Below are 53978 nucleotides of genomic sequence, written 5' to 3' on the forward strand. Positions count from 1 at the left end.
TAACCGGTGCCGGGGGGGGCGCGGGCTTTCCTTTACCGGCTTCCCGGGCACCGCGCAAAGGGCCCAGGCCGGGGGGGCCGGGGCGAGGCCAACAATGCTGAACCGGTTCCGGGCGGGCCGGCCCGAACGAAGGCCCCAGGAGCGGTTGCTGCCCGGGCCCCCCTTTTCCCCCAGCCCGTGTGGGGGGGGGGCGCAGGTTTTGATATTGGGGGTCAGCCCCCCGGGCCCCCCCCCCCCCCCCCCCCCCGTTTACGCCGCCGTCGCGTCGTTGACGTGCCCTCATGCGGCACCCCTCCTTTTCGCCCTGCTCGGACATCCATGGGGCATTCGGTCCTGAAACCCTTGCGGCCCAATATTGATCGGCCCCATTGGTAGTGGTCCGCCCTGAAGTATGGCTTTTGGCCGACAGAGGACGGAACCGATGGCGCAAAGACCCAAGCCCGAGGAGATCGTGAGCAAGGTGCGTCAGGTCGACGTGCTGGTCTTAAAAGCACACCCGTCACCAGATGCGGTATTATGGGTCGACGCTGATCGGCTTCATGACCGTGTCCAAGGCCAAGGGCATCACCGTCGTCGTCACCCGTCGGATCGACAACGACCGCTCAGTGGACGACTACCTGCAGTACGTGAACGCCGACGGCACCCCGAGCTACGAGTTCATCAAGAAGTCGACCGGCCGGTAGACCCTGCCCAACGACAACTTCGTCACGACCGGTGACCTGCCCCTCCTAGTGACGTCCCGCACATCGTCTGCCAGGGCACAGGCACCGAGATCCGCATGTACGACTGCACGGGCGCCATGGTCCGGACCGCGAGCCGGAACCAGAACTCGAACGGCACGGCGGGCAATTCCAGCTTCGTGCACCTTCCCCAGTTGGACGCCCTCGGGTACCGGGCCGACGATTACGCCGTGACGTACGCCAGTTTCGACTACGGCCAGACCTGGTAGTCGATCGACACCTGGGGAGCCCGGGGATCGAGGAAGCCGACCATCCTGCGGCCGCCTCACGACCTCGATAACGCCGAGCTCGCCTCGTGCCGGCGGCTCTCCATCACGTGATGTCGAAGGCCTGCTCGAACGTGGGCCGAAGGCGTCGAGGGCGCCCCCGGCTGCCAGGCCGTCGAAGTCGAGCGTTTGGGGCGGAACGACACCTCGTTCACGATCAGGGCGAGGACCTCCAGCGGCTGCCCGGGGCGCTTGCGGACGAGGGCCGGGGGCTCGTCGGGCTTGAGCGTCACCGACGAGACGTCGGGCTCCTGCATGGCCTTCGCGGTGTAGCCCCACGGTAGATTCCCGAAGTTGTCCCGGGGCGCCTTCGGACCGGGGACGATGGGCCTCCGCTTCGTCGTGAACGGGTCGCCGGCGTGCCGGGTGCCTCCGAGGACCTGCAGGTTGAGGTAGGACGCCGTCCGGTCCTTCAGATAGATCAACACGGACGGGTCGCTGCCGTCCGTCCGGATCAAGGCTTTCATCACGCCGACCACCTCCAGCGTGAACTGCGTCGGGCGGTCGAAGCTGGTCATCATCCCCTTCCGGACGGCGTCCCGCCCGGCCTCCCCGCCTTGTTCAGGGCCTCCACGACCGCTGGCTGGTAGGCCTTGGCCATGAGGTCGTCGACCTGCCGTTCGAAGGCCGCGACGTCGATCTCGATGTCGATCTTCAGCATGGCCCGAGGGTGCGGACGGCGTCCGCAACGGACAACCCTGCCTGGGGGACGGTGTCCCCCTCGGACACCGTCCGGATTTGCCGATTTCGGCCCCGAGGGGGAGAATCCCTCATCCCCCTGGAGGCCACCATGCAGCAGCAGATGACCCACTTTCCCGAGCCCGGCACCCCTGTTGCCGCCGTCATCGAGAGCGCCTCCGCGCAGGCCGCCTCAGCACGCCGGGATGAGGCCGAGCGCAAGCGCGTCGAGCGTGCTGAGCGCCGGGCCGCGGGCACCCCCGATCCGCGCGTCGTCGACACGGCCATCGTGGCGGCCCTGATCGAGACGCTCGCCAAGGGGGATGCATGCCGCCGCATCAAGGCGAAGGGGACCACGAAAGGGTTCCTCGTAGGCCTGGAGCCCCTGATGAAGGACGCCCTCGCCAACCTCGTTCACGGTCGCGGCGTGTCGCACGATGCGGCCATCGACGCCCTGCAAAAGCGCCTGCGCCTCGTTTGAAACCAAGCGTACACAGGGACGCCGTCCCGCTGATCTTTCGATTCAGAACCATGAAGTAACGGGGCGCTAACCCTGCTCATCGAAGAGCACCTGTTCCGGCATCCAGGCCAGGGACAGGTGTTGACTCCCCCTCGACGGCGAGTCCGCGAGCTGGGATCGTCTCCTCACGCCGAGCCTGAGGAGCCCCCCGATGTCCATCTCATCCCACGCCATCGCCTCCGGCTTCGACATGGGGGCCCAGGGTCTCGCGGGCGTCCTCCATCGCGCTCGCCAGGACCGCCTCGCCCTCCAGCAGGCCGCCGACGAGAACCAGGCCGCCCGGAACCTGACCGCGGTCGCCAAGGCCTCCTCGGCCATGCGCATCCTCGGTAGGCTCGTGCTGGCTTTCCAGTCGGAAGTCGCCACCCTTGACGCTGAGAATGCCCGCCTCAAGGGGGAGCTCAGCCGCATGCGGAGCCGCGCCCTGGAGGCCGAGGGGCGTCTCGTCCGCATCCAGAAGGGGCAGCGCACGGCGGGATGACGGTGTGCTCTCGTGTGCTTCCGTGTGTGCACAGGGCAAGGCGCCAGAAAAATCTTAGGGGTGCGCGCCCGTGCCGCACCCTGGCAACCAGACATGAAAAAGGATGGGTCATTGGGCTCCTGCCGCGTCCGAAGCGGCGGGTGTGACGGTGACCGGCGTGGGACTTACGCTCGTCCGATCCAGCCCAAGGTGGATCAGGGAGATGAGCGATGGACCACTATGTCGGCCTCGATGTCTCGGTGCGCAGCACGAGCATCTGCATCCTGAGCGCAGCCGGTCAGGTCGTGCGCGAGGGTAAGGTGGAGAGCGAGCCGGAGGCGGTCGCGGCTTTTCTGGACGGTCGTGGTCTGACCTACGGGCGGGTCGGGATCGAGGCCGGCCCTCTCTGCCAGTGGCTGTATGCCGGCTTGGCGAAGGCGGGACTGCCGGTGGTGTGCATCGAGACGCGTCACGCAAAGGCGGTGCTGAGCGCTCAAGTGAACAAGACCGACCGCAACGACGCGCGCGGCATCGCCCAGATGATGCGGGTCGGCCTCTACAAGGCGGTTCACGTGAAGACCCTGGCCAGCCAGGAGATCCGTGCCCTGCTCGGCGGGCGCCGGACCTTGCAGGCCAAGCTCATCGACATCGAGAACAGCATCCGGGGGCTGCTGCGCAACTTCGGCCTGAAGGTCGGGACCGTGACCCGCGCCCGCTACGAGGAACGCATCCGCGAGCTGACGGAGGGCCGAGCCGGGTTGATCGCCGTGATCGAGCCGATGCTGACCGTGCGTCGCGTGGTGCGCGAGCAATACGTGCTCCTGCATAAGCGGATGATGGTGCTGGCTCGTGAGGACGAGCCCTGCCGCCTGCTGATGAGTGCGCCCGGTGTCGGCCCGTTCGTCGCGTTGACCTATCGCGCCGCGGTCGACGAGCCGGCCCGTTTCCGCCAGTCTCGCGCGGTCGGCGCGCACTTCGGGCTGGCGCCGCGAACGCACCAGTCGGGGGAGTTGGACCGACGCGGGCCTATCACCAAGAACGGCGACGAGACCCTACGCTCCGCGCTGTTCGAGGCGGCTCTGGTGCTGCTGCGTCCAGGCTCGAAGCCGTCGACGCTGAAGGCATGGGGCCTGAAGCTCGCCAAGCGTCGCGGAATGGCCAAGGCCATGGTCGCGGTGGCACGGCGGCTGGCGGTGATCCTTCACCGGATGTGGGTCGATGGAACGCCGTTCCGCATCGAGGCGGCGATGGCGTAATCGACCTGTCATAGGAATCCGCCGCGAGGCGGAGCGGTGTCCCTCCAGGGACCGAAGGTCGGTGAGATCGCGGGCGGGTTGAAGGGCCTTCGGGCGACTTCGCGAAAAAGCTTGATCCACCTCCTGTCGGACCCAACCATGAAGCGGCCGGCGTGCCGACTTCGGAGAGAAGCCAGAGACCTGGCGGGACAGTCGAGCTAAGATCGCCCTGAAGGACAGGAGGTCTCCTTGATCCATCCGCTCTACCGAATCTTGCGGCTCCTCGAAGAGCAGTGGCTATGGTTCCGGGTGGACCGGCATCGCGACGACACCGTGATGATCACCGTCACTGTGGTCGGCGAGCGCCTGGAGATAGACGTCTTCGAGGATGGTCACGTCGAGTTCTCGCGCTTCAAAGGCACGGAAGACCTCGAATCCGACCAAGACGCCCTGAACGAATTGATCCGCCAACACGGACGACGGCAGGTTGGGGATAATCCCTCTTGACCTGGAACGCCCAATAGAGAAGGCCCGCCTCCCTCAGGAAGCGGGCCTTTCAGTTTCAGCGGGTGGAGGCCTCAGGCGACGCGGTACCCTGGAACGACATCCGGATCGTTCTCCAAGTCATCCAGGATCTCTTGATGGCGGGCATCAGGATGCTCGACGTCGGCCAGGAGGATCGCCGGGAAACCGCGGTCGTACTCATGGCAGGGGGCGAGCCCACGCAGCATGTGGCTGCCGAAGATGTGGCTGCCGATCCGCTCCTTGGACAGGTCGTGGAGGCGCATGCACTCGTCGGTCGAGAGGCCACGGAGCCAGCTTTCCGTGCGCTCGTCGAGATCGGCAAGGGACGGCTCCGGCTTGAAGTACACGCGCGCCCGGACGTACGCCTTCGCGATGGCACCCCAGTCCTGGCTGGCGTCGTACTCGGGGACCGGGATGAGCGCGCCGAATCCGGCGCCGTCATCGTTGGCGGCCACGGGTGCCTGCGCCGCCGCGGCGATCTGATGGGCCTTGGCCGAGAGGTCCTCCATCTCGGCCTCGACTTGCGAGCCGGCGCCGACGGGCGGGCGGAAGCTGTCCCGCACGGAACGGGCGACCCAGCGGCCGCCCTCCCAGACCAGCTTCGTGGTGAAAGTGACGGCCATGGCGAGGGCGATGGCGAACGCGCGGAGAGCTTTGAGCATGGGGTGGGTGATCCTGTCCTGGTGGAGATTCGATTGTCGTCAAGGGTATGAAATCGACTAGGCCGCGGAGAAGAGTTCCAACTGGTTGGATGCCGCGACTGCCTTGGGCGAGACCCAAAGGACCTCCTCGCGGACCCGGCCCCGGATGTCCTTCGAGTCCTTCGTGACCCGTTTCCAGCCGCGGAGGGCATCCTCGTAGAGGGGGTCGGCGTAGACCGAGATCAGGGCCATTCCCTTGATCGAGCCCAGGCAGTCGAGGAGGCGTGAGTGGCCGGCCTCGTCCATCTTGTGGGCGTATCCCCGTGCCGGATCCCGGCGGGTGCGTGGGACGTAAGGGGGATCGAGATAGAAGAGGGCATCCGACCGGTCGTGGCGCCGGATGGTATCGACCGCATCCGACCGCTCGATCACGACGCCCTGCAGACGCGAACGCAGGGCTGGCAGGGCATCCGGAAAGGTATGCCATTCGAGCGAAGGGGTGCTCGATGCGATGGCCGTGTAGCGTCGGAATCCGGTCCGGGTACGCCCGAGCCGAACGTCGTTCGTGACGCCCATGGCATGCCGGACGAGCAGGCGCCGGGCCCGCTCGACGGGCTCATCCGCCGGCACTGGCCGATAGGCGAGCTCGAATTCCGCGTCCGACCACGGGGTCATCACCATGAGGAACGAGAGGCGAGCGCACTGCCTCTCGTCCCGGACCACGCGGAACAGGTTGAGGAGGTCTTCGTCGAGATCGCCGAGGACCTCGACGCGGACCTTGGGCTTGCGCATCAGGACGGAGGCGGCTCCGCCGTAGGGCTCGCAGTAGAGAGCGTGGGGCGGCATGTGGGCGATCACCCAGGGGGCGATCCTCCACTTGCCACCGAACCAGCGCAGCAGGGGGCGGGTAGGAGCGGCCATCAGACGGCCTCCGATCCGAACACGCGGCCCCGGAACTCTGGCGAGATCTGCCGCCGGTGTGCCCATACGGCCCGGAGAGCGTGGGAGGCCTGCGTCTGATCGAGCTCGGGCAGCGAGGCGACGACATGGCCGACATGACTATGGGCGGCCGACCAACCCACGCCATTCCTCAGGGCGGCGAAATCCTCGTCGTATGATGAGAGGACCCTGCAGGCCTCCAGGACGGCGACGCGGACCTCGGGCAGGGCAGCGCGCTCCAACCAGTCCATGATCCTCTCGGAACCGAGGCGGGCGATCACCGCCGCGATCATGCTCTCGACTTCGTCCACGAGCTCGCCGGCGATCCGAGCGGCCCTCTCAGTGGGGCGGTCCGGGTATTCGACGATGGCGACGGCCCACTCCTTTTTACGCTTCGTCCACGCCCAGGGCTTCCCGTCGAGGCATGCTCGCAGGCGGGCGATAGCCTGCGCCCTCTCGGCGCCATTCTCCAACCAGTCCCGGTCGGCCTCCTGCAGCCGCTCGACGCGCTCATGCTCCTGGATGGCGGCGGCCTTGGATTCGGCGGCGGCGACCACGGCGAGGACCTCATCGTCGCTCGCTGGCGGGATGCTCTCCCAGCAGACAGGAATGCGGTCGTCCCAGGAGAACCCGACGGTCCTCATGTTCTCGCGGTCGCCGGCGTAGGCGCGCTGGAACTGGGACGTGTCGGCGGGCTCGGAGCGCCACAAGGTCTTCGCCCCGTTCCGTGTGTTGCGCTCGCCAACACGGCGCCACGCGAGACCCATGCAGGCGACCGGAAGGGCCTGCGTCGTGGGGATGGGGGAGTTAGCCGCCGCGTAGGCCGAGGCCGCGACGGCTCCCAGGGCGATGGCGAGGAGGAGAAGGCTGAACATGGTGGTGTGCGCTCCTTGAATACGTAAACTGACGTATCCAAGCACCCTGCCATGCGCATTGAAACGTCTTTCAATCGATAAAGCGTAGACTGCGACAATCAGGAATTGATGGTGTATTTCTGGTATCACTTAATCGGCGGCACTTATGGAGATACTACGACTTTATAAGGAATCATATTTCTTGCGGATACGCGGATTTACGCTACCTTTGTGGGAGGAATCGACAAAGGCTTGCGCTTATGACTGCCCCAAGGACCGTTCTCAATAGGGCTGACGTGATCGAGAGGCTACGGGCCGTCTGCAAAGCGGTTGGCGGCCAGAAAGTGTGGGCTGCCCGCAATGGCATCTCTTTCAGTTACCTGAGCGACGTCATCAATTACCGCCGGACACCCGGGGATTCGGTCCTGCGCAGCCTGAATCTCCAGCGCTCCGAGCTCACGTACGAGCCGCGGCAGCCGCGCGAGATCGCCATCCACGACGAGGATGGCGTGACGCTCGCGACGGCCTGGGCATCCTGATGAGCGGCGCTCTCCACGATCCCTCTCGCCAGTGCGAAACGGAATACGAGTTCTACGACCTCATGGTCGGCGACCGACTTCTGACCGGGAGCGTGCAGGTCACATACAACGTGACCCCGACGTATCGGGATGCCGGCGACCCGCCGCGGATGGTGGCCGCCCAGTTCGAGATCATCGCGCTCGATCAGGTCCGGGTCGACTGGATCGTCCCGGACCTATCATCCGGCGACGAGGTCGAAGGCCCGGGCTTCTTGCCCTGGCGCGATCCCTTGGAAGCCGCCGTCGTCGAGGTTCTCAGGGCAACCTCGGACCTCAAGGACGCAGTCGTCGCGCAGCACCGGGAGGACTGAGATGACCTCCCCCTCATTCGTCGACGGCCTCTACCGCCTCGACGCCGTCGAGACCCGGCGCAGGCTCGCCACCGCCATGGCTGCGGCCCGCGCCGGCACGGATGGCGACGCCGTCCGCCGTGTCGAGGCCGCGCTCCTCAGGACGTCGCGATGGGCGATCCGCCACCTCGACGCGGCCATCGCCGAGGCCGAGCGGCCGGCGCGGACGCCCGCCGAAAAACTGGCGGCCGCCGCCCGTCACGAAGACGAGCCGCCTCCGGGCTGCTGAGATCCCCGTCGCGCGCTCGGCGACAGGGGCGCTCCGTCCGATCAGGTCATCCCCATCATCGAGGTTGTCATGAGCACGAAATCCATCACGGAGCAGGCGCTGTCCTACATCGCCGGCGAGGTCGCCGCCTCGGGCAGGCGCCCGGCCATCGAAGTCGCCCAGCGCATCATGGAGCGCCTGGAGAAGGAGGGTATCAATGTCATCCGAACCACCCAAACGGATGAGCTTCAGGCCCCTATCACCGTGCGCATCGATCAGACCGATTCGCCGACATTGGCGCAGTCGTTCGACGCATCCGTCGTCCGCGACGCTTACCGCCTCGGTTACGAGCGGGGCACCTACGAAAACGGCGGCGACCCGTCCACGCTGGATCTTGAGGGCTCTGCATACCGGTGGGGCCAGGCCCACGACCTCGCCGTTCACCTCGGCGACGGGGGCGTGCAGGCCTCCCTTCACGCGTTCATCGGGACCGAGCCTCCGCAGCCTGCCGCGACCGAGGGCGAAGATTACGTCCTGACGCCCGAGGGCGAGGACGTCATCCGCGATCTGATTGAGCACACGGCCCTGACGCAGGCCGCCGTAACCGCCGCCGGAGATGCCCTGGAGGAGAGGGTCGATGCGGACCCGGATCGGTATGTCCGCAGCATCTCCGGCCGGGATCATGCCGTCGATCCGATGGCGCTCGCGGTGAGCGATCTGATCGAGGCGAACAGGCTCATCGCGATGGCCGTGGCAACTCTTGGGCACGAGGCGGCGGACCTGATTATGCAGAACTTGCTCACGCCCGGCGCCAACGCCGCAGCCGCCTGAGGGCACCCGGCCTCGGGCCCCGGCGTTGACCCGGGGCCCAGGCCGTCCGCCTCACCGAGATCCGATGCCCCCCTACACCGTCCGCCGCATGCCACCCGCCGTCGTCGGGGCATGCCGCGCCCTCCATGCCGTCCTGCCGCTGCCCGAGGCCGGCCCGTTGCCAGGCGAGGATCTCTCGCTGGCGGAGGTCCTGGCCGCGCAGGCACGGGTGCCCGCCGCTGCCGTTGAGGCGGCCGCCCCGGGAACGATGGGGCGCCTGAAGAGCGGCGAGCCCTGTGGAGATTAACCCGGAATTTACCAAGCAATTCGATGTAATTTTCGAGGGGCTTGTCTTATTTCTGGCTGCGTGAAATCTACTGCATTAGTCGCTGTTAATCTCAGCGCAGATTACGCCTAGCTCTGCCAGTCAAATGACTCGCGGAGTCATGGGGACGTGTGTTTCTATCCTGACAGCGGGCGATCATCCCCGCAGGAGGACACACGACATGAGCACTCTCAAGATCAAGCCCAAGAAGGCCAAGGCGAACAAGAAGGCCAAGCTCAAGCAGGTCGAGAGCCGCCCGCAGTTCATCCAGGACATGCTGATGGAGGCTGTGCGCCATCACGCTGCCCTCGATGCTGCGCCCATCAAGACGCAGGCGGAGTGGATGGGGGAGATCTTCGACGATCACGACATCGTCTACGGCGTCTACCCCGACATGACGCAGCCGGCCGGGACCGCGATGGCGGAGATCTCGGGCGGTCCGGAGGTCCTGTTGGCCAAGGCCGCGGCCCGCCAGGAGGGGTGCTTCCTCACTGCGATGGCGGTGGATGACAAGGAGGAGGCGCAGGTGTTCGCCGAGATCGCCTCGCTCCGGAAGCGAGAGATCGAGGAGGATGGCTCGATGTCGGAATTCACCCAGATGTTCTGGGAGAAGATGACGCCAGGCGGCCGCATCCTGAACGGGCGCAAGACGGTGAAGGAGTGGCGTCTGTTCGTCAGCCAGGTGGACGAGGCCGCCAAGCTGCTGGAGCGGTATGACCGCAACGACCGCAACTGGACCCCCCCGGCCGAGTAGGCCCCAACCTAGACCTAGGATGACGGCCCCGGGGTGACCCGGGGCTGTCTTCGTTTAGGGCTCCCACACGACGGGATTCGTTGTCGCGCCGTCGGGGCAATCCTCCGCCCGGGCCGGCCGGAAATCCGTTCCGCCACAGCTACGGCAGACGTACTTCTCGACGCTGGGGCCCTCGGATGACCAGCCCCGGCGATCCTGCTCCGACAACGTTGCGAGGTACGCCCTCATGCGAGCGACCTCGGTTTCCGCCTCTGCCCGCGAGACCGCGTAGGAAACCCAACCGCAGGTGACGCAGGTCACCTCGTCGTCGCCGACCTCTCGTCTACTCCTCGCCATCGTCGGTCTCCTCCGGCTGGCCAAGCAGGCGCTCCTCCGGAATCGTGGGGGTCACGGCGAGGCGCGCTCGGATCTCCTCCAACGTGGTCGGACCGTAGGCCCACCGGTCGACGCCGACGTCGCAGGATTGCGAGGTGTCGGGGAGCATGCCGTGCGTGTGCCCGAAAAGCTGAAGGGAACCTCGCCATGCACCCGGCCAGGCCCTCATCGGGTAGTGGCAAGCGATGATCCGCTGGCCTTCGATCTTCCGGCTGAGGATGTCGTGCTGCTCGTGCCAGGGCAGGTCGAGCGTGCGCTTCCGGTCGTGGTTGCCCCGGACAAGGCACTTGCGGCCACGCAGCCTCTTAAACACCGCGGCGCACCGTTCGGGCGTCGATCCCATGGCGAAGTCGCCGAGGTGCCAAACCTCGTCCCTGGGGCCCACGACGCAGTTCCAGGCCGCGATCAGCGCCTCGTCGTGCTCCTCGATGGAGGCGAACGGGCGCCCGCTCATGGCGAGGACGCCCTTGTGGCCGAAGTGGGTGTCGGCGGTGAAAAAGGTCTTCATCAGGGCAGCCTCCTGTCGAAGGGGCTGCGCACGCGCGTCACGCCCCGGGGATGGGTCTCTCGGTCGGGGTACGGCGGAATATTCGTTTCACGGGACGCCTCGTGGTCCGGGGGAATCGATGCGATCGCAGCTCGCCGGCATCGGGGCAAGCGAGACCTCGCGGCAAGGTTACGCATTCCCTGGCCCTGATGGGGAGCCGCCGTTCCGGATTGAGATGAGGCTTGATTGCCGCCGATTGTCCCTATAGTGTAGGGACGTTGGACGAGGGCGATGCCCCGTTCGTGAGGGAGACCCCGATGGCCACCGCCGCCAAGATCAACAACGCCGACCGCGCCGCGGTCGTAAGGTTCGCCTGGGGCCTGGCATACTTCTATGCGGTCCGGGCCGCGCAGCCCGTCCGGGGGCACATCGGCGCCGGGATGCGCGAGGCCTGGCGGCAGTTCCGGCAGGCCCGCGCCGACGGCATCGTCCCCGAGCAGTTCACCGAGGCCTACGAGGAGCAGGTCGGTCGCCCCGGCCGCGTCGAGGCGCGAGCGTACTTGAAGGCCGAGATCGCCAGGAAGGCGGCGGAAGCGTCGGCCCCCGCGACGGTCGATGCGGTCGATGAAGCCACGGCCCCCGAGGGGCAGCTTTGCATGCTCACGTGGATTGTCGACGACGCCATCCGAGCCGGAGAGCCCGGGCTCTACGCCGTCGATCAGGTCGAGCCGGTGGCCCCCGTCCCGGAGATGACGCCTGCGAGGCCGGCCCCGGTCGAGCCGAAGCCGGTCCAGCTTTGCATCATCGACTTGATCGCCGCCGACGTCGCCAAGGCCGAGGAGCCCGCGGTCGTCGTAATCCCCGAGACGGTTCCGGCCGATCAGGACGACGAGGATGCCCTGGATGAGGTGGTGATCGAGCAGGTCGTCGACCCGCGCCAGGAACTGCTCGAAAGGATCGCCCGCAACGATGCCGCGATGGAGCGCATCGAGCAGGAAGTCCGGCGCAACGTCGAGATCTACGGGATGTCCGGTGGGGTCGACCACATGCACGACCTCCTCGACGGCATGCACACCCACGGCCTGAACTTGCGCGACGACCTGAAGGAGCTCGGGCACCAGCCCGTGCCGATGATGCCCCCGGCCCAGCAGCCTTCCTCCTCCAACTCGATCAGGTGACCGCCATGGATCTCGCCCTCCTCTCCGACCACGCCCGGACGACCTACGGCGCCGACTGGCAGAGGCCCCTCGCGCGGGGCCTCGGTCCGCTGCACCCCGACGGCGCCCGCGAGACAATCGACGACCGCCTCGTCCGCCGGTGGGCATCGGGTGAGCGCCCGATTCCCGAATGGGTCGGCCCGGCGCTGGCCCATGCCATGGATCGGCAGGCCTCCGTATACGAGAGGCGGGCGGCGCTGATACGGGAACGCGCCGGCGAGCTGCGCACCGAGCTCCGACCGGCACCGGAAGAGGCGCCCGAGATGGACATGCGGCCGTAGCGGTCGAGGGTCGCCCCGGCAGCCGCCGTAGGCATAAGAATCCCGGATTTTCCGGTTCTTGTTATGTCCTGCGCATAAGAGCGCAGAAACCGGGCTATCGTGCGCATAAGCCCGATGCCGTCCGAGCATCCGAACTCGGACGGTTCCGACAAATCCCGTCCGAGAACCGTCCGAGAAAGCAAAAGCCCCGACCGTGAGGCCAGGGCTATGAAGCTAAGTGCTTGTGATCTTTGGTAGCGGGAGAGGGACTCGAACCCCCGACACGAGGATTATGATTCCTCTGCTCTAACCAGCTGAGCTACCCCGCCCCAGCCCGCGGCCGTCTGCTCGGGCAGGCGGCCGGTTCGGAGATCGGCGGTATAGGGAACGGCGGCTTGCGGTGTCAACGCCCTGTTTCGGGATGGAGCCCGGGTTTTTTCGGGACCGGTTTGCGTCGCTTCCGCCGGGCCGCAACGGATCGGGCCGGGGCGGCTTATCGCACTGCGTGTCGTTCGAATGCCGGAACCCAGCGAGGGCCGTTTCCTTGTCAGACCTCCCATCCCAAGCGGCGCGGCCCTCCCGCCGCCATGCCGACCTCGGCGGCGACTTCTTCGACGTGGTCGAGGCCGCGCGCTTTCCCGAGACCATCCTGCGCGTCCGCAACCAGCCTTGGGCCGCGCGCGTCGGCCTCGACGGGCTGTCGGACGCCGAGTGGATCGCGCGGTTCGGTCGGTTCGAGCCCCTGCCCGGCTCGTTCCCGGCGCCGCTGGCCCTGCGCTATCACGGCCATCAGTTCCGCTCGTACAACCCCGATCTCGGCGACGGGCGCGGCTTCCTCTTTGCGCAGCTGCACGACCTGCGCGACGGGCGCCTGCTCGATCTCGCCACCAAGGGCAGCGGCACGACGCCGTGGTCGCGGGCCGGCGACGGGCGCCTGACCTTGAAGGGGGGCGTGCGCGAGGTGCTGGCCACCGCGCTCCTCGAAGCGCAGGGCGTGAACACCTCCAAGAGCTTCAGCCTGATCGAGACCGGCGAGGCTTTGCAGCGCGGCGACGAGCCCTCCCCCACCCGCTCGGCCGTGCTGGTGCGCCTGAGCCACGGCCACATCCGCATCGGCAGCTTCCAGCGCTTCCTGGCGCTCGACGAGCCGGGCAACGTCGCGCGGCTGCTCGATCACACGATCACCACCCACATGCCCGATCTCTGGTGCGAGTCGGTGGCCGAGCGGGCCGTCGCGTTCCTCGGCGAGGTCACGCGGCGGGTCGCGCGGATGGGCGCGCAATGGGCGGCGGCCGGCTTCGTCCACGGCGTGCTCAACACCGACAACATCAACGTCACCGGCGAGAGCTTCGATTACGGCCCGTGGCGCTGGCTGCCGGCCTACGACCCGAACTTCACCGCGGCCTACTTCGACACGCAAGGGCTCTACAGCTTCGGCCGGCAGCCGGAGGCGCTGTACTGGAACCTCGCCCGGCTGGCGGATTGCTTGCTGACGCTGGCGCCGCAGGCGGATCTCGAAGCCGTCCTCAAGGGCTTCGGCCCGGCCCTGCAGGAGGGGTTCGCGGACGCGTTGCTCGCGCGGCTCGGGCTCGCCAAGGCGGGCCAAGACGAGACCGATCGCCTGGTCGGGGCCTTCTGGCGCTTCCTGGCCGAGAGCGGCGCCCCGTTCGAGCAGACGTTCTTCGACTGGTACGGCGGGACGGCCAGCGCGGACCGTGCCGCGGCGAGCCCGTCCGCCGCGCTCTATGCCGGCGAGAGCTTCGCGCCGGTGCGCGCGGCCCTGCAGGGCATGGCGCCGGCCGCCGGGGCGAACCTCGCCCACCCCTACTTCGCGCAGGCGCGGCCGTGCACGCTGCTGATCGACGAGGTCGAGGCGCTCTGGGCGCCGATCGCGTCGTCCGACGACTGGTCGGCGCTCTCGGACAAGCTCGCGGCGATCGCGCGCATGGCGGAGGCCTACGGCACTGCGCCGCTGCCCGTCGGATAGGGGCTCAGCGCTCCTCCTCCTCGCGCCGGCGCGCCTCGGCATGCCCGGCGCGGATGCCGAGGTCGACCATCACGCGGGTGATGCGCAGGCCGAGCCAGAACAGCAGGGCGCAGACGGCGACCGCGGCAGCGATCTTGAGTGGGCTCACGGGCGAAGGTCTCGCGACGGTGGACGATGCGTCCGAGTTAGGGCAGAGGCACGGCGGTGCGCGAGACCTTTCACATTGAAGTCCTCGGCCCCGAGCCGGGCGACGTCCAGACGCGGATCTCGGTGCGCAGCGCCGGGCTCGAGGGCGCGCAGGAACGCGCCTTGCGCCTGTTCGCTCGCGCCCGCGTCCCGCAGCGTTCGGGAGGGCCGGCGGAGGCGGTGCGGGTGATCGACGGCGCCGGGCGCGAGGTGTTCTTCCGCAGCCGCTTCGACGAGCCGGGCTGAGGCCATGCGCAAGGCTCTCGTCGTCCTGGCGCTGCTGGTGCTGGTCCCGGCTCTGTTCGTGCGCAGCTACAGCCTGCCGCCGGCCCCCGACCGGCGCGGCGGCACCACGATCCAGCTGACGCTGCCGAACCGGCCCCTGTTCGGCAGCCCGCGGGCCGACTGCGTCGGCGCGCCCGAGGACGATCCCGTGATCGCCTGCCTGATCGCCTCGGTGAACCGATCGCGGACCGAGGGCATCGTGCTGCTGTCGCTGCCGTTCTCGCCGACCGCCTACGGCTTGTCCGAGCGGGTCGCGCTCCTCGGCCGGGACGAGGCCGCCGGCAAGGCGCAGCTCGCCCGGATCGCGCGGTTCGGCTGGTAGAGGCGGACCGACCTGGGCTTCCCCATCATGTGGACGTGATCATGTGGGCCTGATCATTTGGGCTTGGCCGGCGCGGCCGGCTCCAAGGCGGGCTTGGGCTTGCGCGCCTCCTGCAGGTCCTCGGCCTTCTCCTCGTCGGTGTCGCCCTTCTCGATCGTCTTCTCCGGGTCGGCGGCCAGGGTCTTCACGATCTCCAGAACGCGCTCGCACTCGGTGACGTAGGAATAGGTTTCGAGCACGATCGCCGCGTCGCGCAGCGTGCGCAGGTCGCGCACCGTCTGCTTGTTGGCGGCTTCCTGCAGCTCGCTCTTCCGGGCGATCGTCTCCTCGATCTTGGCGCCCTTCACGTCGCAGGCGGCTTCGACCGGCGTGGCGAGGCCGGCGGCGAGCATCAGGAGGGCGGCGTGAGCGAGGCGCATGCGTCAGGGTTCCGGGCGTCGTGCGTCGAGGGATCGGGATCAGGCGTGGTGGGCGTGGCTGCGCAGGATGTCGTTCGTGAGTGCGACCAGCTGGCTCGGCCGATAGGGTTTCGGCACGAAGATCGATTCGGGGACGGCCTCGCCCTGCGAGAGGCAGGCGCGGCCGCCGGAGGTGTAGACCACCGGGAGCGAGGGGCAATGCGCCCGGGCGGCCCGCGCCAGCGTGATCCCGTTCGTGTTGCGAGCGAGATCGATATCGGTGAAGAGCAGATCGACGGTCTCCCGAGCGAGGATCGCCTCGGCTTCCCAGGCATCCGCGGCGGTCAGGACGCGGTAGCCCTCGTCGAGCAGCGCCTCCGCCGCCAGTTCGCAGACGAACGGCTCGTCCTCCACCACCAGGACGGTGGTGGGCGCGCGGTCGAGGTAGCTCGGCAGGCCGATGGCGGCGCAGGCGAAGGACATCATGACGCAACTCCAACTCACCCGGCGCGGAACGAAGGTCCCGCAGCCGGATCGCAAGACCAACGGGGCCCTGTGCTCCGGCGTTCGCCGTGATTGCATCGAATTGCCGAGGTTTGGTGAGCGAAGCCTTAACCCTGCCCGCCCGCCCCTGGACGAGGCGCTGGGAATGGTTAACCGAGTATTGACGGAACGCGCACCGGATCGGGTTTCGTGAGCCGGTCCTGGCAGCTCGGCACCGGCCTCGTGCTGACGGCGCTCGCTGGATACGTCGACGCCCTCGGCTTCGTGCGCCTCGGCGGCCTCTACACCTCGTTCATGAGCGGTAACACCACGCAGCTCTCGGTCTTCCTCGGGCACGCCGACTTCGCGCATGTGGTGCTGCCGGCGGTCCTGATCGGCGGGTTCCTCGCCGGCGCGGTCCTTGGCAGCGGGCTGTCGATCCTGGTCCCCTTCCCCTGGGCGACGCCGGCGGTGCTCGGCTACGAGGCCTTGCTGATCCTGGCCGCCCTCGGCGTCGGCCTCGCGATCCCGGAGCTCGGCATCGCCTCGTTCTTCATGGCGGTGGCGATGGGCTCGCAGAACGCCGTGCTGGCGCAGGTGAAGGGGTTTCGCGCCGGCACCACCTTCGTCACCGGGGCGCTGTTCAGCCTCGGGCAGAAGATCGCGCAGGCGCTCACCCGCACCGGGCCGCCCTTCGGCTGGGTCGGGGACGGGGCGGTCTGGGCCGCCCTCCTGGTCGGCGCCCTCGCCGGCGCCGTGGCCTATGCCCGCCTCGACCTCTATGCCCTGGTGATCCCGGCGGCGATATCGGGCGTTCTCGCACTGGTCGCCGCGATCTTCGCGCTCCGCCACCGCGCGATGATGCCCGAGCCGCCCGCCGCCTGATCCCGTTCCGCACCCGTCCTGTCCGCCTTCGTTCCGATCGAGTCGCCCGATGAGCAACACCTCGCTGACCACCCACGTCGCGCCGATCGAGGCGGGCGCCCACGTCGTCGCCGCGCACTTCGTGAAGGACGCGCTGCTGCTGGCGCTCGGCGACGGCACGATCGTCCTGAGCCGCGACGGCACCTCGAGCCGCCTCGCCGCCCATCCCGAGGCCAGCATCCTCGCTGCCGCCGGCGATGCTAACCGCCTCGTCACCGGCGGCGACGACGGGCGCGTCGTGGCGATCGGGGCCGACGGCACCCTGTCCGAGGTCGCCACCGCCAAGGGCGGCGCCTGGATCGATGCGCTGGCGCTGCACCCCGACGGGTCGGTCGCCTACGCCGCCGGGCGCAGCGTGGTCGCCCGCGACGCCAAGGGGCGCGAGCGGACCCTCACCGCCCCCTCCACCGCCCGCGGCCTCGCCTTCGCCCCGAAGGGCTACCGGCTCGCGGCGTCGCACTACAACGGCGTCTCGCTCTGGTACCCGAACCACGAGACCCCGGCCGAGATGGTCGAGTGGAAGGGCTCGCACATCGACGTGACGTGGTCGCCCGACGGGCGCTTCGTCGTCTCGACCATGCAGGAGAACGCGCTGCACGGCTGGCGCCTGCAGCCGGACCGCGGCCACATGCGGATGTCCGGCTACCCGGCCAAGGTGCGCTCGGTGTCGTGGTCGTCGGACGGGCACTGGCTCGCCACCAGCGGCGCGGAGGCCGCGATCGTCTGGCCGTTCGATTCGAAGGAGGGCCCGACCGGCAAGGCCCCGCGGGAGTGCGGGGTGCGCCCGGCCCGCGTCTCCCGCGTCGCGTTCCACCCCAAGGCCCTGGTGCTGGCGATGGGCTACGAGGACGGCTGCATCCTGCTCGTGCGCTTCACCGACGCCTCGGAGCTGCTGGTCCGCCCGGCGGTGAAGGGCAGCGCGATCTCGGCGCTCGCCTGGGACGCGAAGGGCGGGCGGCTGGCCTTCGGATGCGTCGACGGCGCGGCGGGCCTGCTGACCCTGCCGGCCTGAATCCGACCGGGTTCTGGAACTGCCGCCGTCGCCGTGCTCTTCTGCAACGACCATTTCGACGAGGCGATGCCGTGTTCCGTGTCTTCCGCACCCTCGGTCTGGCGCTCGGCCTCCTCGGCGGCGGGCTGGCGGCGCAGGGCCCCGAATTCGCCCAGCAATACGCCCAGCGCCTCGGCGGCGCCCTCGACGAGCTGAAGCGCGAGATCGCGACGCTCGATTCCGACGCCAAGGCCACCGGCAACACCCGCGACGGGGCGGTCGACCGGCTTCGCACCAACCCCGACACCCTGGTCGCGCGGCGGGGCGAGGCGGCGCGCTACGACATCGAGCGGCTCGCCCGGCTTTCGGCGCAGCAGCAGGCGCTGGCCTCGGCCACGAGCCCGCTCGGGCGGCTCGCCGCCGTGATCCGCGACCCGGACGTGCCGCTCGCCCGCGCCACCTACCAGGATTACGACCCGGCGCTGCCGACCACGACGGACGGGGTGGTGGCCGGGCTGCTCGGGTTCCTCGCCGCCTGGGGCGGCTGGCGCGTGCTGTCCGACGTCGGTCGCCGCGTGGTCCGCCGCCGGCCGCGGACGGAGGTCACGACCGCCTGAGGCGGGCGACGTCGGCGCCCCTGTGTGGCCGGGCGTCTACAGCTCCTAGCGCGCGGCTTGCTTAAGCGGGAAGGCAAGGACGGGCGCGGCCGGGTTTCCCGGGCACGTCGCCGTCACGCTGGTTTCGAGTCGCACCATGGCGCGCCCATCCACCCAGACGATCGACCCGGCGCTCGATGCGGCCGCGCTCCTGCGCCGCGTCGGGTTCTTCGGGCTGTTCGTGATCGTGCCGGTGGTGGCGCAGGTGGCGCGCCGCGCCACGGTGATCCTCGCCCCGATCGCGGTCGCGCTGCTGATCATCGCCAGCGCCATCGACGGGCGCCAGCGCCCGCTGCTGTCGGGCAGCGCCCGGCTGCTGCGCGCGCCGGCCTTCCTCGCCGGCCTGCTCGTGCTGGTGTGGATGGCGCTGTCGCTGGTCTGGACGCCGTTCCCCGGCGCCGCCTCCGAGCGCTTCGCCAACCTCGTCGCGACGATCCTGCTGACGCTCGCCGGCTACATGGCGCTGCCGGACCGGATGCGCTCGGCCAACCTCTACCTGCTGCCGCTCGGCGTCACCGCGGCAGCGATCGTCGCCATCGTGCTCGGCCTGTTCGGCGACACCCTGATGCGCGGCGTGCCCGACGACGACAACGCGCTCGATCGCGGCCTCACCCTCCTGGCCTTGCTGCTCTGGCCCTCGGTGGCGTGGCTGCGCTCGCGCCGGCGCGACCGCGAGGCGCTGGGCCTCGCAGTGGTGGTCGCCGTGGCGCTTGCGGTCTCGCCGAACGTCGGGCAGATCGCGGCCCTGGCGATCGGCGCCCTCGCCTTCGCCGTGACGAGCTTCCGGCCGCGCCTCGGCGTCGGCCTCACCGCGGGCCTGGCCGCCGGCCTGCTCGCCGTGGCGCCGCTGCTGCCGTTCCTGGCGCGACCGATCGGCGCCGCCCTGTTCGGGCCGCTCAGCCCCGGCGTGCTGACGCTGAAGAGCTGGCAGCGGATCGTGACCACCGAGCCGGTCCGGCTGATCACCGGCCACGGCTTCGAGACGGCGCTGCGCGGCCGGGTCTTCGGGTTGATCCCGGTGAACGCCCCGAGCACGGCGCTGTTCGCCATGTGGTACGAGCTCGGCGTCGTCGGGGCGCTCGCCGCCGCCTTCGCCCTCTACGCCTCGATCCGCCGGGCGGGCCGCGACGTGCCGCTGCTGGTGCCCGGGGCGATGGCGGGCTTCGCCGCCGCCTTCACCATCGCCTGCATCGGCGTCGGGCTCACGGTGGTGTGGTGGCTGACGACGCTCGCCATCACCATCCTGGTCTTCGTCGCGATCGAGCGCGGCCAGTTCCGCACGCGGCGCCCGAAGGTCAGCCGCCTGAAGCTGCCGACGCCGGGCGAGCCGCCGCGCGCCTGACGGGTCAGAGGTCGGCCGCCGCCTCGATGCCGGCCATGTCGGCGTCCGAGAGCCCGACATGGTGGCCGATCTCGTGGATCAGGACGTGGGCGACGAGGTGGCCGAGCGTCTCGTCGTGCTCGGCCCAGTAATCCAGCAGGGGCCGGCGATAGAGCCAGACGGTGTTCGGCATCTGGCCCGTCACGGTCTCGCCCGCCTGGGCCAGCCCGATGCCGCGGAACAGGCCGAGCAGGTCGAACTCCGAGTCGCACGCCATTTCTGTCAGCGTGTCGTCGTCGGGAAAATCGTCGACGACGATGCGGACGTCCTTCGCCAGCGCCCGGAATTCCGCCGGCAGCGCGGCGAAGGCCGCCTGGGCCAGATCCTCGATCTCGGCGAGGCTCGGCGCCTTGGCGGCGGCGAGGCTCACGCGGCGTCCTTCGCCACCGGCAGGACGCAGCTGCGCAGGAAGCCGGCGAGGTCGTTGGTGATGTGGTCGATATGCGCCTCCCGCACCGCCTCCTGCTCGAACGCCTCGCGGTAGGGGTCGATCGCGGCCGGAACCACGAGGACGGTGGCCATCCCCATCTGGTGGGGCACCGCGAGGTTGCGGGCGATGTCCTCGAACAGGGCCGCCCGCGTCGGGTCGACCGCATGCTGCGCGAGGAAGCGCTCGTAGGTCGCGCGCTCGGGCTTGGGCACGAAGTCGGCGGCGGCAATGTCGAACACGTCCTCGAAATGGTCGAGGATGCCGAGGCTCTTCGCGACGTTCTCGGCGTGCCTGCGGGAGCCGTTCGTCAGGATCAGCTTGCGCCCGGGCAGCCGCTCGATCGCGTCGCCCAAAGCCGGGTCGAGCCGGATCGTCGCGTGGTCGATGTCGTGGGCGAAGTCGAGGAAGGCGTGCGGGTCGACGTTCTCCTCGACCATCAGCGCCTTCAGCGTCGTGCCGTAGCGGTGGTAGAAATACTTCTGCAGCGCGCGCGCCGAGAGCCCGTCGAGGCCGTAGAGCTGCATCACGAACAGCGTGATGCGTTCGTCCACCTGCGGCCACACCATGGCGTCGCTCGGGTAGAGGGTGTTGTCGAGGTCGAACACCCAGGTGTCGACGGCGTCGAAGCCGCGCGCATCCGGGGCCGTCACGTGGCTCTCGCCGGGTATGGTTCTGTTCGAGATGTCCGGTCTCCGAAAATGACCGCGGGGCGCGATGCGGTCGCCCGGGCCGAAGCACGACCCGGGCGCTTTCGATGGTGCGTTCGTCCGTCAGCTTCGGCGGATCAGGGTGCCGGCGCCGTAATCGGTGAAGAGCTCGAGCAGCACCGCGTGGTTGACCTTGCCGTCGAGGATGACGACCGCCTCGACGCCCTGGTCGATCGCGTAGATGCAGGTCTCGATCTTCGGGATCATGCCGCCGGTGATGGTGCCGTCGGCGATGAGCCGCCGGCAATCCTCGACCGTCAGCTCCGGGATCAGGTTCTTGTCCTTGTCGAGCACCCCCGGCACGTCGGTGAGCAGCAGCAGGCGCTTGGCCCGCAGCGCGCCGGCGATGGCGCCGGAGAAGGTGTCGGCGTTGACGTTGTAGGTCTTGCCGTCGGCACCGTACGCCACCGGCGCCAGGACCGGGATCAGCTCCGCCTTCAGCACCGCGTCGAGGACGCCGCGCTCGACATGCTCGGGCTCGCCGACGAGGCCGAGGTCCACCGTCTGCATCTCCCGGCTCTCGGGGTCCATCACGGTCTTCGACGCCCGCTTGGCGCGGACCATGTTCCCGTCCTTGCCGCACAGGCCGATCGCCCGGCCGCCCTCGGCCGAGATCCAGCCGACGATCTGCTTGTTGATCGACCCGGCCAAAACCATCTCGACCACCTCGACGGTGGCCTCGTCGGTGACGCGAAGGCCGCCGCGGAACTCGGATTGGATGCCGAGCCGGTCGAGCATCCGGCCGATCTGCGGGCCGCCGCCGTGGACGACGATCGGCTTCACGCCCGACTGCTCGAGCAGCACGATGTCCTCGGCGAAGTCCTCGGCCGCCGAAGCGTCGCCCATGGCGTGCCCGCCATACTTGATGACCACGATCTCCTGGTCGTAGCGCTGCATGTGGGGCAGCGCCTGGGCCAGGACTTCGGCACGGACGTGCACGTTGGGCAGTTCGGTCATCGGCATCCTTTCGCGCCGGCATCGCGACGCGCGGGCTTCTACAGGAACGCGGGCGAACCGCGAAACGCGGTCACAGGCCGAGGTCGCTCAGGCCCGGATGGTCGGCCGGGCGCGGTCCTTGCGGCCAGTGGAACTTGCGCTCGGACGCGTCGATCGCGAGGTCGTTGATGCTGGCCTCGCGGCGGCGCATCAGGCCCGTTTCGGTGAATTCCCACTGCTCGTTGCCGTGCGAGCGGAACCACTGCCCGGACGCGTCGTGCCATTCGTAGGCGAAGCGCGCCGCGATCCGGTTCTCGTGGAAGGCCCAGACCTCCTTGATCAGGCGGTACTCGCGCTCGCGCTCCCACTTGCGCGTCAGGAACGCGACGATCGCCGGCCGCCCGGTCAGGAACTCGGAACGGTTCCGCCACCAGCTGTCGGGGGTGTAGGCGAGCGACACCCGCTCGGGATCGCGGGTGTTCCAGGCATCCTCGGCGCCGCGCGCCTTCTTCGCCGCGGACAAGGCGTCGAACGGCGGCAGCGGTGGGCGCGTCTCGGTCATGCTGGAACGGTCTCCTGTTGCCGATGCCCGATTGTTCGCGGGCCGTCGGGCCACGTCAATGCGCCGGATGGCGGCTCAGGCGCCGAGCCCGAGCATCAGGCCGATGTTCTGCACCGCCGCCCCGGAGGCGCCCTTGCCGAGGTTGTCGAGGCGCGCGACCAGCACCGCCTGACGGTGCTCGGCCGAGCCGAACACCCGCAGCTCGAGGCGGTCGGTGTCGTTCAACGCCTCCGGCTCGATCTGCTCCTTGTGCGCGCCGGTGGTGGCGCCGATCACCACCTGCACCAGCGCCTGCCCCGCGTACCAGCGCGCGAGCGCGTCCTCGAGATCGCCGGCGGACGGACGGCCCGGCAACGCGTCGAGATGGAGCGGGATCGAGACCAGCATGCCCTGCCGGAACGCGCCGACGGACGGGATGAAGATCGGCCGGGCGGTGAGCCGGGAATAGGCCTGCGTCTCCGGCAGGTGCTTGTGCGCGAAGCCGAGGCCGTAGAGCAGGAACGGGGCCGCGGAGCCGGCCTCGTAGGCCTCGATCATGCTCTTGCCGCCGCCGCTGTAGCCGCTGACCGCGTTGATGCTGACGGGGAAGTCGGACGGGATCTGGCCGCCCTCGACCAGGGGCCGCAGCAGCGCGATCGCGCCGGTGGGATAGCACCCGGGGTTGGCGACCCGGCGCGCGGCGGCGATCGCCTCCGCCTGCCCCGGGGCCATCTCGGCGAAGCCGTAGGTCCAGCCCGCCGCGACGCGGTGGGCGGTGCTGGCATCGAGCACGCGGGGGCCGCCGCCGGGCAGCGCGTCGCAGAGCGCCACCGTCTCGCGGGCGGCGTCGTCCGGCAGGCAGAGCACCACGAGGTCGACCTCGGCGAGCAGCGCCCGCTTCACGCCGGCATCCTTGCGGTCGGCATGCGCGATGCTGCGCAGGGTCACCTTGCCGTCGCGCTCCAGGCGCTCGCGGATGCCGAGCCCGGTGGTGCCGGCCTCGCCGTCGATGAACACCGTCGGCTTGTGGTTCTCGCCCGCCATCGTCGTCGCACCCTCGAATCCGGCCGCCGCCGGGGCGTCGTGTCGCGGTGCGGGAGGTGGCCGGTGCGTGCCGGCCTGTCAATGCCGGGCGTCATCAACAGGCCATCGCATCACCGCCGGAACGGGGCCGGCGTGCTCTCGTTGTTGGCAAAATCCACGACGACGGGTGATCGAGCGATGTCCGAGACCGCGAAGAAGACCGATCCCAAGCTTTGGGAGAAGACCAAGGACAAGGTCACGAAGAGCGACAAGGGCGGAAAGGCCGGTCAATGGTCGGCCCGCAAGGCTCAGCTCGCGACCCAGGAATACAAGAAGGCCGGCGGCGGCTATGCCGGCAAGAAGACCGACGACAACCATCTCAAGCAGTGGACCGACGAGGCGTGGGACACGAAGTCCGGCAAGGAGAGCGGCAAGACCGGGGAACGCTACCTCCCGAAGAAGGCGCGCGAGGCGGTCTCCGACGAGCAGTACGACCGCTCGACCGAGAAGAAGCGCAGCGACACGGCCAAGGGCAAGCAGTTCTCGAAGCAGCCGAAGGACGTGGCGAAGAAGGCCGCCGCGGCGCGCAAGTCCGCCTCCGGCGAGACCAAGGCCGACCTAATGAAGAAGGCCAAGGCGCAGAAGGTCGCCGGGCGCTCGAAGATGTCCAAGGCCGAGCTGGAGAAGGCCGTCCACGCCTGAAACGGAGTGGTTCGACGGCCTGCTCCATCGGACGCCCTTCGAAGCGCCGCGCGATAAGCGAGCCGGCGGTTCGACCAAACCAAGAAAAAAGGCGGCTCCGCGAGGAGCCGCCTTTTCCTTTGTCCGACCGGGCCGATCAGCGCTTCGAGAACTGGAAGCTGCGGCGGGCCTTCTTGCGGCCGTACTTCTTGCGCTCGACCACGCGGCTGTCGCGGGTGAGGAAGCCCTCGCGCTTCAGCGGCGCGCGCAGCTCCGGCTCGTAGTAGGTCAGCGCCTTCGAGAGGCCGTGGCGCACCGCGCCGGCTTGGCCCGAGAGGCCGCCGCCGGCGACCGTGACGGTGATGTCGTACTGGTCGACGCGGTTGGCCACCGTGAGCGGCTGGCGCAGGATCATCCGCAGGACGGGGCGGGCGAAGTACACCTCGACCGCGCGCTTGTTGATGACAACCTTGCCGGTGCCGGGGCGGATCCAGACGCGGGCGACCGCGTCCTTGCGCTTGCCGGTGGCGTAGGCGCGGCCCTGGGCGTCGAGCTTCTGGACGTGGACGGGGGCGGCGTGCTCGTTGTCGAGGCCGCCGGCGTTCGACCGGTTGAGGTCGGAGAGGGACTGAAGCGTCGCCATCTTAAGCGCTCACGTTCTTGCGGTTGAGGACGCCGACGTCGAACGTCTGCGGCTGCTGGGCCTCGTGCGGGTGGCTGGTGCCCTTGTAGACCCGGAGGTTGCCCATGATCTGGCGGAACAGCGGGCCGCGGGGCAGCATGCGCTCGACGGCCTTCTCCACGACGCGCTCGGGGAAGCGCCCTTCGAGGATGAACTTAGCCGACCGCTCCTTGATGCCGCCGGGGAAGCCGGTGTGGTGGTAGTACACCTTCTGGACGTATTTGCGCCCGGTGAACTTCACCTTGTCGGCGTTGATGACGATGACGTTGTCGCCGCAATCGACGTGGGGGGTGTAGGCGGGCTTGTGCTTGCCACGCAGACGCAGGGCGATGATCGAAGCCAGACGGCCGACGACGAGGCCCTCCGCGTCGATCACGATCCACTTCTTGTCGACGTCGGCGGGCTTCAGCGAAAAGGTTTTCATAAGCCGAATTCCGTTGGCGCTCGGTGGTGTATCGAAAAACGAGCCGCCGCCGCGTCGGGGGACGCGGCGGCGTTGGGCGCTGGATAGACGGGCCGAGGGTCGAGGTCAAGCCGTTTCACGGGCGCGCATCGTCCGAAAAGCGAAGTTCTGGAAGGGGTTCGGCCTTGTGGTATTAGGATACCGCAAGGAGGGAACCGGTGCCGTTACGCCGGCTGCGGACGCAGCGTTTCAATCCGTTCCGCCGCCGCGCGGGGCGATGGTGAACTTCTGCACGCCCTTGGCCGCGAGCACCGGCTTCTTCGCGCTGATGATCCGCGAGTTGACGCCGGTCCAGCCGATCTCGCCGGACAGGCGGCCGTACTCGATCTTCGGGCAGCGGTTCATGATCACGGTGACGCCGCGCGCCTCGGCGCGGGCGGCGGCCGCGTCGTCGCGCACGCCGAGCTGCATCCAGATCGTCTTCGGCAGCGGGTCCAGGGCCAAGGCCTCGTCGGCGAGGCCGCCGGCGGCGGCGGAGTTGCGGAAGATCTCGACCATGTCGATCGGTTTGCCGATCTCGGCGATGGACGCGGCCACCGGGCGCCCGAGCAGCGTCTGCCCGGCGAGCCCCGGATTGACCGGCGTCACCGCGTAGCCGCGATCGAGCAGGTACTTCAGCACGATCCAGCTCGGACGCGCCGGATTGGCCGAGGCGCCGACCAGGGCGATGGTGCGCGTCGCCCGCAGCGTGGCGCGGATATGCGCGTCTGCGTAGCGGTCGTGGCGGGTGGCGAGGCCGTCGGGAACCTGGTCGAGGGTCGGGATCATCGGGCTTGGCTTCTTCTTCGGATCGCAGCCCGCTCTGCTTACGGCTGCGCGCGGATCGGGTCGACCCGGTGCACGGTCTCGGGTCGTTCCGGCGGTCGATCCCCCGGGTGTCGGCCATCGCCGTGCCGGCGGCGGCGGGCCCCGCGCCACGGGTCCACGTCGCGCGGGGCATCGCGCGCCGCATTCGGCGCCAAGCGCGGCAATTAGGTCGCTTGATTGCCGGGCGTCCCGCGCAACTTTGCTGGCATGAGCCCGAACGTCCCGTCCGCCCCCTCCCCGCCGCCGACCTTGTTCTGCCTGCACTTCCTCGGCGGCAGCGCACGGGAATGGGCGCAGGTCGCCGATCGCCTCGGCGCCGCGGTCGCGTGCGTCCCGATCGACCTCCCCGGCTTCGGCGACGCCGCCGACGTGCCGGGCTACGACGTCGCGGCGATGGCCGATCACGTCGCGGGCAAGATCCGTGCGGCGGCCCCGGCGCGCTGGCTGATCGCCGGGCACAGCATGGGTGCCAAGGTGGCGCTCGCGCTGGCCCGCCGTGCCGAGGACGGCGAGGCGGGGCTGGACGGTCTCTCCGGCCTCGTGCTGCTCGCGGGATCGCCGCCGAGCCCCGAGCCGATGGAAGAGGCGCGCCGCGAGACGATGATCGCCTGGATCGGAGCCGACGCGGCGACCCGGCAGGCGGAAGCTCAGGTCTTCATCGAGAGCAACGTCGGCTCTCCCCTCCCCGCCGAACGCGCCGAAGCCGCGGTCGCCGACGTGCTGCGCACCGCGCCGGCGGCCTGGCGGGCCTGGCTCAGCGATGGAAGCCGCGAAGATTGGTGCGAGCGCATCGGCATCCTGCGCACCCCGGCCCTGATCCTCGCCGGGGGCGAGGACGGCGACCTCGGGCCGGAGGCGCAGGCCGCGCTGATGGCGCCGCATCTCGGTCTATCGCGCCGTGTCACCCTCGACGGCGCCGGCCATCTGCTGCCGATCGAGCGGCCCGACGCGGTCGCCGACCTGATCCGCGCCCACGCGGCCGCACCCGACACGACGTTTGCCGAGGCACCTGTGATCGACGCGGCGTATGCGAGACTCATCGTGTCGGACCGGGTCAACAGCCGCCTGCGCGACGCCTTGCACGCGCGGGCCGAGCCCGACGATCCCGGCTATCGACCGCGGGCCCTCGACGCGATCGAGCTCGCGATCCTGCGCGCCCTCGTCGCCCGCGTCCTGCCGCAGGCCGCCGGGATCGACCTCGCTGCCCGCATCGACGCGCGGCTCGCGAGCGGCCGGGGCGACGGCTGGCGGTTCTCCGCCCTGCCGCCGGACGCATCGGCCTACAAGACCGCGCTTCGCAGCCTCGATGCCGCGGCGGGCGCCGACGGTCGGCGCTTCCTCGCCCTCGACGGCGCGGCGCAGGACGACCTGCTCCGGGCGATCGAGAAGGGCGTCCTGCCGGGCGGATCGGCGCTCGGCTTCGCGCCGGAGCAGCTGACCGTCTGGTTCGAGGACCTGCGCGCCGACGTGGTGCGCACTTGGCTCGCCCATCCGGCGGCGCTCGCCTGGATCGGGTTCTCCGGCATCGGTGCGGGCGGCGACGGTGCGCAGCCGGTGGGCTTCACCAAGATCGGATTGGGCGAGCGCGAGGGCTGGGAGCCCGTCGCGCAGGGTGGGGACGGACGATGAACCTCGATTCCATGACGCGCTACGCGACCGACGAGGTCGTCGATGCGGTGGTGATCGGCACCGGTGCCGGCGGCGCGCCGCTGATGGCGCGCCTCGCCGCCGCCGGATCGCGCGTCGTCGCCCTCGAGGCCGGCCCGAACTTCGACCCCAAGGGCTTCGCCTTCGACGAGACACTCGCCGACGAAATCTACTGGACCGACGAGCGCCTGAGCGGCGGCTCGACCCCGGAAGCCTTCGGCGGCAACAACAGCGGCACGGGCGTCGGCGGCTCGACCCTGCACTGGGGCGCGTTCTGCCCGCGCGCCGACCAGCGCGATTTGATGATCCGCACCGAGACCGGCGAGGGCGTTGACTGGCCGGTGAGCTACGACGAGCTGCTGCCGTTCTACGAGCGCGTCGAGGCCTTCATCGGCGTCTCCGGCCCGCAGAGCTATCCGTGGGACGCGAGCCGTCGCTACCCCCTCGCGCCGGTGCCCCGCAACGCGTCGGCGCAAATCATGGCGCAGGCCTGCGAGGGTGCGGGCATCCGCGCGACCGATGCGCCCGCGGCCGTGGTCTCCCGCGACTTCGCGCAGGAGGGCGGGGGCTTGCGCCCGGCCTGCATCAATTGCGGCTACTGCCACCAGGGCTGCCGCAACGGCGCCAAGACCAGCATGGACGTGACCTACCTGCCCCTGGCGGTGGCCCACGGCGCCGAGATCCGGTCCGAGGCGCGGGCCCACGGGTTCGAGCGCGATCGCGACGGCCGGATCACCGCGGTGGTCTACCGGCAGGGCGGCGTCGACCGCCGCCAGCGTTGCGCGCAGGTGTTCCTCTGCGCCGGCTCGGTCGAGACCGCGCGGCTGCTGCTGCATACGGGGCTGGCCAACGGCAGCGGGCAGGTCGGGCGCAACTACATGGGCCACGTCGCGACCCAGGTCTGGGGCACGTTCGACGCCGAGACGCGGCCCAACCGGGGCTACCCGTCATCGTTGATCACCGAGGACATGATCCGGCCGAAGGACGCCGACTTCGTCGGCGGCTACCTCGTCCAGAGCCTCGGCGTCGCGCCGCTGACCTTCGCCAACTCGGTGGCCCGAGGCCGCAAGCTCTGGGGCAAGGCGCTCGGCGACTACCTGGCGGACTACAACCACGTCGCCGGCATCGGCATCAACGGCGAGACCCTGCCGTGCGATGCCAACCGGCTGACGCTCTCCGACGAGACCGACGCCCTGGGCATGGGCAAGGCGACGATCGATTTCGGCTACGGCCACAACGAGGAGCGGCTGAACGCCCACGCGACGAAGCTGATGATCGACCTGTGGACGCGGGCCGGCGCCCGCGACATCTGGGCGCTTGACCGGGTCGCCCACACCATCGGCACCTGCCGCATGGGGCATGACGGCGACAACGCGGTCGTGGACCCGTTCGGGAAATCCTTCGAGGTCCCGAACCTGTGGATCTGCGACGGCTCCACCTTCCCGAGCTCGCTCGCGGCGAACCCGGCCCTGACCATCATGGCTCTCAGCCTGCGCAGTGCCGAGAAGGTGCTGAGCGGGGCCTGATCCGACGGGGCGCGCCGGCGGCGGGCCCCGTCGGAGCGACCGATCGCGCGACGTCAGGCTGCCATCGCCTCGGGCTTCGGGGCGGGAGCGTCCATGGCCCGCATGTAGACGTCGAGCAGCGTCTCGTGCTCGTCGCGCGCATCCTGGTCGAGCTTGCGCAGGCGGATGATCTCCTTAAGGATCTTCACGTCGAGGCCCTCACCCTTGGCCTCGGCGAAGATCTCCTTCTTCGCCTCCATCAGCGCCTTGATCTCCTCGTCGACCTGCTCGACCCGCTCGATGATGGAGCGGATGCGGTCGCCGGCGATCCCAATCGTGTCGGTCATCCAAGAACCTCTGTTCGCGAGAAGCCACGGCCGGCTCGTCGCGCATCGGGGTGAGCGAACGGTTAAGGCGAGGCCGCACGCCGCCGCACGAGGGATCTGGATTTTCGGCCGGGGACCGGCTATATCAGGGATGCGGTTGATGACCGGTTCGTAATAACGTTTCAGGACCCGGAGGGCAGTACTCCGGCGCCTCCACCACGAACGCAGCGGGCGACGCCTCATGGAGCTGCGTTTCTGATGGGGGCGAAATAGGTTCGACTGGGCGGTAAAGGGATCGCGAGTTCAGCTTCACTCCGGTGAGGTACGATGCGACTGTCGGTAGGGACTCGACCGGTTCGACGCGGGCAACCCCCGTTTCGGGCACCTGACCAAATCCTAAATGCCAACGATAACGTTGTCATGGATGCCCGCCTCGCGGCGTAAGCATCTTGCGGTAGGGTAACCGTCGAAACAGAACCCGGGGCTTCGGCCCTGGGACCCACCTTTCCCTTCTCGTCGGCGTTCGCGTGCTTGATGCGCCAGGCCACCCGGCCCGGCATGTGCGCTCGCAGCCCCGCCGCCTCGAGAAACGGCGGGGCCGAGCGCTACGAAACCCTCAGCGCTTCTTGTTGGCGTTGTGGTGCCCGACGGCGCAGCCCGCGGCCGCACCCATCTTGCCGTGGCCGGCCATATGGCCCGCGACGCCGCCGACGATGGCACCCTTGATGCAGCCCTTGGCCTCGGCCGGTGCGGATTGGGCGAGCGCGCCGAGGGCGAGCAGGCCGGCGAGGATGGCGATCTTCATGAGCGTTGGTCTCCTTGGATGTGGAGACCGAACGAGCGGGACGCCGACAGCGTTCCGGACTGCTTTTTTCCGGTCTTCGATGCAGGGCCGCCATGCGCGCATCGAGCGACATGAATTGACACCGCGCGAAAACCCGCGACATCACGGGGCTTGATCGCACTGACACAGGAAGGCGCACGTGGCTCGTCCCGAACTCGGTACCAAACGGATCTGCCCGACGACCGGCAGGAAGTTCTACGACCTCGGTCGTGATCCGGTGGTTTCCCCCTATTCCGGCGAGGTCGTCCCGACCGCCGCCCTCACCCCCTTCGCCAGCCGGTCCGCGCCGATCGCCGCCCGCAAGGATCCGGTCGCCGACGACGACGAGGCCGATGCCGCCGGTCCGGAACTGGTCTCCCTCGACGAGGTCGAGGCCGAGGAGACCGAGAAGGATACCGACACGGACACCGAGGGCGACGACGTCATCGAGCCGGATGCCGACGGCGAAACCGCCGACGACGACACCCTCGTGGTCGACGACGAGGACGACGACACCACCGATCTCGTCGACGTCGAGGAAGACGACGACGATTGAGCGTTCGCGACGGGTCGGGTCGGCTCGATCCCCGCGATAGGATCCGGCTCGATGCACCCCAGGTGCGTCGAGCCGATCGCATGTCGGGATGAGCGATCGTCGGCGTCCTCCTGGGAACGTGTCCGAAACGACGCCTCGGCCAAGAAAAAAGGGCCCCCTGCGGAGCCCTCGCTTCGTTCGTCGATCATTCCACGAAAGCGGAATGGTGGGCGCGACAGGGATCGAACCTGTGACCCCTTCCATGTCAAGGAAGTGCTCTCCCGCTGAGCTACGCGCCCTCGCCGAAGCCGTTTCGCTTCGGTGTAGGGGGCCTATAGCCTCCGCCGTGGGGCGGCGCAAGCCGCAGCGCGCCGCGAAGTTCGTTCCCATAGTCGGCAAGCCCAAATGCCAGCCGGCCACTGCTCGAGGCGAGCGCCCTGTATACCGAGCGCGAAAAGCGCTCCGTGGAGCGTGCCCGGAAGGACGGATTTCATCTCGGGCGTCGAGCGAAGTGCTCGCCGAGGCCGCCGCCGGTGCTTGCGCCAGGAAAACAAGGGTGAGCGCTTTCGGGCGATTACCCCGGGCTCGGATGAACCGGCGCTGCACGGGCGTGCGAAAATGCGCTATGGCCCGATTTCGGTGGGCCTGGATCGGCGCGCCGGACTGGGGCCCGGACTGGGCGCGGCAGCGATGCGACATGCGGTTCTACATTGACTTCGATACGCAGCACTGCATCCGCGGATGGATCGTTCCTGACAATCCGCTGGCGATCAGCCGGGTCGTCGTGTCCGTCGACGGCCTGCGCCTGACCGATGTGCCCGCGAGCATCGTCCACGACCCGTTTCGCCAGAACGGATGGCATTCCACCGGGCAATGCGTATTCGAGCTGAACGACGCCGTGGTGCCGGGTCTCTCGGAGATGCCCCGCCTCAACCTGTACGATGCCGACACCAACGTGCTCGTGCACCGGCGCATCCCAGATGAAGACCTCGTCGACCGCCGTGTGATGCTGATCAACACCGGCATCCATCCGGAGGTCGCGATCCAGAACGCGCTGTTCCCGTATTTCCGGAGTTCCTACTTCAATCTCCACCGACTCTCCGACGAGATCCTATCGAGCATTTTCGGAAACCCGCTGCCGACCTCGCAACTTCTGTCCGGCGCGGTCGTCGTGCCGCGCTACGAGCAGTATTTCCCCCCCGACCGGATGCTCTCGGCGATCCTGGTGCAGGATCCCTATGTCGAGATGGCGACGAGGATGCTGTGGCTCAAGGAACGGGCGGATGCGGCGGCCAAGGACGCGGAAGGCTGGCGCATCGGGCGCTACGCCGAGGCGTCGCTGTTTGCCGGGGGCTACGACTACACCGACGTGAAAAGCCTCAAGCGCTTCTTCCGCATGCTGCCCCAGCCGGCCTACCACCTGCTCTACAACCCGCTGTCGCGCCAGCTCGGTACTCGCCTGCCCGACGACCGGGTGCATCCGGGCAACTCCATCGTCGCGATCGAGATCCTCGCTCGCGTCGGCATCGTCGGACACCGGACCTATTTCGACGCTTTCGCCTCCACCCTTCTCGACCGGCTCGGCCTCGCGGGCACGGTGCCGGTCCCGGTTCCGACGCCGGTTCCGGCCGAAACCCTGGCGCTTGCCGAACGCCTGCGCGGCGTGCGGGCCGTCGATGACATGCTGGTGTTCGACGTCGCGATGTCCGACGCCGTGCTGATGTCGTTGGCGAAGTACTGGACCGAATGACGTGAGCAAGGTCGAGGCGATACTTACCAGCGGCCGCCGTTCCCCGCAGCGCCTGAGTGTGGCCCACGACGCGAACGGGCTGCGCATCGACCTCTCTGGGCTCGACCTCGCGGGAACTTGGGTCACCATCACCCTGACCGACGATCCAGGGGCGGCCCGCGACGCGCGCATGCTGATGAGCGTGCTCGTGGCCGAGGAAGGCCGCGCCAGCACGCCGCTGGCCGACGAGCCCCTCGGTGGCGGCGTGTTTGCCTGGACCGGCCAGTTGCCGGCTGCCGCGCGCGCTCTGCGGATCGCTGCGCTGGCGGGCGGGCGGGCGCCTACGCCGAACCGCATCGCCATCCACCGCCGGGGTCGGCTGCCATTGATCGCCCGTGCCCTATTCCGTTCGCCCGAGCTCACCTTCTGGGCGGTGTACTGGCGGAGCGTCGGCAAGCGGGTGCGCGGGCGCAGCTTCCTTGACCGGGCCCTGCGCTACCGCACCGAGAGCGGCTACCCGGCCTGGATTCGCCGCCGCGCCACCTTGAGCCCGGCCGACCGCCGCCGCATCCGCGCCGAGATCCTCGCCTGGGACGATCCACCCCTGATCTCGGTGGCAATGCCGGTGCACGATCCGTCGCCGCGGGTGCTGCGCGCTGCGCTCCGCTCGGTCTGCGACCAGCTCTACCCGCATTGGGAGCTGTGCATCGTCGACGACGCCTCGACCGACCCGGCGATCCCGGCTTTGCTCGCCCGGCAGGCCGCCGCGGACCCACGCATCAAGGTCAAGCGCCGCTCCAAGAACGGGCACATCGCCCGAGCGACAAACGATGCGATTGCGATGGCCGCGGGAACCTTCACCGCCTTCCTCGACCACGACGATGCGCTGCCCGTTGAGGCGCTCTACGAGGTCGCGCGGGTGATCCGCGCCGACCCCCGCCTCGTGCTGATCTACAGCGACGAGGACAAGATCGATGCGGGCGGACGCCGCTTCGAGCCACACTTCAAGCCGGATTTCGACCGCGAGCTCCTGTACGGGCAGAACTACGTCAACCACCTCACGGTGATCCGCACGGAAGCGCTCCGGGCCGTCGGCGGCCTGCGTCCGGGGTTCGAGGGCAGCCAGGACCACGATCTGCTGCTGCGCCTCACCGATGGCCTCGATCCCTCCCGCATCCGCCATATTCCCGCTGTGCTGTATCATTGGCGTGCGGCGACCGGCTCGGGAACGTTCTCGGATCGGTCCCTCGCCCAGGCCGAGGCCGCGCGCCTGACCGCGCTCGCCGAGATCGTCGCTCCCTGGGGGGCACGGGCCGAACGCGGACCATTGGGCTTCAACCGCCTCGTCCGGCCGATGCCGACGCCGCCACCCCGCGTCTCGGTGATTATTCCGACGCGGGACCGGGCGGAGCTCCTGAGCGTCACCCTGGACGGCCTGTTCACGGGTACCGACTATCCCGACATCGAAATCGTCGTGATTGACAACGATAGCCGCGAGCCGGAGTCGGCCGCGCTGTTTTCCGCCTACGCCCGTGAGCCGCGCCTGCGCGTGCTGCCGTCGCCGGGGGCCTTCAACTTCTCCGACCTATCGAACCGCGGCGCCGCCGCGGCGACCGGCCCCGTGCTGCTGTTCCTCAACAACGACGTCGAGGTGATCGAGCCGGGCTGGATGCGCGAACTCGTGGCGACCGCCCTCGATCCCACAGTCGGCGCGGTCGGCGCGAAGCTGCTCTATCCGGACGGGACGGTGCAGCATGGCGGCGTGGTTCTCGGCATCGGCGGCGTCGCAAGCCATTCGCATCACGGGGTCGCTGACGAAGATTTCGGCTATTTCGGACGCATGGTCCAGGCGCGCGAGGTCTCGGCGGTGACCGGAGCCTGCCTCGCCATGCGAGCGGAGGTGTTCCGGGCGGTCGGCGGGTTCGATGCCGAGCGCCTGAAGGTGGCGTTTAACGACGTGGATCTGTGCCTGCGCATCCGGGCGGCCGGCTATCGAATCGTGTGGACGCCGTTTTCCAGGCTCGTCCACCACGAGTCGAAGAGCCGTGGGCGCGAAGACACGCCCGAGAAGCGCGCGCGCTTCGAAGGCGAGGCGAACACCATGCTGGAGCGCTGGGGCGCAGAACTGAAGGCCGACCCCTATTACAACGTCAACCTTTCGCGCAATTCGGCACATTACCGTCTTTAACCGCCGGCTCGGCGCGTGTAGCGCCGCCTTGCGCAAAGAAACGACGCACTTCCGTGACCTTGGCGGGCGCGGTCGCCGGACCGGGGGTATTCGACGCGCGACGGTTTCCCGATTATGGTGCGCCGCGAAATGAGCGCGTGTCCGAGCCGACGACGGAGGTTGCATGCGAATCGTCATGGTCGGGTCGGGGTATGTCGGCCTCGTCTCCGGGACCTGCTTTGCCGATTTCGGGCACGAGGTGGTGTGCCTGGACAAGGACCCGGCCAAGATCGAGGCGCTGCGCGCCGGTCGCATGCCGATCTACGAGCCGGGCCTCGAGGCGCTGGTCGCCGAGAACGTGCGCAGCGGCCGGCTCGGCTTCGGGCTGGACCTCGCTGCGGCGGTGGCCGAGGCGGATGCGGTGTTCATCGCGGTCGGCACGCCGTCGCGCCGCGGCGACGGGTTCGCCGACCTGAGCTACGTCTACGCGGCCGCCCGCGAGATCGCCGCCGCGCTCACCGGCTACACGGTGATCGTCACCAAATCGACGGTGCCGGTCGGCACCGGCGACGAGGTCGAGCGCATCATCCGCGAGGCGCGGCCCGATGCCGCCTTTGGGGTCGTGTCCAACCCCGAGTTCCTGCGCGAGGGTGCGGCGATCGACGACTTCAAGCGGCCCGACCGCATCGTCATCGGCACCGACGACGCGCGCGCCGAAGGCGTGATGCGCGAGGTCTACCGCCCGCTCTACCTCAACGCCGCGCCGATCCTGGTCACCGGACGGCGCACGGCCGAGCTGACCAAGTACGCCGCCAACGCGTTCCTGGCCACCAAGATCACCTTCATCAACGAGATCGCCGACCTGTGCGAGCGGGTCGGTGCCGACGTGCAGGAGGTCGCCCGCGGGATCGGCCTCGACAACCGCATCGGCGCGAAGTTCCTGCATGCCGGGCCGGGCTACGGCGGCTCGTGCTTCCCCAAGGACACGCTGGCGCTGGTGAAGACCGCGCAGGACGCTGGCACGCCGATGCGGATCGTCGAGACCGTGGTCGCGGTCAACGACCAGCGGAAGCGCGCGATGGCGCGCAAGGTGATCCAGGCCTGCGGCGGCTCGGTGCGGGGCAAGACGATCGCGCTGCTCGGCCTCACCTTCAAGCCGAACACCGACGACATGCGCGATGCGCCCTCGCTCGCCATCGTCGCGGGGTTGCAGGATGCCGGCGCCACCGTGCGCGCCTACGATCCCGAGGGGATGGAACAGGCCCGCTCGCTCCTGCCCGACATCGCCTACGCCGAGGATCCCTATTCCTGCGCGGAGGGCGCCGACGCCCTGGTGCTGGTGACCGAGTGGAACGCGTTCCGGGCGCTCGATCTCGAACGCCTACGCGCCACCATGGCCGAGCCGGTCCTCGTCGACCTTCGCAACGTCTATCGCGTGCAGGACGTCGAGCGCCTCGGCTTCCGCTACGCCGGCGTGGGGCGTGCGTTCGATCGCCGAGCGCGGCTGGATTGAGCCGGCAATCCGCGTCCCGCGATGGCGATCGCATCGCCGACCTGGGGACAGGCGGCACGTCGTTGCGACGTGCGGCAATGATGCAGCGCTCTCAACACAAATTCACCCGGTTTCATCGGCTCAGATGCGGGGTGATATCAGTGTGCGGCAAAGCTTAGGTTGATGAACATTCGCCACAGCCGACCGCAAATCGGCCACTTCGATGCCGTCGTCCCTTCCTCAGGTTGGACAGCGATTTAGCGCCATACTAAGCATCGGCCCGGGGGCTGTCTTGCCGGCGACTGAACCGTTTTTCCGTTAACGAGCGTGTGCGAATCAAACGTGACACAACGTACTGACATCGCGATCGTCGGTCGCGCCTGCCGGCTCCCCGGCGCGCCGAGCGTCGACGGTCTCTGGCAGCTCCTGACGGAGGCGCGCTGCGCCGTCGGCCGCATTCCCGGGGACCGCTGGTCCCTGGACCGCTTCGGGCATCCGCGGGCGCAGGAGCGCGGCAAGAGCTACACCTGGGCCGCCGGCGTCCTCGACGACATCTGGTCGTTCGACCCGGCGGTGTTCGGCATCTCGCCGCGCGAGGCCGAGCAGATGGATCCGCAGCAGCGGCTCCTGCTCGAGCTGACTTGGGAGGCGCTGGAAGATGCGGGCATGCGCCCCTCGAGCGTCGCCGGCAGCCCGATCGGCGTGTACGTCGGCGCCTCGTCGCTCGATTACGGCAACCTGCGCATCCTCGACGTGCCGTCGGGCGATGCCTACGCGGCGACCGGCAACACGCTCTCGATCCTGTCGAACCGGATCTCGTACATCTTCGACTTCAAGGGTCCGAGCTTCACCGTCGACACCGCCTGCTCGTCCTCCCTGGTCGCCCTCGACAACGCGGTCGCCGCAATCCGGTCCGGCCGCGTCGACACCGCGGTCGTGGCCGGCGTCAACGTGCTGGCGAGCCCCTTCAACTTCATCTGCTTCTCCAATGCGCAGATGCTGTCGCGCACCGGGCTGTGCCAGGCCTTCTCGGCCTCTGCCGACGGCTACGTCCGCTCGGAGGGCGGCGTGGTGCTCGTGCTGCAATCGGCGGAGGCCGCGCGGCGCGGCGGATCGACCGTGCGCGGCGTGATCGCCGCGTCCGGCGTGAACTCGGACGGGCGCACCACCGGCATCTCGCTGCCGTCGGGCTACGCGCAGGGCGCGCTGCTGGAGCAGGTCTACCGCGAGGCCGAGATCGACCTCGACGAAATGGCCTTCATGGAGGCCCACGGCACCGGCACGCCGGTGGGCGACCCGATCGAGGCCTCCGCCATCGGCGGCAAGATCGGCAAGGGCCGCAAAAGCCCGCTGCCGATCGGCTCGATCAAGACCAACATCGGGCACACCGAGCCGGTCTCCGGCCTCGCCGGCCTGCTCAAGGCGAGCCTCGCCCTCGAGCACGACCTGGTGCCGCCGTCGCTGCACTCGGCCGAGCTCAACCCCGACATCCCCTTCGCCGAGATGAACCTGCACGTGGTGCAGACGGCGCTGGCGATTCCGCGCGGCGCGCGTCAGCGCTTCGCCGGCGTGAACTCCTTCGGCTTCGGCGGCACCAACGCCCACGTCGTGCTGACCGATCCGGCCCCGGTGGCCACGCCGGCCTCCGCGGCCCGCGCGCCCGAGGTGCTGCTGCTCTCGGCCCAGAGCCGCGCCGCCCTCAACGAGCTCGCCCTCGACTATGCCGATCGCTTCGACGCCGCGGGCCCTGCCGAGGCCGATCGGATCGCGGCCGGCGCCGCGCATCGTCGGGAGCGCCTGTCGTCCCGCCTCGCGATCACCCTCGACGGCAAGGCCGACATCGCCGCCGAGCTCCGTGCCATCGGCGAGGCCGAGGACTCGGCCGTCGCGCTCACCGGCACCGCGATCGACCGGGCGGCCGACGTCGCCTTCGTCTATTCCGGCAACGGCAGCCAGTGGGCCGGGATGGGCCGCGAGGCCTATGCCGAGAACGCGGTGTTCCGCGCGGCCTTCGACCGGATCGACACGCTGTTCGCCGCCTACTCGAAATGGTCGCTCAAGGCGGCTTTGGACGCCGAGGACCTCGACGAGCGCCTGGCCCTGACCAGCGTCTCGCAGCCGCTGATCTTCGCGATCCAGAGCGCCTCGACCACCGCCCTCCGCGCGGCCGGCCTCGCGCCGAAATTCGTGCTCGGGCACAGCGTCGGCGAGATCGCCGCGGCGGAGGCTGCCGGGATCCTCAGCCTCGAGCAGGCGGTGAGGGTCATCTTCTACCGCAGCCATCATCAAGAGACGACGCGCGGCCAGGGCACCATGGCGGTGCTGCTGATGCCGGCCGAGGAGGTCGAGGGCTTCCTCGAGGATTACCCGACCCTCGACATCGCCGCCTACAACAGCCCCAAGGCCGTCACGGTGGCCGGGCCCGTCGCCGCGATCGACGCCGCGCTCAAGGCGCTGTCGCGCAAGCGCCGGCGCGGGCGCAAGCTCGACCTCGACTACGCCTTCCACGGCCGGTTCATGGACCCGACCGAGAAGCCGCTGCTGCGCGACCTCGCCGGCCTGAAGCCGTCGCCTGGAACCACCGCGATGGTCTCGACGGTGACCGGCGCGGTGCTTGACGGCGGCCAGTTCGGCGGCACCTACTGGTGGCGCAACATCCGCGAGCCGGTGCGTTTCTGCGAGGCGGTGCAGGAGGCGACCCGCCAGGGCGCCCGCATCTTCGTTGAGGTCGGCCCGCGCGCGACGCTGATGTCGCATATCGGCGACGCGATCGAGCCGCTCGGCATCGACAACGCCACCGTCGGCGTGATGCACAAGAAGGCCAGCGGCGGCGATCCGATCGCCCGCGCGCTGGCGGCCGCCCTGGTCCAGGGCGCGGCCGTGGACGAGCGGACCGTCTTCGGCGACGCGCCGGCCGGCGCCCTGAACCTGCCGGCCTATCCCTGGCAGCGCCGCCCCTTCCGCCTCGGCGACACCACCGAAAGCCTGGGTGCGGCGACCCCGCGCGTATACCACCCGCTCATCGGCTCGCGCGTCCAGGTCGACGGCCTGGAATGGCACGGCTTCGCCGACATCGCCACGATCCCCGAGCTCGACGACCACCGCATCGAGGGCCAGGCGATCATGCCGGGCGCCGGCTTCGTCGAGATGGCTCTGGCCGCCGTGCGCGAGGCCCTGCGCAGCGACCACGTCGTGCTCGCCGAGTTCGAGATCCACTCCCCGATGGTGTTCGGCGAGGAGGCCCTGCGCGAGGTCGCGGTGCGGATGTCGGGCTCCGGCAACGCGGTTCAGGTCTTGAGCCGCCCGCGGCTCACCCCGTCGCCGTGGCAGCTGCATGCCTCGGCCAAGATCGTCGAAGGCACCTTCGCGCCGCCGGTGCGGCCCGACGTCGAGATGCCGTCCGAGGACGTGCTCACCGGCGACGAGCTCTACCTGCGCGCCGAGGCGGCCGGTCTCGGCTTCGGCCCGAGCTTCCGCCAGGTCGCGGCGAGCGCCCGGATCGACGACGTCACCATCGTCTCCGACCTCGTTCCCGCCGAGGCCGACCCGCGCTACGGCCTCGTGCCGGCCCGGCTCGACGCCTGCTTCCACGGGCTGATCCTGCTGTTCGCCGACCTGCTCGGCGAGAATGCCGGCAAGGCCTACATCCCGGTGCGCTTCGGCGAGGTCCGGCTGCTGCGCCCCGGCGCCGCGATCGCGCGGGCCGTCATCCGGACCCGGCGCTGCAACGAGCGCTCGATCCTGGCCGACTTCACCATCCTCGACGCCGAGGGCGAGGTCGTCGCCACCATCCGCGAGGGCCGCTTCCAGGCGCTGCGCGCCAAGGGCGGCGGCGACCTCGCCGCCTACGCGATCACGCAAGCGGCGGAACTCGCGACCGAGCCGACCGCGATCGCGATGGACCGCCGGTCGAGCATCGCCGCGCTGCTGAAGCCGGCCGCCAAGGCTGCCCGCGCCGCATCCGGCGCCCCGCTCTCGCCCGGGCATCTCCTGCTCGAGGGCTGGGCGACCTCGCTCGCCTACCGCCTCGCCTCCGGCCTGAAGCAGGGCGCCACCGTCGCGATCGACGCGCGCGTCCCGGACGAGATGCGTCCGTGGCTCGTCAACGCGCTCTACGCCCTGGAAAGCAGCGGGCTCGCCGAGCAGGATGGCGACCTCTGGCGTCTCGGCGACGGCGACGCGCTGCCGGCGCCGACCGAGATCATGCGCTGGATCGCGGCCGACCATCCTGAGCTGTCGGCCGAGCTGGTCCTGCTGGCCGATGTCGGCGCCCTGGTCGATCGCCTGCTCGCCGGCACCCTCACTGAGGCTCCGAGCCTGCCGCAGAATGCGCTCGACGCGTTCACCCTGCGCAGCGCCACCGCCCGCGCCTCGGCCGACGTCGTCGCCGGGATCGCCGAGGCCTGCGGCGGCATGCTGCCGAAGGACCGGGCGCTCCGCCTGCTCCAGGTCGGCTTCGGGCCGTTGTCCGCCCAGGTCGCGGCCTTCGCCGAATCCGCCGAGGCGCGCCTCACGGTGTTCGACACCGACCGGCGCCTTGCGGAGCGCGCCCGCCTCGCCCTCCCCCGCGGCGTCGCGGTGATCGAGGCCGCCGAGGACCTTCCGGCCGCCGGCTTCGACCTGATCCTGGCCAGCGGCGCGTTGCATCGCGGCGAACGCGACCTGCCGCAGCGGCTGGCCAACGCGCTCGCCACCAGCGGCCTGCTGCTCGCGGTCGAGCCCGGCGCCTCGCTGTTCCGCGACCTCGTCTTCGGCCTGATCCCCGGCTGGTTCGAGGCCGGGCTCGGCGACATGCCGGTCGGCCGCCTCGACGACATCCCGGGCTGGCAGCGCACCCTCAGCGCCACCGGCCTCGTCAGCGTCGCGGTCGACCGCGCCGCCTCGGTCAACGGCGACGACCTCCTGCTCGTCGCCGAAGCGCCGCCCCGGCCCGGCAAGGCCGCCGCGCAGACCTTCGCCTTCGTCATCGGCTCGGACGACGAGTTCGCCGCCGAAACCGCCTCGTCGCTCGCGACCCTGCTCGTCGCCGCCGGCGTGCACGTCTCGATCATCCTCGACTCCGAGGCCTCGCTGCTGGAGCTGGAGCGCGAGACCCCGGACACGGTGGTGTTCCTGGCCGGCGCCTTCACCCGCGGCGGCGATGCCGCGGCGCGGCTGCGCGAACGCTGCCTCAGCCTGAAGCGCTGCACCGAGCATCTCGGCGCGCGCCAGACCAAGCTCTGGGTGGTCTCGCCCGGCGCGACCCGCGACGGCGGCGGGCAGGCCGCGTCCGTCGAGGCCGGGGTCTGGGCGTTCTCGCGCACGCTGGCCAACGAGATCGCGACGCTCGACGTGCGCCGCATCGACCTCGCCCCCGAGATCGGCTCGAAGCGCGCGGCCGAGCGCCTGCGCGACCTGATCCTCTCGGGCACGCAAGAGACCGAGATCGTCCTGGACGACGACCGCACCCGGGTGATCCGCTTCCGTCCCGGTCACACGCTCAGGCGGATCGATCCCGAGGCGGTGCCGGCCGAGGCCGCCCGCCTGGAGCGCAGCAACACCGGCGGCCTCAACGAGATGGTCTGGGGGCCGGCGATCCGCCGCGCGCCGGGTGCCGGCGAGGTCGAGATCGCCGTCGAGGCGACCGGCCTGAACTTCCGCGACGTGCTCTGGGCGCTCTCGATGCTGCCCGAGGAGATCCTGGAGGACGGCTTCGCCGGCCCCCGCCTCGGCCTCGAATGCGCCGGCCGCGTCGTCGCGGTCGGTGCCGGCGTCCAGGCGTTCAAGGTCGGCGATCCGGTCGTGGCCTTCGCGCAGTCCGGCTTCTCGACCCACATCGTCGTGCCCGAGCTGGTCGTCGCGCCGTCGCCCGCCGGCCTCGATCCGATGGCGGCGGCGACCGTGCCGGTCGCCTTCCTCACCGCCTATTACGGGCTGGTCTCCTGCGCCCGGCTGCGCCGCGGCGAATGGGTGCTGGTTCACGGCGGTGCCGGCGGCGTCGGCCTCGCCGCCCTGCAGATCGCCAAGCTCAAGGGCGCCCGCGTCATCGCCACCGCCGGCTCGCGCGAGAAGCGCGCGCTGGTCAAGGCGCTCGGCGCTGAGCACGTGCTCGACTCGCGCTCGCTCGCCTTCGTCGACGATATCCGCGCGCTCACCGGCACCGGCGTCGACGTGGTTTTGAACAGCCTGTTCGGCGAGGCGATGGAGCGCTCGCTCAACGCGCTGAAGCCGTTCGGCCGGTTCATCGAGCTGGGCAAGCGCGACTATGTCGCCAACACCCATATCGGCCTGCGTCCGTTCCGGCGGAACCTGAGCTACTTCGGCGTCGACCTCGACCAGGTGCTGCAGCACCAGGGCGACGACGGCGCACGGATGTTCCGCGAGGTGATGGCGCTGTTCAACGACGGCGGCCTCAAGCCCCTGCCCTACCAGCCGTTCACCGCCGACGAGACCTCGGACGCGTTCCGGCTGATGCAGCAATCGGGACACGTCGGTAAGATCGTGATCGCGCCGCCGAAGCCCGGCCGCGTGCTCACCGCCCGCAACACGCCCTTCACGGTCTCGACCGACGGCGTCCACCTGATCACCGGCGGCCTCGGCGGCTTCGGTGGCGTGGCGGCCCGCTGGCTCGCCGACCGCGGCGCGAAGAACCTCCTCCTCGTCGGCCGCAAGGGCGCCGAGTCCGACGAGGCCAAGGCCGTCGTCGCCGACCTGACCGCCCGCGGCGTGACGGTCGCGGCCACGCCGTGCGACATCACCAACCGCGTCGCGGTGGATGCATTGCTCGCCGGGATCGAGGCGTCGGGCCGCAAGCTCGCCGGCGTGATCCATGCGGCCGCCGTGCTGCAGGACGGCCTGATCGCCAACCTGGACGCCGCCGCGCTCGACGCGGTGATCGGCCCCAAGGTGATCGGCGCCCAGAACCTCGACGCCGCGACGCGCGACCGTGCGCTCGACTACTTCGTGGTGTTCTCCTCGGCCACGACCTTCATCGGCAATCCCGGCCAGGGCGCCTACGTCGCGGCCAACGGCTTCATGGAGGGGCTGGCCCGCCAGCGCCGCCGCCGGGGGCTGCCGGCGCTGGCCGTCGCCTGGGGCGCGATCGGCGACGTCGGCATGCTCGCCCGCAACAAGACGGTGATGGAGGGGCTCGCCGGCCGCGTCGGCGTGACGCCGATGGAGGCCCGCCGCTGCCTCGACCTCATGGCCGATGCGCTGGGCGCCCAGGGCTCGGCGCCCGACGACGCGGTGCTCGCCATCGCCTCGATGCATTGGGGCAAGACGCGCGAGCGCCTCGCGACCATGCGCTCGCCGAGCTACGACGACCTCGGCTCCGACCAGCAGATGGAGGCCGGCGCTGTCGCCGCGATCAGCATCGGCACGCTGCTCAAGGGCAACGACATCGACGCGGTGCGCAAGACCGTGTCCGACGCGATCGTCGAGGACATCGCCCGCATCCTGCGCCTACCGAAGGACGACATCAGCCGCGTGCGCCAGCTCTCCGAGATCGGCCTCGACTCGCTGATGGGCGTCGAGCTCGGCGCCAGCCTGCAGGAGCGCTTCGGCCTCGATTCGCCGCCGGCGGGCCTGTCGTCGGGGATGACCGTCAACGAGCTGTCGGAGTCCTTAATTCAGGCGGTTTCGGCGCCGATGGACGAGGCCGCCGGGGTCGCCCTGAGCCTCGCTTCGAGGCACGTCGGCAGCGAGGTCGATGCGGCGGTGCTCCAGCCGTTCCAGGATCTCGTCGAGAAGAAGAGCCTCGAGAGCAAAGAGATCCTGTCATGACGCAATCGCCACGGCCGGATGGGGGGCGCGCCGCGCTCGCGGGCTTCGTGACGAACCGGCTGGGACGCAACGCGCCCCGGCCGACCGCGCTCCGCGCGCCGGAGAAGGTCGGCGATCCCTCGGTGCAGGATTTCGCGAGCCTGCCCGGCTACCGCGAGCTGCGGCTGCAGCGCTCGGCCGCCGAGCTGATCGGTCTCGACAACCCGTTCTTCCACGTCCACGAGACCAAGGCCGGCGCGACCACCCGCATCGCCGGGCGGTCCTTCGTCAACTTCTCGTCCTATGACTACCTCGGCCTCAACGGCCACCCGCGCATCTCGGATGCCGCCCGCGCGGCGATCGCCGAGTTCGGCACCTCGTCGTCGGCGAGCCGCGTCGTGGCCGGCGAGCGGCCGGGCCACCTCAGCCTGGAGAGGGCGCTGGCGGCGCATTACCAGACCGAGGCCTGCGTGGTGATGGTGAGCGGGCACGCCACCAACGTCACGACGATCGGGGCGCTGCTCGAGCCGGGCGACGTGATCTTCCACGACAACCTGATCCACAACAGCATCGTCACCGGCGCGCAGCTGTCCGGCGCCCAGCGCCGCTCCTTCGCCCACAACGACCTCGACGCGCTCGAAACCCTGCTTCAGGCGACCCGGCACGAGCACCGCCGGGCCCTGATCGTGATCGAGGGCCTCTACAGCATGGACGGCGACGCGCCGGACCTCGCCGGCTTCATCGCCCTCAAGGAGCGCTACAACGCCTGGCTGATGGTCGACGACGCCCACGGGCTCGGCGTGCTCGGCCGTACCGGCGCCGGGCTGTTCGAGCATGCCGGCATCGACCCGAAGCGGGTCGACATCTGGATGGGCACCTTCTCGAAGACGCTCTCGGCCTGCGGCGGCTACATCTGCGGCGCCTCGACGCTGATCGAGTACCTGAAGTGCACGGCCGGCGGCTTCGTCTACAGCGTCGGCATGTCCCCGCCGCTCGCGGCTGCCGCCGAGGCCGCGCTCGCGGTGATGCACGACGAGCCGGAGCGGGTCGAGCGCCTGCGCCAGAACGGCGCCCTGTTCCTCGCCTGCGCGAAGAAGCGCGGGCTCGATACTGGGACCAGCATGGGGCTCGCGGTGATCCCGGTGATCGTCGGCGATTCGCTGAAGTCGGTGACGTTGTCCGATCGGCTGTACAAGCGCGGGATCAACGTGCAGCCGATCATCCACCCGGCGGTGCCCGAGCGCGCCTCGCGCCTGCGCTTCTTCATGACCTCGGAGCACACGCCCGAGCAGATCCGCGAGACGGTCACCGCGGTCGCCGAGGAGCTCGCCGCCATCGAGAAGGGCGGCTCGCTGATCGAGCAGCTCCTGGCCAAGCGCAGCTGACGATCCGATTGATCGAGACCAATGACGCCCGGGTTCGAAGCCCGGGCGTTTTCCGTTTCAGTGATCGATACAAGCAACGCGACCTGAATCGAGAGACTGTAGATCGTCGATCAGCAAGTCTAGGGTCGGGCGATCGGTTTTCGGTGACGAAGAGTGCTTCCGAACCTCGGCGAACGCGATGGCGATCGGCTGTCCCGAGCATTCGAGGATTGTCGGCTTTACGGTCCTTTAACCACGACCTGCAACGTTGACGAGGTCTTCCAGGGACCGCCGACGATGCTCCATTCCGACCCGCTCCTGACCCGCCCCACCCTCACCCATACCGGCCTGCTCGCGCGGGCGGTCGATGGCCTGAAGGGCGAGGCCGCCTCTCCGGCCGAGATGTGGCGCCTGCTGACCGACAACTACATCGTCGATCTCGACGCGGTCGCGGCGCTGATGCCGATCCCCGAGCCCGAGCCGGTCTGGCTCGCCGCGCGGGGCTGATGCAGCAAGATCACAGGTGCGGCCGGCCTCGCCGAGCTGGCACGACATCTGCAAACCCCACAGCGTCATCAAGAGAAACGTCACGACGAGGAACGCCCGGACAAGAAACACGCGGTGGCTCGAACGCCTGAGCACCCCGCGGACCTGTCGATCGCTCGAACACGGGGTCCGTCATGTCCGAATTGTTGTCCGTTGCCCTCGTCTGCGCCGGGACGCTGCTGGCCCAGGATTGCTCCCGCGAGACCGCGCTCGACGTGATCGTCTCGCCGGCGCGCACGCCGATGGAGTGCATCATGCACGCCCAGACCATGGCCGCCGCGGCCGGGCTGCCCGGCGGCGACCATCGCTACCTCAAGGTCTCGTGCGAGCATCGGCGTACCGAAGCCGACCCGGTGGTCGTCGTGCGCCGGGCGTCCTGAGCGCGGCTCAGCCGACCGCCGTCAGGGTGTCGCCGACCGCGAGGGTCCCGCCGGGGATCACCTCGGCATAGACGCCGCAATCGCGGTGGCCGAGACGCGCATCGATCGCCCAGGGGATGTCGAGGTCGCGCACGCCGCTGACCGGGTCGACGTTGGTCGCCGCGCAGCGCACGGTGCGCTGGGTCAACTTGAGGCGCAGCCCGCTCGGCGCCTCGAGCACGCGGCCGACCATCTCCAGCTCGGCCCAGGGGGCGAGCCCTTCCACGAAGAGGTTGCCGCGAAAGCGCAGCGGATCGACGGGCGCGCCGACGTAATCCTCGATCGCACGCACGCTGGCGAGGTTGATCAGCGAAACGAAGCCGATCTTGGAATCGGTGAAGCGGTATCCGGTCTGCGCCGCCGCCGCCAGCACCCGCGGCGCGCCGCGCAGGGCGTGGGGCAGCAGGCGCCGCAACAGGTCCTCGAGCGTTGCCCGGCCCTCTTCGGTGTCGAGCTTGGCGTTGACGGTCTCGCCTTCGGCCTCGACGGTGAGCGTCGCGGTGGCGTCGTCGTATCGGGTGCGCAGGCGCGCCAGCGCCTCGTCGCGCATCAGCATCAGGTACTTCGTCTTGGGCTGATGACGCGGTGCGTTCGGATCGAAGCCCGAATCGCCGTTCTCGACTGCGTAGAGCCGATCGCCCGGGAAGTAGCCCGACGTCTCGAGGTCCGCCCGTTCCAGCGGCTCGGGGCTGAACCCCTTCACGGGGTAGCGGTAGAGGGCGGAGAGCGTCGCGGTCATGCCCGCACCGTGGCCCGGATCTTCACATCGATGCAAGGGGTCTGCCCCCTCTTGTGGTGCGCAATTGCAACACCACATCCTCGGTACCGGCGGCCATCGGCGCCGGGGCCTTCCGCGGCGGTTCCTCGTCGGGAGGCGACGTCTCGGGCCGACACCGCGCCTTCCAGGGCGGCGGAGGCCGAAGCGGTAGGAAACAAGAACGCATGAACTTCGAAAAATACACCGAGCGCGCCCGCGGCTTCGTCCAGGCTGCGCAGAACCTCGCGATGCGCGAGGGCCATCCCCAATTGCAGCCGGGCCACCTGCTCAAGGTGCTGCTCGACGATCCCGAGGGCCTGTGCGCGGGCCTGATCGACCGGGCCGGCGGCCAGTCGCGCGTCGCCCTGGCGCAGATCGAGGCGTGGCTCGCCAAGCAGCCGAAGGTCTCCGGCAACGCGAGCCAGCCGCAGGCGACTCGCGACCTGATGCGCCTGTTCGACACCGCCGAGAAGGCTGCCGAGAAGGCGGGCGATTCCTACGTCACCGTGGAGCGCCTGCTGCTCGCGCTCGCCGTCGAGAAGGACACCGAGGCCGGCAAGGCGCTCGTCTCCGCCGGCGTGACGCCGGCTTCGCTCAACGGCGCGATCAATGCCCTGCGCAAGGGCCGGACGGCCGACAACGCTTCGGCCGAGAACGCCTACGACGCCCTGAAGAAGTACGCCCGCGACCTCACCGAAGCCGCGCGCGAGGGCAAGCTCGACCCGGTGATCGGCCGCGACGAGGAGATCCGCCGCACGATCCAGGTCCTGTCCCGGCGCACCAAGAACAATCCGGTCCTCATCGGCGAGCCAGGCGTCGGCAAGACGGCGATCGTCGAGGGTCTGGCCCTGCGCATCGTCAACGGCGACGTGCCCGAGAGCCTGAAGGAGAAGAGCCTTCTCGCCCTCGACCTCGGCGCGCTCATCGCCGGGGCGAAGTTCCGCGGCGAGTTCGAGGAGCGGCTGAAGGCCGTGCTGTCCGAGGTCACCGCGGCCGCGGGCGGCATCATCCTGTTCATCGACGAGATGCACACCCTGGTCGGCGCCGGAAAGGCCGACGGGGCGATGGACGCCTCGAACCTGCTCAAGCCGGCGCTGGCCCGCGGCGAGCTGCACTGCGTCGGCGCGACCACGCTCGACGAGTACCGCAAGCATGTCGAGAAGGATGCGGCGCTGGCCCGCCGCTTCCAGCCGGTCTTCGTCTCGGAGCCCACCGTGGAGGATACGGTCTCGATCCTGCGCGGGATCAAGGAGAAGTACGAGCAGCACCACGGCGTCCGCATCCAGGATTCCGCCTTGGTCGCGGCCGCGACGCTGTCGAACCGCTACATCACCGACCGCTTCCTGCCCGACAAGGCGATCGACCTCATGGACGAGGCCGGCTCGCGCCTGCGCATGCAGGTCGATTCGAAGCCCGAGGAGCTGGACAACCTCGACCGCGAGATCGTGCGCCTGAAGATCGAGGGCGAGGCGCTGAAGAAGGAAACCGATTCGGCCTCCCGCGACCGTCTGGCCCGGCTCGAGAAGGAGCTTGCCGACCTCGAGGAGCAGTCCGCCACCATTACCTCGCGCTGGAAGGCGGAGAAGGACAAGCTCGGCGCCGCCGCCGAGCTCAAGAAGAAGCTCGACGAGGCGCGCAACGAGCTGGCCTCCGCACAGCGCCAGGGCCAGTACCAGCGCGCGGGCGAGCTTGCCTACGGCGTGATCCCGGGGCTGGAGAAGCGGCTCGCCGAGATCGAGGCCGCGGCCGAGAGCGCGGTCGCGCGCGACGGCATGGTTGAGGAGGCGGTGACGCCGGCCCACATCGCGGGCGTGGTCTCGCGCTGGACCGGCGTGCCGGTGGACAAGATGCTGGAGGGCGAGCGCGACAAGCTGCTCGCGATGGAGGACGCGATCGGCAGGCGCGTCGTCGGCCAGCGCGAAGCGGTGGAAGCGGTCTCGACCGCGGTGCGCCGCGCGCGCGCCGGCCTGCAGGACCCGAACCGGCCGATCGGCTCGTTCATGTTCCTCGGGCCGACCGGCGTCGGCAAGACCGAGCTGACCAAGGCGCTCGCCAGCTTCCTGTTCGACGACGACACCGCTTTGGTGCGCATCGACATGTCGGAATACATGGAGAAGCACTCCGTGGCCCGGCTGATCGGCGCGCCCCCCGGCTATGTCGGCTACGAGGAGGGCGGCGCGCTGACCGAGGCGGTGCGGCGCCGGCCGTATCAGGTCGTGCTGTTCGACGAGATCGAGAAGGCGCATCCGGACGTGTTCAACGTCCTGCTGCAGGTTCTCGACGACGGGCGCCTGACCGACGGGCAGGGCCGGACGGTCGACTTCCGCAACACGCTGCTGATCATGACCTCGAACCTCGGGGCCGAATATCTGGTGGCGCAGAGCGAGGGCGAGGATACCGACGCGGTGCGGGACGACGTGATGGGCGTGGTGCGAAGCCACTTCCGGCCGGAGTTCCTGAACCGGATCGACGAGATCATCCTGTTCCACCGGCTCAAGCGGGCGGAGATGGGCGCCATCGTCGACATCCAGCTCGTCCGCCTCCAGAAGCTGCTGGAGGAGCGCAAGATCGTCCTCGACGTCGACGCCGAGGCGCGCGCCTGGCTCGCCGACCGCGGCTACGACCCGGCCTACGGGGCGCGGCCGTTGAAGCGGGTGATCCAGAAGACGGTGCAGGACCCGCTGGCGGAGCTGCTGCTGTCGGGCAAGATCCACGACGGCGAGAGCGTGCCGGTGGCGGTGGGGCCGGACGGCCTCGTCATCGCCGGCACCGCGACAGCGCCGCGGCGGCGGCCGGCCAACGTGACGCTGAACTGACCTCGCGCGGCGCACCGGTTTCGAACCGGTGCGCCGCAGTTCTCGTGAAACGCTGCGCTCAGCGCACGACGACGTGGTATCGCTGCCGCAACGGATTGCCGAGCGGCCCGATGTACTCGACCGTGAAGCTGTCCTCACCGACCGTTCCCGGGGCGGTGCTGTAGATCAGCTGCGTCGCCGGCACCTTCCGCGTGTTGCACAGCGATCGCGGATTGTAGAAGCCGAAGCTCGGATATTCCCGGCCCTGACGGACCGTGACGCTGCCGAGCCGCGGCGGATCGATGAGGCCGAGCGACCCGGCGCCCATCGAGTGGCAGGCCGGATCGAGGTAAATGCGCCAAGCGATCTTCTGGCTCTGGCCGGACGCGACGACGCGCTCCTGGTCAGCCAGGAATTGTGCGTAAGCGATATGTGAAGACACGCCAAAGTAAAAAGTCGCCAGAAGAAATGCAATTACGCGTTTCATCTTGAGTATCCGAATCGAAACCGCAATCACATCGCACGACATCATGGTTATTGGAAAGCCCATGACATCGGGAGCTTCGTGGCATCCGCAATCTCAGCGTAGAGAGAAATGCGACGCCGGCAGGCGGAGTGGTGCGGGGCGGCAAACCGTGCATTCTGGCCGTCGGCGACGCGCGCGCCGTCCGCGGCGCTTCTGGCCTTCCACCGACGGAACGATCCGGCTGACATGCTGACCTACGCCATCGGCGACATCCACGGCTGCGCCGACCTGCTCGACGCCCTGCTCGCCCGCATCGAGGCCCATGCGGCGGGCGAGCCCTATCGCCTCGTCTTCCTGGGCGACTACATCGACCGTGGCCCGGACAGCGCGCGGGTGCTGCAGACGGTCAGCCGCCTGCACTGGAGCGATTCCGGGCGCGTCGCCTGCCTGATGGGCAACCACGAGGCGATGCTGCTCTCCGCACTGACGACCCCGGGGGCCGACGCGCTGTGGCTGCGCAACGGCGGCGCGGAGACGCTGGCCTCGTTCGGCGTGGACGAGGCGGCCGCGATCCCCGGCGACGTGCTCGACTGGATCGAAGGGCTGCAGACCGTCCACGCGGATGCCCGCCGCTGGTTCGTCCATGCCGGCTTCAGGCCGGGGTCCGACCCGGAGACCGCCGAGGTGCAGGACCGCCTCTGGATCCGCGAGCCGTTCCTCGCCGAGGATCACGATTTCGGCCGCCACGTCGTCCACGGCCACACGCCGCAGACCGGCGGCAACCCGGAGGTTCGCCCGTTCCGGACCAACCTCGACACGGGCGCCGTCTATGGCGGAGCGTTGACCGCGGGCGTGTTCTCGGATGCGCAGGGGCCGGCGCTGAGGTTTTTGCAGGTCCGGGCGGACTGACCGGCTCCGACCTGCGCCATGCGAAGCGATCGGCCGAGTCGTCCCAAACCCCTGATCATCGGAGAGTCACGACCCGCGCCGGGTTGCCGACCACCGTCGCGCCGGCCGGCACGTCCCGCGTCACGACGGCGCCGGCACCGATGATCGCGTCGTCGCCCACCGTCACGCCCGGCAGGATCAGGGCGGCCCCGCCGATCCAGACGTTGGCGCCGATCGCGATCGGGCGACCGAACTCGAGGCCGGACCGGCGCGCCTCGGGATCGCGCGGGTGGTCCGCGGTGAGGATCTGGACGCCCGGCCCGATCTGCGTGCACGCACCGATCGTCACCGCGACCACGTCGAGGATCACGCAGCCGAAGTTGAGGAACGCCTCCGGGCCGAGCGTGATGTTGTAGCCGTAGTCGCAATGGAATGGCGGCCGGATCACCGCCTTCGGGCCGACGCCGCCGAGATGGGCGGCCAGCAGCGCGTGCCGCTCGGCCGACGGCAGCGCCAGCGTGGTGTTGTAGTGCGCGAGCCACGCCATGTTGGCGGCGGCATCCCGACGAAGCTCGGGATCGCCCGCGCGGTAGAGCTCGCCCGCGAGCATCTTCTGTTTCTCGGATCCCGACATCGGGCCTCGCGGTGACCGTGGGCGTGGAGAGCGGTCGTCGAAGCCGCGCCTGTCCCGGCAGGGGCTCAACGCCTGGCCGGGATGAACGCCGCGATCGCCCCCAGGGTCCAGCCCGCCATCAGCAGGATGCCGCCCGACGGCGCGGCCATCGGGAACAGCGGCTGCCCGGCAAGCGCGCGAAGCGCGAGGTCGCCGGAGAACAGCGCGAGGCCCAGCACGAGCGCCCAGGCGGCGATCCGGGTGGCGATCGCATGGGTCAGGCCGGCGGCGCCGAGACCGGCGAGGGCCAGGATCGCGGGGGCATGGAACAGCAGGAACTGCGCCGCGGTCTTGAGGCTGTCCGCCCCCGGGATGTGGGCGGCCGCGGCGCTGGCCGCGACGCCGAGCCCGCCGGCGAGGCAGGCCAGGGCGACGAGGGCCCGATCCTTGACGGCAAGCATCAGGCGCCGCGCTCGGCCATCAGCCGGGCCACGGCGGCGCGGAGCTCGGGCACGCCGCGGTCGTCGCGGCTCGAGGTCAGCAGGATCTGCGGATAGGCCGCCGGACGCCGGGCGAGCGCGGCCTGGATGCCGGCGATGCGCGCGTCGATCTCGGACTTCTTCAGGGCGTCGCCCTTGGTCAGCACGATCTGGTAGCTCACGGCGGCCTTGTCGAGCCCGTCGAGCACGTCGGTGTCGATGCCCTTCAGCCCATGGCGGGAATCGATCAGCATGAAGACCCGCGCGAGGTTGGCGCGGCCCTTGAGGTAGGCGTGGATCAGGTCGGTCCAGGCCTCGACCTTCTCCTTGCCGACCGCGGCGTAGCCGTAGCCCGGCATGTCGACCAGCGTCAGGCGCTCGCCGATCCGGAAGAAGTTGAGCTGCTGGGTCCGTCCCGGCGTGTGCGAGGTGCGGGCCAGCGTGTTGCGCCCGGTCAGCGCGTTGACGAGGCTCGACTTGCCGACGTTCGAGCGGCCGGCGAAGGCGATCTCGACGCCGTCCATCGCCGGCAGCGTCCCGAGCGAGGGCGCCGCCGCGACGAAGTCGGCGGCGCCTGCGAACAGCAGGCGGCCGCTCTCGGCGAGCGCCGCATCTTCCTGCTCCTGCTGTGTCACGTCAGCTCTTCGCAGGCGCGGTCTTGCCGCCGCGCTTGAACGTGTTCCGCAGGTTGTCCCACAGCTCCACCTTCACGCCGTTGCGGCGCATGATGACGTATTGCTGCGTCACCGAGAGGGTGTTGTTCCAGGCCCAGTAGATCACCAGGCCGGCCGGGAACGAGCCGAGCATGAAGGTGAACACGATCGGCATGAAGGTGAAGATCTGCGCCTGCACCGGGTCCGGCGGGGCGGGGTTCATCTTCATCTGCACGAACATCGTCACGCCCATGATGATCGGCCAGATGCCGAGATGGACGAAGTCCGGCGCCGCGAACGGCAGCAGGCCGAACAGGTTGACGATGCTGGTCGGATCGGGCGCGGCGAGGTCCTGGATCCAGCCGAAGAACGGCGCGTGACGCATCTCGATGGTGATGAACAGGACCTTGTACAGCGCGAAGAAGACCGGGATCTGCACCAGCACCGGCCAGCAGCCGGCGACGGGGTTGATCTTCTCCTTCTTGTACAGCTCCATCATCGCCTGTTGCTGCTTCATCTTATCGTCTTTGTACCGCTCCCGGATGGAGGTCATCTCAGGCTGCACGGCCTTCATCTTGGCCATGGAGACGTAGGAGCGGTTGGCGATCGGCAGGAACAGCAGCTTGAGGCAGAAGGTCACGATCAGGATCGCGACGCCGAAATTGCCGAAGAGGTGGAAGAAGAAGTCCAGCGCCCTGAACATCGGCTTGGTGATGAAGTGGAACCAGCCCCAGTCGATCATCAGGTCGAACTGCTTGATGCCGAGGTTCTTCTCGTAGCCGTTGATCGTGTTGACCTCCTTGGCGCCGGCGAACAGGCGCTGGGTGGTCGAGGCGGTGGCGCCCGGCTCGATGCTGCGGCCGTCGCCGCGCACGCTCGCCTGGTAGATCTTGGTCGCGCCGTCGGTGCGCTCGGTGAACGCGCCG

The 53978-nt window shown here is 69.5% G+C and carries 59 protein-coding genes, 2 tRNA genes and 1 other RNA gene (1 of these 62 running past the window's edge); 35 read left to right on the plus strand and 27 right to left on the minus strand.

The genetic code is table 11. From position 1 onward, the window contains the following. The first annotated feature begins 539 nt into the window (after nucleotides 1–539). Both MKK55_RS13120 and MKK55_RS13125 read left to right on the plus strand, forming a co-directional pair. Nucleotides 540–683, plus strand: coding sequence for a hypothetical protein (locus MKK55_RS13120; RefSeq protein ID WP_243932546.1), 144 nt, complete (start codon nucleotides 540–542; stop codon nucleotides 681–683). 95 nt (nucleotides 684–778) lie between these two features. Further along, complete coding sequence (locus MKK55_RS13125) at nucleotides 779–949, plus strand: hypothetical protein (RefSeq protein WP_243932545.1); 171 nt, start codon at nucleotides 779–781, stop codon at nucleotides 947–949. A 56-nt stretch (nucleotides 950–1005) separates the two neighbouring features. Here the strand turns inward: MKK55_RS13125 and MKK55_RS13130 are convergent, their stop codons facing one another. Together MKK55_RS13130 and MKK55_RS13135 are read right to left on the minus strand one after the other, a co-directional pair. Next, nucleotides 1006–1524 carry a hypothetical protein gene (locus tag MKK55_RS13130; RefSeq protein WP_243932544.1) on the minus strand — a complete coding sequence of 173 codons (519 nt, stop codon included), beginning with the start codon at nucleotides 1522–1524 and terminating at the stop codon, nucleotides 1006–1008. Further along, the gene (locus MKK55_RS13135) at nucleotides 1524–1667 is read right to left on the minus strand and encodes a hypothetical protein (protein ID WP_243935178.1); all 144 of its coding nucleotides are present in this window, start codon (nucleotides 1665–1667) and stop codon (nucleotides 1524–1526) included. The genes MKK55_RS13130 and MKK55_RS13135 overlap by 1 nt, the downstream gene beginning before the upstream one ends. Before the next feature lie 129 nt (nucleotides 1668–1796). Here MKK55_RS13135 and MKK55_RS13140 point away from each other — a divergent pair, with 129 nt between their 5' ends. The 4 genes from MKK55_RS13140 (at nucleotide 1797) to MKK55_RS13155 (ending at nucleotide 4406) form a co-directional block, all read left to right on the plus strand. Further along, nucleotides 1797–2165, plus strand: a complete 369-nt coding sequence (locus tag MKK55_RS13140) for a hypothetical protein (RefSeq protein ID WP_243932542.1) — start codon at nucleotides 1797–1799, stop codon at nucleotides 2163–2165. A gap of 190 nt (nucleotides 2166–2355) precedes the next feature. Beyond that, nucleotides 2356–2685: a response regulator receiver protein gene (locus tag MKK55_RS13145; RefSeq protein WP_243932541.1), complete on the plus strand. Its 330-nt coding sequence runs from the start codon at nucleotides 2356–2358 to the stop codon at nucleotides 2683–2685. Between the two features lie 209 nt (nucleotides 2686–2894). After that, nucleotides 2895–3920: an IS110 family transposase gene (locus tag MKK55_RS13150; RefSeq protein ID WP_243935179.1), complete on the plus strand. Its 1026-nt coding sequence runs from the start codon at nucleotides 2895–2897 to the stop codon at nucleotides 3918–3920. A 228-nt stretch (nucleotides 3921–4148) separates the two neighbouring features. Continuing rightward, a complete protein-coding gene (locus MKK55_RS13155; protein ID WP_243935180.1) occupies nucleotides 4149–4406 on the plus strand; it encodes a hypothetical protein in 258 nt (85 codons plus the stop codon). A 71-nt stretch (nucleotides 4407–4477) separates the two neighbouring features. On the opposite strand, the gene MKK55_RS13160 is transcribed toward MKK55_RS13155, so the two are convergent. Genes MKK55_RS13160 through MKK55_RS13170 form a run of 3 tightly spaced genes read right to left on the minus strand, consistent with a single transcriptional unit; the run spans nucleotide 4478 to nucleotide 6879 of the window. Then, complete coding sequence (locus MKK55_RS13160; RefSeq protein ID WP_243935181.1) at nucleotides 4478–5086, minus strand: hypothetical protein; 609 nt, start codon at nucleotides 5084–5086, stop codon at nucleotides 4478–4480. 57 nt (nucleotides 5087–5143) lie between these two features. Next, the gene (locus MKK55_RS13165; RefSeq protein ID WP_243935182.1) at nucleotides 5144–5986 is read right to left on the minus strand and encodes a DNA adenine methylase; all 843 of its coding nucleotides are present in this window, start codon (nucleotides 5984–5986) and stop codon (nucleotides 5144–5146) included. Then, nucleotides 5986–6879: a hypothetical protein gene (locus MKK55_RS13170; protein WP_243932536.1), complete on the minus strand. Its 894-nt coding sequence runs from the start codon at nucleotides 6877–6879 to the stop codon at nucleotides 5986–5988. Before MKK55_RS13170 ends, MKK55_RS13165 begins: the two co-directional genes overlap by 1 nt. 275 nt (nucleotides 6880–7154) lie before the next feature. Between MKK55_RS13170 and MKK55_RS13175 the strand changes: the two genes are divergently transcribed. From MKK55_RS13175 to MKK55_RS13200, 6 genes are all read left to right on the plus strand, one after another. Then, nucleotides 7155–7397, plus strand: a complete 243-nt coding sequence (locus tag MKK55_RS13175) for a transcriptional regulator (RefSeq protein WP_243932535.1) — start codon at nucleotides 7155–7157, stop codon at nucleotides 7395–7397. Continuing rightward, entirely contained in the window at nucleotides 7397–7747 is a 351-nt protein-coding gene (locus tag MKK55_RS13180; RefSeq protein ID WP_243932534.1) for a hypothetical protein, read from the plus strand. Before MKK55_RS13175 ends, MKK55_RS13180 begins: the two co-directional genes overlap by 1 nt. A gap of 1 nt (nucleotide 7748) precedes the next feature. Further along, nucleotides 7749–8015, plus strand: coding sequence for a hypothetical protein (locus MKK55_RS13185; RefSeq protein ID WP_243935184.1), 267 nt, complete (start codon nucleotides 7749–7751; stop codon nucleotides 8013–8015). Nucleotides 8016–8084: 69 nt separating this feature from the next. Beyond that, the gene (locus MKK55_RS13190; protein WP_243932532.1) at nucleotides 8085–8825 is read left to right on the plus strand and encodes a hypothetical protein; all 741 of its coding nucleotides are present in this window, start codon (nucleotides 8085–8087) and stop codon (nucleotides 8823–8825) included. Between the two features lie 64 nt (nucleotides 8826–8889). Beyond that, nucleotides 8890–9111 (plus strand): hypothetical protein, encoded by a 222-nt coding sequence (locus tag MKK55_RS13195; protein ID WP_243935186.1) that lies wholly within the window; start codon nucleotides 8890–8892, stop codon nucleotides 9109–9111. A 199-nt stretch (nucleotides 9112–9310) separates the two neighbouring features. Continuing rightward, complete coding sequence (locus MKK55_RS13200) at nucleotides 9311–9883, plus strand: hypothetical protein (protein ID WP_243935188.1); 573 nt, start codon at nucleotides 9311–9313, stop codon at nucleotides 9881–9883. Between the two features lie 322 nt (nucleotides 9884–10205). Here the strand turns inward: MKK55_RS13200 and MKK55_RS13205 are convergent, their stop codons facing one another. Further along, nucleotides 10206–10766 carry a metallophosphoesterase family protein gene (locus MKK55_RS13205; RefSeq protein WP_243932529.1) on the minus strand — a complete coding sequence of 187 codons (561 nt, stop codon included), beginning with the start codon at nucleotides 10764–10766 and terminating at the stop codon, nucleotides 10206–10208. 296 nt (nucleotides 10767–11062) lie between these two features. On the opposite strand from MKK55_RS13205, the gene MKK55_RS13210 reads away from it, so the two are divergent. Next, nucleotides 11063–11923: a hypothetical protein gene (locus MKK55_RS13210; RefSeq protein ID WP_243935190.1), complete on the plus strand. Its 861-nt coding sequence runs from the start codon at nucleotides 11063–11065 to the stop codon at nucleotides 11921–11923. A 5-nt stretch (nucleotides 11924–11928) separates the two neighbouring features. Next, nucleotides 11929–12243 (plus strand): hypothetical protein, encoded by a 315-nt coding sequence (locus MKK55_RS13215; protein ID WP_243932527.1) that lies wholly within the window; start codon nucleotides 11929–11931, stop codon nucleotides 12241–12243. 231 nt (nucleotides 12244–12474) lie between these two features. On the opposite strand, the gene MKK55_RS13220 is transcribed toward MKK55_RS13215, so the two are convergent. Beyond that, a tRNA-Met gene (locus MKK55_RS13220) sits at nucleotides 12475–12551 on the minus strand. A gap of 215 nt (nucleotides 12552–12766) precedes the next feature. Here MKK55_RS13220 and MKK55_RS13225 point away from each other — a divergent pair. Next, on the plus strand, nucleotides 12767–14209 hold the full coding sequence (locus MKK55_RS13225; protein ID WP_243935192.1) for a protein adenylyltransferase SelO: 1443 nt from the start codon (nucleotides 12767–12769) through the stop codon (nucleotides 14207–14209). A 4-nt stretch (nucleotides 14210–14213) separates the two neighbouring features. Here the strand turns inward: MKK55_RS13225 and MKK55_RS13230 are convergent, their stop codons facing one another. Further along, entirely contained in the window at nucleotides 14214–14357 is a 144-nt protein-coding gene (locus tag MKK55_RS13230; protein WP_187274659.1) for a hypothetical protein, read from the minus strand. Nucleotides 14358–14413: 56 nt separating this feature from the next. Between MKK55_RS13230 and MKK55_RS13235 the strand changes: the two genes are divergently transcribed. Next, on the plus strand, nucleotides 14414–14641 hold the full coding sequence (locus MKK55_RS13235) for a hypothetical protein (protein ID WP_147844422.1): 228 nt from the start codon (nucleotides 14414–14416) through the stop codon (nucleotides 14639–14641). 4 nt (nucleotides 14642–14645) lie between these two features. Next, on the plus strand, nucleotides 14646–15002 hold the full coding sequence (locus tag MKK55_RS13240) for a hypothetical protein (protein WP_243932524.1): 357 nt from the start codon (nucleotides 14646–14648) through the stop codon (nucleotides 15000–15002). 53 nt (nucleotides 15003–15055) lie between these two features. On the opposite strand, the gene MKK55_RS13245 is transcribed toward MKK55_RS13240, so the two are convergent. Together MKK55_RS13245 and MKK55_RS13250 are read right to left on the minus strand one after the other, a co-directional pair. Continuing rightward, nucleotides 15056–15421, minus strand: a complete 366-nt coding sequence (locus tag MKK55_RS13245; RefSeq protein ID WP_147728009.1) for a photosystem reaction center subunit H — start codon at nucleotides 15419–15421, stop codon at nucleotides 15056–15058. Between the two features lie 39 nt (nucleotides 15422–15460). Beyond that, entirely contained in the window at nucleotides 15461–15886 is a 426-nt protein-coding gene (locus MKK55_RS13250) for a response regulator (protein ID WP_147728008.1), read from the minus strand. Between the two features lie 207 nt (nucleotides 15887–16093). Between MKK55_RS13250 and MKK55_RS13255 the strand changes: the two genes are divergently transcribed. The 4 genes from MKK55_RS13255 (at nucleotide 16094) to MKK55_RS13270 (ending at nucleotide 19796) form a co-directional block, all read left to right on the plus strand. Then, nucleotides 16094–16768 (plus strand): YoaK family protein, encoded by a 675-nt coding sequence (locus MKK55_RS13255; protein ID WP_147858227.1) that lies wholly within the window; start codon nucleotides 16094–16096, stop codon nucleotides 16766–16768. Between the two features lie 49 nt (nucleotides 16769–16817). Further along, nucleotides 16818–17819, plus strand: a complete 1002-nt coding sequence (locus tag MKK55_RS13260) for a WD40 repeat domain-containing protein (RefSeq protein WP_243935199.1) — start codon at nucleotides 16818–16820, stop codon at nucleotides 17817–17819. A gap of 71 nt (nucleotides 17820–17890) precedes the next feature. Continuing rightward, nucleotides 17891–18415 (plus strand): DUF2937 family protein, encoded by a 525-nt coding sequence (locus MKK55_RS13265; RefSeq protein ID WP_147842044.1) that lies wholly within the window; start codon nucleotides 17891–17893, stop codon nucleotides 18413–18415. A 136-nt stretch (nucleotides 18416–18551) separates the two neighbouring features. Beyond that, complete coding sequence (locus tag MKK55_RS13270; RefSeq protein WP_147842045.1) at nucleotides 18552–19796, plus strand: peptide ABC transporter permease; 1245 nt, start codon at nucleotides 18552–18554, stop codon at nucleotides 19794–19796. A gap of 4 nt (nucleotides 19797–19800) precedes the next feature. Here the strand turns inward: MKK55_RS13270 and MKK55_RS13275 are convergent, their stop codons facing one another. The 5 genes from MKK55_RS13275 to argC form a co-directional block, all read right to left on the minus strand. Further along, complete coding sequence (locus MKK55_RS13275; RefSeq protein WP_147727767.1) at nucleotides 19801–20205, minus strand: metallopeptidase family protein; 405 nt, start codon at nucleotides 20203–20205, stop codon at nucleotides 19801–19803. Then, a complete protein-coding gene (locus tag MKK55_RS13280) occupies nucleotides 20202–20915 on the minus strand; it encodes a pyrimidine 5'-nucleotidase (protein WP_243935201.1) in 714 nt (237 codons plus the stop codon). Before MKK55_RS13280 ends, MKK55_RS13275 begins: the two co-directional genes overlap by 4 nt. 120 nt (nucleotides 20916–21035) lie before the next feature. Further along, nucleotides 21036–21929, minus strand: a complete 894-nt coding sequence (gene argB / locus MKK55_RS13285) for an acetylglutamate kinase (RefSeq protein WP_147727765.1) — start codon at nucleotides 21927–21929, stop codon at nucleotides 21036–21038. Between the two features lie 70 nt (nucleotides 21930–21999). After that, nucleotides 22000–22470: a DUF1348 family protein gene (locus tag MKK55_RS13290; RefSeq protein ID WP_243935203.1), complete on the minus strand. Its 471-nt coding sequence runs from the start codon at nucleotides 22468–22470 to the stop codon at nucleotides 22000–22002. A gap of 75 nt (nucleotides 22471–22545) precedes the next feature. After that, nucleotides 22546–23493, minus strand: coding sequence for an N-acetyl-gamma-glutamyl-phosphate reductase (gene argC / locus MKK55_RS13295; protein ID WP_243935206.1), 948 nt, complete (start codon nucleotides 23491–23493; stop codon nucleotides 22546–22548). A gap of 177 nt (nucleotides 23494–23670) precedes the next feature. On the opposite strand from argC, the gene MKK55_RS13300 reads away from it, so the two are divergent. After that, nucleotides 23671–24174, plus strand: a complete 504-nt coding sequence (locus MKK55_RS13300; RefSeq protein WP_243932519.1) for a hypothetical protein — start codon at nucleotides 23671–23673, stop codon at nucleotides 24172–24174. A gap of 136 nt (nucleotides 24175–24310) precedes the next feature. Here the strand turns inward: MKK55_RS13300 and rpsI are convergent, their stop codons facing one another. From rpsI to MKK55_RS13315, 3 genes are all read right to left on the minus strand, one after another. Continuing rightward, entirely contained in the window at nucleotides 24311–24796 is a 486-nt protein-coding gene (gene rpsI / locus MKK55_RS13305; protein WP_147842051.1) for a 30S ribosomal protein S9, read from the minus strand. A 1-nt stretch (nucleotide 24797) separates the two neighbouring features. Further along, nucleotides 24798–25259 carry a 50S ribosomal protein L13 gene (gene rplM / locus MKK55_RS13310; RefSeq protein ID WP_147750196.1) on the minus strand — a complete coding sequence of 154 codons (462 nt, stop codon included), beginning with the start codon at nucleotides 25257–25259 and terminating at the stop codon, nucleotides 24798–24800. Between the two features lie 228 nt (nucleotides 25260–25487). Next, nucleotides 25488–26066, minus strand: a complete 579-nt coding sequence (locus MKK55_RS13315; RefSeq protein WP_243935208.1) for a CoA-binding protein — start codon at nucleotides 26064–26066, stop codon at nucleotides 25488–25490. Nucleotides 26067–26312: 246 nt separating this feature from the next. Here MKK55_RS13315 and MKK55_RS13320 point away from each other — a divergent pair, with 246 nt between their 5' ends. Together MKK55_RS13320 and MKK55_RS13325 are read left to right on the plus strand one after the other, a co-directional pair. Next, nucleotides 26313–27734, plus strand: coding sequence for an alpha/beta hydrolase (locus tag MKK55_RS13320; protein WP_243935210.1), 1422 nt, complete (start codon nucleotides 26313–26315; stop codon nucleotides 27732–27734). Continuing rightward, on the plus strand, nucleotides 27731–29278 hold the full coding sequence (locus MKK55_RS13325; protein WP_243935212.1) for a GMC family oxidoreductase: 1548 nt from the start codon (nucleotides 27731–27733) through the stop codon (nucleotides 29276–29278). Before MKK55_RS13320 ends, MKK55_RS13325 begins: the two co-directional genes overlap by 4 nt. Nucleotides 29279–29331: 53 nt before the next feature. Here MKK55_RS13325 and MKK55_RS13330 read toward each other — a convergent pair whose 3' ends face one another. Further along, the gene (locus MKK55_RS13330; RefSeq protein ID WP_243932515.1) at nucleotides 29332–29604 is read right to left on the minus strand and encodes a DUF2312 domain-containing protein; all 273 of its coding nucleotides are present in this window, start codon (nucleotides 29602–29604) and stop codon (nucleotides 29332–29334) included. Between the two features lie 93 nt (nucleotides 29605–29697). Between MKK55_RS13330 and ssrA the strand changes: the two genes are divergently transcribed. Next, nucleotides 29698–30069: a transfer-messenger RNA gene (ssrA, locus tag MKK55_RS13335) on the plus strand. Between the two features lie 130 nt (nucleotides 30070–30199). Here the strand turns inward: ssrA and MKK55_RS13340 are convergent. After that, nucleotides 30200–30388 carry a hypothetical protein gene (locus MKK55_RS13340; RefSeq protein ID WP_147842055.1) on the minus strand — a complete coding sequence of 63 codons (189 nt, stop codon included), beginning with the start codon at nucleotides 30386–30388 and terminating at the stop codon, nucleotides 30200–30202. Between the two features lie 178 nt (nucleotides 30389–30566). On the opposite strand from MKK55_RS13340, the gene MKK55_RS13345 reads away from it, so the two are divergent. Continuing rightward, nucleotides 30567–30962: a TIGR02300 family protein gene (locus MKK55_RS13345; protein WP_147842056.1), complete on the plus strand. Its 396-nt coding sequence runs from the start codon at nucleotides 30567–30569 to the stop codon at nucleotides 30960–30962. A gap of 203 nt (nucleotides 30963–31165) precedes the next feature. On the opposite strand, the gene MKK55_RS13350 is transcribed toward MKK55_RS13345, so the two are convergent. Next, nucleotides 31166–31240 (minus strand) — tRNA-Val (locus MKK55_RS13350). A gap of 212 nt (nucleotides 31241–31452) precedes the next feature. Between MKK55_RS13350 and MKK55_RS13355 the strand changes: the two genes are divergently transcribed. The 7 genes from MKK55_RS13355 to MKK55_RS13385 all read left to right on the plus strand — a co-directional run bounded on the left by MKK55_RS13355 (nucleotide 31453) and on the right by MKK55_RS13385 (nucleotide 46362). Continuing rightward, entirely contained in the window at nucleotides 31453–32691 is a 1239-nt protein-coding gene (locus tag MKK55_RS13355) for a hypothetical protein (protein WP_243935215.1), read from the plus strand. A 19-nt stretch (nucleotides 32692–32710) separates the two neighbouring features. Further along, nucleotides 32711–34858, plus strand: a complete 2148-nt coding sequence (locus MKK55_RS13360) for a glycosyltransferase family 2 protein (protein ID WP_243935242.1) — start codon at nucleotides 32711–32713, stop codon at nucleotides 34856–34858. Between the two features lie 163 nt (nucleotides 34859–35021). Beyond that, a complete protein-coding gene (locus MKK55_RS13365) occupies nucleotides 35022–36350 on the plus strand; it encodes a UDP-glucose dehydrogenase family protein (RefSeq protein ID WP_243935216.1) in 1329 nt (442 codons plus the stop codon). 321 nt (nucleotides 36351–36671) lie between these two features. After that, nucleotides 36672–44093 (plus strand): type I polyketide synthase, encoded by a 7422-nt coding sequence (locus MKK55_RS13370; RefSeq protein ID WP_243935217.1) that lies wholly within the window; start codon nucleotides 36672–36674, stop codon nucleotides 44091–44093. Beyond that, nucleotides 44090–45457 carry an aminotransferase class I/II-fold pyridoxal phosphate-dependent enzyme gene (locus tag MKK55_RS13375; RefSeq protein ID WP_243935218.1) on the plus strand — a complete coding sequence of 456 codons (1368 nt, stop codon included), beginning with the start codon at nucleotides 44090–44092 and terminating at the stop codon, nucleotides 45455–45457. Before MKK55_RS13370 ends, MKK55_RS13375 begins: the two co-directional genes overlap by 4 nt. 276 nt (nucleotides 45458–45733) lie before the next feature. Continuing rightward, nucleotides 45734–45943 carry a hypothetical protein gene (locus MKK55_RS13380; RefSeq protein WP_147725883.1) on the plus strand — a complete coding sequence of 70 codons (210 nt, stop codon included), beginning with the start codon at nucleotides 45734–45736 and terminating at the stop codon, nucleotides 45941–45943. A 173-nt stretch (nucleotides 45944–46116) separates the two neighbouring features. Further along, on the plus strand, nucleotides 46117–46362 hold the full coding sequence (locus MKK55_RS13385) for a hypothetical protein (RefSeq protein ID WP_147725882.1): 246 nt from the start codon (nucleotides 46117–46119) through the stop codon (nucleotides 46360–46362). Between the two features lie 7 nt (nucleotides 46363–46369). Here MKK55_RS13385 and MKK55_RS13390 read toward each other — a convergent pair whose 3' ends face one another. Further along, nucleotides 46370–47140, minus strand: a complete 771-nt coding sequence (locus MKK55_RS13390; protein ID WP_243935219.1) for an MOSC domain-containing protein — start codon at nucleotides 47138–47140, stop codon at nucleotides 46370–46372. Between the two features lie 203 nt (nucleotides 47141–47343). Between MKK55_RS13390 and clpB the strand changes: the two genes are divergently transcribed. After that, nucleotides 47344–49974, plus strand: coding sequence for an ATP-dependent chaperone ClpB (gene clpB / locus MKK55_RS13395; RefSeq protein ID WP_147725880.1), 2631 nt, complete (start codon nucleotides 47344–47346; stop codon nucleotides 49972–49974). Between the two features lie 58 nt (nucleotides 49975–50032). Here clpB and MKK55_RS13400 read toward each other — a convergent pair whose 3' ends face one another. Next, entirely contained in the window at nucleotides 50033–50440 is a 408-nt protein-coding gene (locus tag MKK55_RS13400) for a hypothetical protein (protein ID WP_243935220.1), read from the minus strand. 225 nt (nucleotides 50441–50665) lie between these two features. Here MKK55_RS13400 and MKK55_RS13405 point away from each other — a divergent pair, with 225 nt between their 5' ends. After that, nucleotides 50666–51328 (plus strand): metallophosphoesterase family protein, encoded by a 663-nt coding sequence (locus MKK55_RS13405; protein ID WP_147842537.1) that lies wholly within the window; start codon nucleotides 50666–50668, stop codon nucleotides 51326–51328. Nucleotides 51329–51383: 55 nt separating this feature from the next. Here the strand turns inward: MKK55_RS13405 and MKK55_RS13410 are convergent, their stop codons facing one another. The 4 genes from MKK55_RS13410 to yidC form a co-directional block, all read right to left on the minus strand. Then, nucleotides 51384–51941 (minus strand): sugar O-acetyltransferase, encoded by a 558-nt coding sequence (locus MKK55_RS13410; RefSeq protein ID WP_147842536.1) that lies wholly within the window; start codon nucleotides 51939–51941, stop codon nucleotides 51384–51386. A 65-nt stretch (nucleotides 51942–52006) separates the two neighbouring features. Beyond that, entirely contained in the window at nucleotides 52007–52381 is a 375-nt protein-coding gene (locus MKK55_RS13415) for a DUF423 domain-containing protein (RefSeq protein ID WP_243935221.1), read from the minus strand. Beyond that, nucleotides 52381–53034, minus strand: a complete 654-nt coding sequence (yihA, locus tag MKK55_RS13420) for a ribosome biogenesis GTP-binding protein YihA/YsxC (RefSeq protein WP_147750177.1) — start codon at nucleotides 53032–53034, stop codon at nucleotides 52381–52383. Before yihA ends, MKK55_RS13415 begins: the two co-directional genes overlap by 1 nt. Before the next feature lies 1 nt (nucleotide 53035). Continuing rightward, a protein-coding gene (yidC, locus tag MKK55_RS13425) for a membrane protein insertase YidC (RefSeq protein ID WP_243935222.1) crosses the window boundary here: on the minus strand, nucleotides 53036–53978 show its 3' portion. It continues 902 nt past the right edge of the window; only the last 943 of its 1845 coding nucleotides appear in the window; its start codon lies beyond the right edge, outside the window; the stop codon is at nucleotides 53036–53038.

Origin of the sequence: Methylobacterium sp. J-059 (genome assembly GCF_022829485.1) — a bacterium.
In the GTDB taxonomy this organism is placed as follows: Bacteria; Pseudomonadota; Alphaproteobacteria; order Rhizobiales; family Beijerinckiaceae; genus Methylobacterium.

What these genes read in the sequence shown, in the direction of transcription:
- MKK55_RS13120 (WP_243932546.1), top strand. Translation starts at nt 540, where the DNA reads ATGACCGTGTCCAAGGCCAAGGGCATCACCGTCGTCGTCACCCGTCGG.
- MKK55_RS13125 (WP_243932545.1), top strand. Translation starts at nt 779, where the DNA reads ATGTACGACTGCACGGGCGCCATGGTCCGGACCGCGAGCCGGAACCAG.
- MKK55_RS13130 (WP_243932544.1), bottom strand. Translation starts at nt 1,524, where the DNA reads ATGACCAGCTTCGACCGCCCGACGCAGTTCACGCTGGAGGTGGTCGGC.
- MKK55_RS13135 (WP_243935178.1), bottom strand. Translation starts at nt 1,667, where the DNA reads ATGCTGAAGATCGACATCGAGATCGACGTCGCGGCCTTCGAACGGCAG.
- MKK55_RS13140 (WP_243932542.1), top strand. Translation starts at nt 1,797, where the DNA reads ATGCAGCAGCAGATGACCCACTTTCCCGAGCCCGGCACCCCTGTTGCC.
- MKK55_RS13145 (WP_243932541.1), top strand. Translation starts at nt 2,356, where the DNA reads ATGTCCATCTCATCCCACGCCATCGCCTCCGGCTTCGACATGGGGGCC.
- MKK55_RS13150 (WP_243935179.1), top strand. Translation starts at nt 2,895, where the DNA reads ATGGACCACTATGTCGGCCTCGATGTCTCGGTGCGCAGCACGAGCATC.
- MKK55_RS13160 (WP_243935181.1), bottom strand. Translation starts at nt 5,086, where the DNA reads ATGCTCAAAGCTCTCCGCGCGTTCGCCATCGCCCTCGCCATGGCCGTC.
- MKK55_RS13165 (WP_243935182.1), bottom strand. Translation starts at nt 5,986, where the DNA reads ATGGCCGCTCCTACCCGCCCCCTGCTGCGCTGGTTCGGTGGCAAGTGG.
- MKK55_RS13170 (WP_243932536.1), bottom strand. Translation starts at nt 6,879, where the DNA reads ATGTTCAGCCTTCTCCTCCTCGCCATCGCCCTGGGAGCCGTCGCGGCC.
- MKK55_RS13180 (WP_243932534.1), top strand. Translation starts at nt 7,397, where the DNA reads ATGAGCGGCGCTCTCCACGATCCCTCTCGCCAGTGCGAAACGGAATAC.
- MKK55_RS13185 (WP_243935184.1), top strand. Translation starts at nt 7,749, where the DNA reads ATGACCTCCCCCTCATTCGTCGACGGCCTCTACCGCCTCGACGCCGTC.
- MKK55_RS13190 (WP_243932532.1), top strand. Translation starts at nt 8,085, where the DNA reads ATGAGCACGAAATCCATCACGGAGCAGGCGCTGTCCTACATCGCCGGC.
- MKK55_RS13195 (WP_243935186.1), top strand. Translation starts at nt 8,890, where the DNA reads ATGCCCCCCTACACCGTCCGCCGCATGCCACCCGCCGTCGTCGGGGCA.
- MKK55_RS13200 (WP_243935188.1), top strand. Translation starts at nt 9,311, where the DNA reads ATGAGCACTCTCAAGATCAAGCCCAAGAAGGCCAAGGCGAACAAGAAG.
- MKK55_RS13205 (WP_243932529.1), bottom strand. Translation starts at nt 10,766, where the DNA reads ATGAAGACCTTTTTCACCGCCGACACCCACTTCGGCCACAAGGGCGTC.
- MKK55_RS13210 (WP_243935190.1), top strand. Translation starts at nt 11,063, where the DNA reads ATGGCCACCGCCGCCAAGATCAACAACGCCGACCGCGCCGCGGTCGTA.
- MKK55_RS13215 (WP_243932527.1), top strand. Translation starts at nt 11,929, where the DNA reads ATGGATCTCGCCCTCCTCTCCGACCACGCCCGGACGACCTACGGCGCC.
- MKK55_RS13240 (WP_243932524.1), top strand. Translation starts at nt 14,646, where the DNA reads ATGCGCAAGGCTCTCGTCGTCCTGGCGCTGCTGGTGCTGGTCCCGGCT.
- MKK55_RS13245 (WP_147728009.1), bottom strand. Translation starts at nt 15,421, where the DNA reads ATGCGCCTCGCTCACGCCGCCCTCCTGATGCTCGCCGCCGGCCTCGCC.
- MKK55_RS13250 (WP_147728008.1), bottom strand. Translation starts at nt 15,886, where the DNA reads ATGATGTCCTTCGCCTGCGCCGCCATCGGCCTGCCGAGCTACCTCGAC.
- MKK55_RS13260 (WP_243935199.1), top strand. Translation starts at nt 16,818, where the DNA reads ATGAGCAACACCTCGCTGACCACCCACGTCGCGCCGATCGAGGCGGGC.
- MKK55_RS13270 (WP_147842045.1), top strand. Translation starts at nt 18,552, where the DNA reads ATGGCGCGCCCATCCACCCAGACGATCGACCCGGCGCTCGATGCGGCC.
- argB (WP_147727765.1), bottom strand. Translation starts at nt 21,929, where the DNA reads ATGACCGAACTGCCCAACGTGCACGTCCGTGCCGAAGTCCTGGCCCAG.
- MKK55_RS13290 (WP_243935203.1), bottom strand. Translation starts at nt 22,470, where the DNA reads ATGACCGAGACGCGCCCACCGCTGCCGCCGTTCGACGCCTTGTCCGCG.
- argC (WP_243935206.1), bottom strand. Translation starts at nt 23,493, where the DNA reads ATGGCGGGCGAGAACCACAAGCCGACGGTGTTCATCGACGGCGAGGCC.
- MKK55_RS13300 (WP_243932519.1), top strand. Translation starts at nt 23,671, where the DNA reads ATGTCCGAGACCGCGAAGAAGACCGATCCCAAGCTTTGGGAGAAGACC.
- rpsI (WP_147842051.1), bottom strand. Translation starts at nt 24,796, where the DNA reads ATGGCGACGCTTCAGTCCCTCTCCGACCTCAACCGGTCGAACGCCGGC.
- rplM (WP_147750196.1), bottom strand. Translation starts at nt 25,259, where the DNA reads ATGAAAACCTTTTCGCTGAAGCCCGCCGACGTCGACAAGAAGTGGATC.
- MKK55_RS13315 (WP_243935208.1), bottom strand. Translation starts at nt 26,066, where the DNA reads ATGATCCCGACCCTCGACCAGGTTCCCGACGGCCTCGCCACCCGCCAC.
- MKK55_RS13320 (WP_243935210.1), top strand. Translation starts at nt 26,313, where the DNA reads ATGAGCCCGAACGTCCCGTCCGCCCCCTCCCCGCCGCCGACCTTGTTC.
- MKK55_RS13325 (WP_243935212.1), top strand. Translation starts at nt 27,731, where the DNA reads ATGAACCTCGATTCCATGACGCGCTACGCGACCGACGAGGTCGTCGAT.
- MKK55_RS13330 (WP_243932515.1), bottom strand. Translation starts at nt 29,604, where the DNA reads ATGACCGACACGATTGGGATCGCCGGCGACCGCATCCGCTCCATCATC.
- MKK55_RS13340 (WP_147842055.1), bottom strand. Translation starts at nt 30,388, where the DNA reads ATGAAGATCGCCATCCTCGCCGGCCTGCTCGCCCTCGGCGCGCTCGCC.
- MKK55_RS13365 (WP_243935216.1), top strand. Translation starts at nt 35,022, where the DNA reads ATGCGAATCGTCATGGTCGGGTCGGGGTATGTCGGCCTCGTCTCCGGG.
- MKK55_RS13375 (WP_243935218.1), top strand. Translation starts at nt 44,090, where the DNA reads ATGACGCAATCGCCACGGCCGGATGGGGGGCGCGCCGCGCTCGCGGGC.
- MKK55_RS13380 (WP_147725883.1), top strand. Translation starts at nt 45,734, where the DNA reads ATGCTCCATTCCGACCCGCTCCTGACCCGCCCCACCCTCACCCATACC.
- MKK55_RS13385 (WP_147725882.1), top strand. Translation starts at nt 46,117, where the DNA reads ATGTCCGAATTGTTGTCCGTTGCCCTCGTCTGCGCCGGGACGCTGCTG.
- MKK55_RS13390 (WP_243935219.1), bottom strand. Translation starts at nt 47,140, where the DNA reads ATGACCGCGACGCTCTCCGCCCTCTACCGCTACCCCGTGAAGGGGTTC.
- clpB (WP_147725880.1), top strand. Translation starts at nt 47,344, where the DNA reads ATGAACTTCGAAAAATACACCGAGCGCGCCCGCGGCTTCGTCCAGGCT.
- MKK55_RS13400 (WP_243935220.1), bottom strand. Translation starts at nt 50,440, where the DNA reads ATGAAACGCGTAATTGCATTTCTTCTGGCGACTTTTTACTTTGGCGTG.
- MKK55_RS13405 (WP_147842537.1), top strand. Translation starts at nt 50,666, where the DNA reads ATGCTGACCTACGCCATCGGCGACATCCACGGCTGCGCCGACCTGCTC.
- MKK55_RS13410 (WP_147842536.1), bottom strand. Translation starts at nt 51,941, where the DNA reads ATGTCGGGATCCGAGAAACAGAAGATGCTCGCGGGCGAGCTCTACCGC.
- MKK55_RS13415 (WP_243935221.1), bottom strand. Translation starts at nt 52,381, where the DNA reads ATGCTTGCCGTCAAGGATCGGGCCCTCGTCGCCCTGGCCTGCCTCGCC.